General features: G+C 70.9%; 50 protein-coding genes (1 of these 50 running past the window's edge). 25 read left to right on the top strand and 25 right to left on the bottom strand.

Features of this window, described 5'->3' with window-relative positions; all coding sequences use genetic code 11:
• The 6 genes in view from CBF90_RS07060 to CBF90_RS07085 are tightly spaced (at most 48 nt apart) and all read left to right on the top strand, a layout consistent with a single transcriptional unit that may run on beyond the window.
• Positions 1–740, top strand: partial view of an ABC transporter permease gene (locus CBF90_RS07060; protein ID WP_088380229.1) — the 3' portion only. The gene continues 211 nt to the left of window position 1, outside the view; the window shows 740 of its 951 coding nt (coding positions 212–951); its start codon lies off the left edge, out of view; it ends in the stop codon at positions 738–740.
• An 8-nt stretch (positions 741–748) separates the two neighbouring features.
• Complete coding sequence (locus CBF90_RS07065) at positions 749–1618, top strand: ABC transporter permease (protein ID WP_088380270.1); 870 nt, start codon at positions 749–751, stop codon at positions 1616–1618.
• Positions 1615–2397, top strand: coding sequence for an ABC transporter ATP-binding protein (locus CBF90_RS07070; RefSeq protein ID WP_088380230.1), 783 nt, complete (start codon positions 1615–1617; stop codon positions 2395–2397). Before CBF90_RS07065 ends, CBF90_RS07070 begins: the two co-directional genes overlap by 4 nt.
• On the top strand, positions 2394–3203 hold the full coding sequence (locus CBF90_RS07075) for an ABC transporter ATP-binding protein (RefSeq protein WP_088380231.1): 810 nt from the start codon (positions 2394–2396) through the stop codon (positions 3201–3203). The genes CBF90_RS07070 and CBF90_RS07075 overlap by 4 nt, the downstream gene beginning before the upstream one ends.
• Positions 3204–3251: 48 nt before the next feature.
• Positions 3252–4304, top strand: a complete 1053-nt coding sequence (locus tag CBF90_RS07080; protein WP_088380232.1) for a M4 family metallopeptidase — start codon at positions 3252–3254, stop codon at positions 4302–4304.
• Positions 4297–4650, top strand: coding sequence for a protealysin inhibitor emfourin (locus tag CBF90_RS07085; protein ID WP_242435610.1), 354 nt, complete (start codon positions 4297–4299; stop codon positions 4648–4650). The genes CBF90_RS07080 and CBF90_RS07085 overlap by 8 nt, the downstream gene beginning before the upstream one ends.
• Before the next feature lie 4 nt (positions 4651–4654).
• Here the strand turns inward: CBF90_RS07085 and CBF90_RS07090 are convergent, their stop codons facing one another.
• On the bottom strand, positions 4655–5281 hold the full coding sequence (locus CBF90_RS07090) for a GNAT family N-acetyltransferase (RefSeq protein WP_088380233.1): 627 nt from the start codon (positions 5279–5281) through the stop codon (positions 4655–4657).
• 47 nt (positions 5282–5328) lie between these two features.
• Positions 5329–6027 carry a uracil-DNA glycosylase gene (locus tag CBF90_RS07095; RefSeq protein WP_088380234.1) on the bottom strand — a complete coding sequence of 233 codons (699 nt, stop codon included), beginning with the start codon at positions 6025–6027 and terminating at the stop codon, positions 5329–5331.
• Between the two features lie 39 nt (positions 6028–6066).
• On the opposite strand from CBF90_RS07095, the gene CBF90_RS07100 reads away from it, so the two are divergent.
• Positions 6067–7563, top strand: coding sequence for an MFS transporter (locus CBF90_RS07100; RefSeq protein WP_023955307.1), 1497 nt, complete (start codon positions 6067–6069; stop codon positions 7561–7563).
• Between the two features lie 14 nt (positions 7564–7577).
• On the opposite strand, the gene CBF90_RS07105 is transcribed toward CBF90_RS07100, so the two are convergent.
• Entirely contained in the window at positions 7578–8363 is a 786-nt protein-coding gene (locus CBF90_RS07105) for an SDR family oxidoreductase (protein ID WP_172407799.1), read from the bottom strand.
• A 120-nt stretch (positions 8364–8483) separates the two neighbouring features.
• Between CBF90_RS07105 and CBF90_RS07110 the strand changes: the two genes are divergently transcribed.
• Positions 8484–9806 carry a bifunctional o-acetylhomoserine/o-acetylserine sulfhydrylase gene (locus tag CBF90_RS07110; protein ID WP_023955310.1) on the top strand — a complete coding sequence of 441 codons (1323 nt, stop codon included), beginning with the start codon at positions 8484–8486 and terminating at the stop codon, positions 9804–9806.
• A gap of 78 nt (positions 9807–9884) precedes the next feature.
• Here CBF90_RS07110 and CBF90_RS07115 read toward each other — a convergent pair whose 3' ends face one another.
• On the bottom strand, positions 9885–10916 hold the full coding sequence (locus CBF90_RS07115) for a TerC family protein (protein WP_023955312.1): 1032 nt from the start codon (positions 10914–10916) through the stop codon (positions 9885–9887).
• A gap of 180 nt (positions 10917–11096) precedes the next feature.
• Here CBF90_RS07115 and CBF90_RS07120 point away from each other — a divergent pair, with 180 nt between their 5' ends.
• Both CBF90_RS07120 and CBF90_RS07125 read left to right on the top strand, forming a co-directional pair.
• Entirely contained in the window at positions 11097–12113 is a 1017-nt protein-coding gene (locus CBF90_RS07120; protein WP_088380236.1) for a DUF2332 domain-containing protein, read from the top strand.
• 46 nt (positions 12114–12159) lie between these two features.
• The gene (locus CBF90_RS07125; RefSeq protein WP_088380237.1) at positions 12160–13362 is read left to right on the top strand and encodes a homoserine O-acetyltransferase; all 1203 of its coding nucleotides are present in this window, start codon (positions 12160–12162) and stop codon (positions 13360–13362) included.
• 4 nt (positions 13363–13366) lie between these two features.
• Here the strand turns inward: CBF90_RS07125 and CBF90_RS07130 are convergent, their stop codons facing one another.
• Genes CBF90_RS07130 through CBF90_RS07145 form a run of 4 tightly spaced genes read right to left on the bottom strand, consistent with a single transcriptional unit; the run spans position 13367 to position 17078 of the window.
• Entirely contained in the window at positions 13367–14623 is a 1257-nt protein-coding gene (locus CBF90_RS07130) for an MFS transporter (protein WP_277921429.1), read from the bottom strand.
• Positions 14620–14964, bottom strand: coding sequence for a thiamine-binding protein (locus CBF90_RS07135; RefSeq protein WP_064955652.1), 345 nt, complete (start codon positions 14962–14964; stop codon positions 14620–14622). The genes CBF90_RS07130 and CBF90_RS07135 overlap by 4 nt, the downstream gene beginning before the upstream one ends.
• 14 nt (positions 14965–14978) lie before the next feature.
• A complete protein-coding gene (locus CBF90_RS07140) occupies positions 14979–16184 on the bottom strand; it encodes a glycosyltransferase family 87 protein (protein WP_242435611.1) in 1206 nt (401 codons plus the stop codon).
• Positions 16185–16226: 42 nt separating this feature from the next.
• Positions 16227–17078, bottom strand: a complete 852-nt coding sequence (locus tag CBF90_RS07145) for an ADP/ATP-dependent (S)-NAD(P)H-hydrate dehydratase (RefSeq protein ID WP_023955323.1) — start codon at positions 17076–17078, stop codon at positions 16227–16229.
• 35 nt (positions 17079–17113) lie between these two features.
• Here CBF90_RS07145 and CBF90_RS07150 point away from each other — a divergent pair, with 35 nt between their 5' ends.
• A complete protein-coding gene (locus CBF90_RS07150) occupies positions 17114–18181 on the top strand; it encodes an NADH:flavin oxidoreductase/NADH oxidase (protein ID WP_088380238.1) in 1068 nt (355 codons plus the stop codon).
• A gap of 24 nt (positions 18182–18205) precedes the next feature.
• On the opposite strand, the gene CBF90_RS07155 is transcribed toward CBF90_RS07150, so the two are convergent.
• Positions 18206–19264 carry a hemolysin family protein gene (locus CBF90_RS07155; RefSeq protein ID WP_023955328.1) on the bottom strand — a complete coding sequence of 353 codons (1059 nt, stop codon included), beginning with the start codon at positions 19262–19264 and terminating at the stop codon, positions 18206–18208.
• Positions 19261–20628: a hemolysin family protein gene (locus tag CBF90_RS07160; protein WP_088380239.1), complete on the bottom strand. Its 1368-nt coding sequence runs from the start codon at positions 20626–20628 to the stop codon at positions 19261–19263. The genes CBF90_RS07155 and CBF90_RS07160 overlap by 4 nt, the downstream gene beginning before the upstream one ends.
• Positions 20629–20750: 122 nt before the next feature.
• Between CBF90_RS07160 and CBF90_RS07165 the strand changes: the two genes are divergently transcribed.
• A complete protein-coding gene (locus CBF90_RS07165) occupies positions 20751–21401 on the top strand; it encodes a GNAT family N-acetyltransferase (RefSeq protein ID WP_083990522.1) in 651 nt (216 codons plus the stop codon).
• Here CBF90_RS07165 and CBF90_RS07170 read toward each other — a convergent pair.
• A complete protein-coding gene (locus CBF90_RS07170; protein WP_023955334.1) occupies positions 21391–22848 on the bottom strand; it encodes a GuaB1 family IMP dehydrogenase-related protein in 1458 nt (485 codons plus the stop codon). The two genes, CBF90_RS07165 and CBF90_RS07170, sit on opposite strands and share 11 nt — an antisense overlap.
• 210 nt (positions 22849–23058) lie before the next feature.
• Between CBF90_RS07170 and CBF90_RS07175 the strand changes: the two genes are divergently transcribed.
• A complete protein-coding gene (locus CBF90_RS07175; RefSeq protein WP_172407800.1) occupies positions 23059–26778 on the top strand; it encodes a multifunctional oxoglutarate decarboxylase/oxoglutarate dehydrogenase thiamine pyrophosphate-binding subunit/dihydrolipoyllysine-residue succinyltransferase subunit in 3720 nt (1239 codons plus the stop codon).
• A 99-nt stretch (positions 26779–26877) separates the two neighbouring features.
• Here the strand turns inward: CBF90_RS07175 and CBF90_RS07180 are convergent, their stop codons facing one another.
• On the bottom strand, positions 26878–27126 hold the full coding sequence (locus CBF90_RS07180; protein WP_088380240.1) for a zf-HC2 domain-containing protein: 249 nt from the start codon (positions 27124–27126) through the stop codon (positions 26878–26880).
• On the bottom strand, positions 27123–27716 hold the full coding sequence (locus CBF90_RS07185) for a sigma-70 family RNA polymerase sigma factor (protein ID WP_197690566.1): 594 nt from the start codon (positions 27714–27716) through the stop codon (positions 27123–27125). The genes CBF90_RS07180 and CBF90_RS07185 overlap by 4 nt, the downstream gene beginning before the upstream one ends.
• A 126-nt stretch (positions 27717–27842) precedes the next feature.
• Between CBF90_RS07185 and aroA the strand changes: the two genes are divergently transcribed.
• The 3 genes from aroA to bcp are packed head-to-tail and all read left to right on the top strand — an operon-like array spanning position 27843 to position 30726.
• On the top strand, positions 27843–29186 hold the full coding sequence (gene aroA, locus CBF90_RS07190; protein WP_088380241.1) for a 3-phosphoshikimate 1-carboxyvinyltransferase: 1344 nt from the start codon (positions 27843–27845) through the stop codon (positions 29184–29186).
• Complete coding sequence (gene rsgA / locus CBF90_RS07195) at positions 29183–30262, top strand: ribosome small subunit-dependent GTPase A (RefSeq protein WP_064955658.1); 1080 nt, start codon at positions 29183–29185, stop codon at positions 30260–30262. Before aroA ends, rsgA begins: the two co-directional genes overlap by 4 nt.
• A complete protein-coding gene (gene bcp / locus CBF90_RS07200) occupies positions 30259–30726 on the top strand; it encodes a thioredoxin-dependent thiol peroxidase (RefSeq protein ID WP_023955346.1) in 468 nt (155 codons plus the stop codon). Before rsgA ends, bcp begins: the two co-directional genes overlap by 4 nt.
• Before the next feature lie 16 nt (positions 30727–30742).
• On the opposite strand, the gene CBF90_RS07205 is transcribed toward bcp, so the two are convergent.
• Positions 30743–31129 carry a histidine kinase gene (locus CBF90_RS07205; protein ID WP_088380242.1) on the bottom strand — a complete coding sequence of 129 codons (387 nt, stop codon included), beginning with the start codon at positions 31127–31129 and terminating at the stop codon, positions 30743–30745.
• 221 nt (positions 31130–31350) lie between these two features.
• On the opposite strand from CBF90_RS07205, the gene CBF90_RS07210 reads away from it, so the two are divergent.
• Positions 31351–31599 (top strand): WhiB family transcriptional regulator, encoded by a 249-nt coding sequence (locus CBF90_RS07210; RefSeq protein WP_023955350.1) that lies wholly within the window; start codon positions 31351–31353, stop codon positions 31597–31599.
• 70 nt (positions 31600–31669) lie between these two features.
• On the opposite strand, the gene CBF90_RS07215 is transcribed toward CBF90_RS07210, so the two are convergent.
• The 3 genes from CBF90_RS07215 to CBF90_RS07225 are packed head-to-tail and all read right to left on the bottom strand — an operon-like array spanning position 31670 to position 35061.
• Complete coding sequence (locus tag CBF90_RS07215; protein WP_036305931.1) at positions 31670–33163, bottom strand: sensor histidine kinase; 1494 nt, start codon at positions 33161–33163, stop codon at positions 31670–31672.
• 9 nt (positions 33164–33172) lie between these two features.
• Positions 33173–34435, bottom strand: a complete 1263-nt coding sequence (locus CBF90_RS07220) for a tyrosine-protein kinase family protein (RefSeq protein WP_088380243.1) — start codon at positions 34433–34435, stop codon at positions 33173–33175.
• The gene (locus CBF90_RS07225) at positions 34435–35061 is read right to left on the bottom strand and encodes an SAF domain-containing protein (RefSeq protein ID WP_088380244.1); all 627 of its coding nucleotides are present in this window, start codon (positions 35059–35061) and stop codon (positions 34435–34437) included. The genes CBF90_RS07220 and CBF90_RS07225 overlap by 1 nt, the downstream gene beginning before the upstream one ends.
• A 98-nt stretch (positions 35062–35159) precedes the next feature.
• On the opposite strand from CBF90_RS07225, the gene CBF90_RS07230 reads away from it, so the two are divergent.
• Positions 35160–35432 (top strand): helix-turn-helix domain-containing protein, encoded by a 273-nt coding sequence (locus tag CBF90_RS07230; protein WP_023955358.1) that lies wholly within the window; start codon positions 35160–35162, stop codon positions 35430–35432.
• 4 nt (positions 35433–35436) lie between these two features.
• On the opposite strand, the gene CBF90_RS07235 is transcribed toward CBF90_RS07230, so the two are convergent.
• Positions 35437–36018: a hypothetical protein gene (locus tag CBF90_RS07235; protein ID WP_088380245.1), complete on the bottom strand. Its 582-nt coding sequence runs from the start codon at positions 36016–36018 to the stop codon at positions 35437–35439.
• 131 nt (positions 36019–36149) lie between these two features.
• On the opposite strand from CBF90_RS07235, the gene CBF90_RS07240 reads away from it, so the two are divergent.
• A complete protein-coding gene (locus tag CBF90_RS07240) occupies positions 36150–36590 on the top strand; it encodes an Rv3235 family protein (protein WP_023955362.1) in 441 nt (146 codons plus the stop codon).
• Between the two features lie 7 nt (positions 36591–36597).
• Here the strand turns inward: CBF90_RS07240 and CBF90_RS07245 are convergent, their stop codons facing one another.
• Together CBF90_RS07245 and secA are read right to left on the bottom strand one after the other, a co-directional pair.
• Positions 36598–37821, bottom strand: coding sequence for a pyridoxal phosphate-dependent aminotransferase (locus CBF90_RS07245; protein WP_023955364.1), 1224 nt, complete (start codon positions 37819–37821; stop codon positions 36598–36600).
• A 60-nt stretch (positions 37822–37881) separates the two neighbouring features.
• Positions 37882–40671 carry a preprotein translocase subunit SecA gene (secA, locus tag CBF90_RS07250; protein WP_088380246.1) on the bottom strand — a complete coding sequence of 930 codons (2790 nt, stop codon included), beginning with the start codon at positions 40669–40671 and terminating at the stop codon, positions 37882–37884.
• Between the two features lie 160 nt (positions 40672–40831).
• Between secA and CBF90_RS07255 the strand changes: the two genes are divergently transcribed.
• Positions 40832–42157, top strand: coding sequence for a hypothetical protein (locus CBF90_RS07255; RefSeq protein WP_023955368.1), 1326 nt, complete (start codon positions 40832–40834; stop codon positions 42155–42157).
• 76 nt (positions 42158–42233) lie between these two features.
• On the opposite strand, the gene raiA is transcribed toward CBF90_RS07255, so the two are convergent.
• The 5 genes from raiA to mtrA form a co-directional block, all read right to left on the bottom strand.
• Positions 42234–42896 (bottom strand): ribosome-associated translation inhibitor RaiA, encoded by a 663-nt coding sequence (gene raiA / locus CBF90_RS07260; RefSeq protein ID WP_023955370.1) that lies wholly within the window; start codon positions 42894–42896, stop codon positions 42234–42236.
• Positions 42897–42989: 93 nt separating this feature from the next.
• Entirely contained in the window at positions 42990–43655 is a 666-nt protein-coding gene (locus CBF90_RS07265; protein WP_242435612.1) for a ComF family protein, read from the bottom strand.
• Between the two features lie 87 nt (positions 43656–43742).
• The gene (locus CBF90_RS07270) at positions 43743–45419 is read right to left on the bottom strand and encodes an LpqB family beta-propeller domain-containing protein (protein WP_088380248.1); all 1677 of its coding nucleotides are present in this window, start codon (positions 45417–45419) and stop codon (positions 43743–43745) included.
• Positions 45416–47086: an MtrAB system histidine kinase MtrB gene (mtrB, locus tag CBF90_RS07275; RefSeq protein WP_023955376.1), complete on the bottom strand. Its 1671-nt coding sequence runs from the start codon at positions 47084–47086 to the stop codon at positions 45416–45418. The genes CBF90_RS07270 and mtrB overlap by 4 nt, the downstream gene beginning before the upstream one ends.
• Before the next feature lie 7 nt (positions 47087–47093).
• A complete protein-coding gene (gene mtrA, locus CBF90_RS07280) occupies positions 47094–47774 on the bottom strand; it encodes an MtrAB system response regulator MtrA (protein WP_023955378.1) in 681 nt (226 codons plus the stop codon).
• A 142-nt stretch (positions 47775–47916) separates the two neighbouring features.
• On the opposite strand from mtrA, the gene CBF90_RS18885 reads away from it, so the two are divergent.
• From CBF90_RS18885 to CBF90_RS07305, 5 genes are read left to right on the top strand one after another with little or no spacing between them, the layout of a single operon-like run.
• The gene (locus CBF90_RS18885) at positions 47917–49275 is read left to right on the top strand and encodes a glycerophosphoryl diester phosphodiesterase membrane domain-containing protein (protein ID WP_088380249.1); all 1359 of its coding nucleotides are present in this window, start codon (positions 47917–47919) and stop codon (positions 49273–49275) included.
• A complete protein-coding gene (locus tag CBF90_RS07290) occupies positions 49272–49904 on the top strand; it encodes a DUF4129 domain-containing protein (protein ID WP_036305934.1) in 633 nt (210 codons plus the stop codon). Before CBF90_RS18885 ends, CBF90_RS07290 begins: the two co-directional genes overlap by 4 nt.
• Positions 49901–51070: a DUF4350 domain-containing protein gene (locus CBF90_RS07295; protein WP_141097140.1), complete on the top strand. Its 1170-nt coding sequence runs from the start codon at positions 49901–49903 to the stop codon at positions 51068–51070. Before CBF90_RS07290 ends, CBF90_RS07295 begins: the two co-directional genes overlap by 4 nt.
• Positions 51067–52032 carry a MoxR family ATPase gene (locus tag CBF90_RS07300; RefSeq protein ID WP_064955664.1) on the top strand — a complete coding sequence of 322 codons (966 nt, stop codon included), beginning with the start codon at positions 51067–51069 and terminating at the stop codon, positions 52030–52032. Before CBF90_RS07295 ends, CBF90_RS07300 begins: the two co-directional genes overlap by 4 nt.
• 6 nt (positions 52033–52038) lie before the next feature.
• Entirely contained in the window at positions 52039–53340 is a 1302-nt protein-coding gene (locus tag CBF90_RS07305) for a DUF58 domain-containing protein (RefSeq protein WP_023955388.1), read from the top strand.
• The last annotated feature ends 530 nt before the right edge of the window (positions 53341–53870 follow it).

Here is a 53870-nt window from a genome sequence, read left to right on the forward strand (position 1 = left end):
GGCTGGTCCGCGGCGATCTCGGCACCTCGCTGGTGACCGGCTCACCCGTCGCGGCGGAGCTCGCCGCCAAGGCCCAGGTCACCGTTCCCCTCGGACTGATGTCGATGCTCGTGGCGCTGATCATCGCGCTCCCGTTCGGCGTCGTCGCGGCGATACGTCGCGGTCGCGTCGACGGCACGGCGCTCTCGTTCGGCGCTCAGGCGCTCGCGGCGGTGCCGGTGGTCTGGGCGGGCATGATGCTCGTCGTGGTCTTCGCGGTCTGGCTCGGCTGGCTTCCCGCGCAGGGCTTCCCGCGCGACGGCTGGCGCGACCCGGGGCGCGCCTTCGCGGCACTCGTTCTGCCCGCCGTGACGATCGGCGTCGTCGAGGGCGCGATGCTGATGCGGTTCGTCCGCAGCGCGACGCTGTCGGCGATGGGCCAGGACTTCGTCCGCACCGCGGCTGCCAAGGGACTTACGCGCCGTGCCGCGCTGCTTCGCCACGGCCTGCCGACGGTCGGCCTGTCGATCATCAGCGTCCTCGGCCTGCAGGTTGCAGGCATCGTGGTGGGGGCGGTCGTGATCGAGCAGCTGTTCACGCTCCCGGGCATCGGACGCATGCTCGTCGCCGATGTCGGCCTGCGCGATCTGCCCAAGGTCCAGGGCGAGCTCCTGGCGCTCACGGCCGTCGTGCTCGTCGTGGGGTTCATCGTCGACCTCGTGCATCGCGGTCTGGATCCGAGACAGCGGGAGGCCTCGTGAACGAACGCATGCCGTGGCTGCGGCGGCTGTGGTCGCTTCCGGCCGGCCGTTTCGGGCTCCTCGTGGTCGTCGCCATCGGGGTCGTGGCTGCCGTCTCGCTCGTCTGGACGCCGTTCGACCCCCAGCGGGTGGACATCCCGGCGCGGTGGAGCCCGCCGAGCTGGCCTCATCTGCTGGGTACGGACGCCTCGGGTCGCGACATCCTCTCGCTGCTGATCGCGGGAGCGCGCACGACGGTTCTCGTCGCCGCGGGCGCGGGCATCGTCGCCACCCTCATCGGTATCGCGCTCGCCTGCCTGGGGGCGCTCACGGGGCGCTGGACGCGCGAGGTGGTCGCGGTGCTCGTCGACATCCTGATCGCCTTCCCGGTGCTGCTGATCGCGATGATGATCTCGGCGGTGTGGGGCGGCTCGTTGTGGGTCGTCGTGATCTCCGTCGGCATCGGCTTCGGCGTCAACATCGCGCGGGTCACGCGGCCGGAGCTCCGCCGCACGCTGCACAGCGACTTCGTGCTCGCGGCACGCGCGAACGGGCTGACGCCGTCGCAGATCGCGGTGCGCCATCTGCTCCCCAACGTCGCACCGGTCTTCATCGTGCAGCTGTCGTGGGGCATGGCCGTCGCTGTGCTGGCCGAGGCGGGCCTGAGCTATCTCGGGTTCGGCGCGCCGCCGACGCAGCCCTCGTGGGGCCTGCTGCTGAGCGAGCTGCAGACCTATCTCACGGCGCATCCGCTCAGCGTCGTGTGGCCGGGGCTGGCCATCACGATCACCGTGCTCGGGCTCAACCTGCTCGGCGACGGTCTGCGCGAGGCAACCGACCCGACGCTCGCCCGACGGCGCTCCCCCGCCGCATCGCACACGCCGGCGGTGGTCGCATGAGTCTCGAGGTCGAGGGCCTGTCGATCGTGCTCGACGGGCGCCGCGTGGTCGACGACGTGTCGTTCGGCGTCGCCGACGGCGCCCGGGTCGGCCTCATCGGAGAGTCGGGGTCGGGCAAGTCGCTGACCGCTCTGGCTGTGCTCGGGCTGCTTCCCGACGGCGCCGAGGTCGACGGCAGCATCCGATGGAACGGTCGGGAGCTGCTCGGACTTCGCGATCGCGAGCTGGCGGCCCTGCGCGGCGAGCAGATCGGCATCGTCTTCCAGGAGCCCCAGACCGCCCTCAACCCTCTGCGGACGGTGGGGCGGCAGATCGCGGAGCCGCTGCGCATCCACGGCCGGGTCGGTCGCCGCGACGCCCTCGCCCGCGCCCAGGCCGACGCCGATCGGGTTCGGCTGCCCGAGGGCGCTCTGCGCCGCTACCCCCATCAGTTCTCGGGCGGTCAACGTCAGCGGGTCGCGATCGCCATGGCGCTGGCCGCCCGGCCGCGCCTGCTCATCGCGGACGAGCCGACGACGGCCCTCGACGTGACGATCCAGGCCGAGATCCTGGCGCTCCTGGGCGAACTGGTCGACGACGACGGGATGTCGCTGCTTTTCATCACCCACGACCTGGCCGTGCTGTCGCAGGTCGCGACGGAGGCCGTCGTGCTCGAACGCGGTCGCGTCGTCGAGACGGGCGCGGTCGCCGACCTGCTCACCGCTCCGCGGTCGGAGGTCACCCGCGGCCTGCTGCGCGATGCCACCGCCACGGTGTGGCGGCCGGAGGGAGAGGCATGACCGGTGATGCCCTCATCTCGGCCCGCGGCCTGAGCAAGCGCTATCGGGTGCGCACCGCCGGACCGGGTGCCCCACGGCGCGAGACCGTCGCGCTCGACGATGTCGACGTCGACGTGCGGTCGGGCTCGGCGTTCGGCATCATCGGCGAGTCCGGCTCGGGCAAGTCGACGCTCGTGCGGCTCCTCCTGGGCCTCGACACGCCTTCGTCGGGAACGATCACGATCGACGGGCGTCCCGTCGACGCCCGCGCGTCGGCTCGCAGCCTGCACTGGCTCCGCCGCCGCACCGGCATCGTCTTCCAGGACCCGTACGCCTCGCTCGATCCCCGGATGAGCGTGGGCCGTATCGTCGGCGAGCCGCTCTGGGCGCTCGACATCCCGGGTGACCGTCGCGCGCGCGTTCGCGAGGTGCTGTCGGATGTCGGACTGGATGCCGACGCGGCCGAGCGCTACCCGCACGAGTTCTCGGGCGGCCAGCGCCAGCGCATCGCCCTCGCGCGCGCGATCGCGCACCGCCCGGCGATCCTCGTCGGCGACGAGCCGCTGTCCGCGCTCGACGTGACGGTGCGGGCGCAGATCCTCGAGGTCTTGCGCCGTCTGCGTGCGGAACAGGGGATGACGCTGCTGCTGGTCTCGCACGACATCGGCGTGGTCCAGAACCTGTGCGACGACGTCGTCGTGATGACCGAGGGGCGCATCGTCGAGGAGGGGCCGACCGAGAAGGTGCTGCTCCAGCCCCAGGCCGCCTACACGCGGCGCCTGCTCGCCTCGGTGCCCGTGATCGACCCGCATCGCGCGCAGGACTAGACGTCACCTTCCGCACCCGATGTCGGTGACCGCCGCTACCGTAAGGCCATGCGCGCGATCATCCCCCCGTATCTCCTCGCCCGCGTCGCCTCCGCTCGCGAGCCCCACCTCGCGCGGGCCGCGGTCGCCGCGCGGACCACCCTCGCCGCGCGTCCGTCCGATCTCGCCGGACGTTCGCAGCTGCGACTCTCCGTCGAGCCGGGCGGCACTCTCGTCGCCGAGCGCATCGCCGCAGCCGACCGGGCCGTATCCGACGCGCAGGGCCGCGAAGAGCTTCCGGGCGTCCTCGTCCGTCGCGAGGACGACCCGCCCACCGGTGATCGCGTGGTCGACGAGGCCTTCGACGGGCTCGGCGCGACGTTCTCGTTCTTCCTCGACGCCTTCGGCCGCGATTCGATCGACGGTCGGGGTGGTGTGCTCGCCGCCACCGTCCACTACGGCGAGGCCTACGACAACGCGTTCTGGAACGGCGAGCGCATGGTGTTCGGCGACGGCGACGGCGAGGTGTTTACCGGATTCACCGGGTCGCTGACCGTCATCGCGCACGAGCTCGCTCACGGCGTCACCGAGTTCTCGGGAGGCCTGACCTACGCGGGCCAGTCCGGTGCTCTCAACGAGTCGCTCTCCGACGTCTTCGGCGCACTCACCGAGCAGCACCGACTCGGACAGAGCGCCGAGCAGGCATCGTGGCTCATCGGTGCGGGCATCTTCACGGATGCCGTCCAGGGGCGCGCCCTCCGATCGCTGGCCGAGCCCGGGTCGGCGTACGACGACGACGTGCTCGGACGCGACCCGCAGCCGGGACACATGCGCGACTACGTCGTGACGACCAGTGACAACGGCGGGGTCCACATCAACTCGGGCATCCCGAATCGGGCGTTCCACCTCGTCGCGACGCGGCTGGGCGGCTACGCCTGGGAACGCGCGGGACTCATCTGGTACCGCACGCTCACCTCGGGGGCGCTCTCCCCCGACGCCGACTTCGCTGCGTTCGCCGCCGCCACGATCGACCAGGCCGCCGACGAGTACGGTGAGGAGACGGAGGAGGTCGCCGCCGTGCGTGCCGGATGGCAGGGCGTCGGCGTGCTGGAGGATGCCTGACACCCGTGACGATGGTTCCACGGCCAAGCTGCGGATCGTCGTGGAGCGCACCGGCGGTTTCGCCGGCCTGACGCGGACGTGGCGAGTCGAGCCGGCGCCGGCCGAAAGCGCCGGCTGGCGCGAGCTGGTGGGGCGGTGCCCCTGGCAGGAGATCGACGCGTCGGCACCGGCAGGCAAGACCGGATCGAGCGGGGCCGACCGCTTCCATTGGCGGATCGCGGTCACCGACAGCGAGACGACGCGTCAGGCCGAGTTGAACGACGACCTCGACGAACCGTGGCGTTCGCTCGTCGACGCCGTCCGGACGGGACGCTCGGCGACGCCGGGGGGCGTGGCCGAGGAGTGACGCCTCAGCCGGACTTCTGCGCGAAGAGTCCGCGCAGTCCCTTCTTCGGCTGCTCGAGCGACTTCTGCAGGTAGATCGTGCCCAGCCAGCGGCCGAACTTGTGACCCACGCGCCCCATCCGGCCGACCTCGACGAAACCGAAACGCTCGTGCAGGGCGATCGACGCCTCCGCGCCCTTGTCGCTCACGACAGCGACGATCTCGCGCAGTCCGAGCTGCTGGCAGGCCTCGATGAGGGCTTCGAGCAGCGCTCGTCCGAGCCCCTTCCCCGTCGCCGCCTGGCCGAGATAGATGGACGTCTCGGCGGTGTAGCGGAATCCGGTCTTGCCGTTCCACGGCGACGCGAGGGCGTATCCCAGGATCTGCCCCGTCGGCGAGACCGCGACGAGGAACGGAAGCTTGAGCTTGGTGAGATAGTCGTACTTCTCCCGCCACTGCGCCAGCGACCACTTCTTCTCGTCGAAGGTCACGACCGAGTTGGTGACGTAGTAGTTGTAGATCTCGCGGATGTCGGGAAGGTCGCCGGGCTGCGCCGGCCGGATCTCGTACGAGAAGGGCCGCTCGGGTTCGGCCGGGCGACGCAGGTGCCGCGGAAGGCGTCGACGGTCGCGGTTGGAGTCCTCCTCGAGCATGCAGCAACTCTACGGGGCGCACGTTTCACGCCGATGACGACTGCCGGTCAGAGCGCCGGAATGCGCCAGTCAATCGGCTCGCCGCCACGCTCGGCGAGCAGCTCGTTCGCGCGCGAGAACGGCCGCGACCCGAAGAAGCCGCGGCTCGCGGACAGCGGCGACGGATGCGGCGACGCGACGATCGCAGCATCGCCGAGGAGCGGCCGCAGGGTCGCGGCATCCTTGCCCCAGAGGATCGCGACGAGCGGACGCCGGCGAGCCACGAGCGCCCGGATCGCGTGCTCGGTGACGCGCTCCCAGCCCCACCCTCGGTGCGAGGCGGGAGCACCGGGGGCGACGGTCAGCACGCGGTTCAGCAGCAGAACGCCCTGATCGCTCCACGCGGAGAGGTCGCCGTGCGGCGCGGGGGCGATGCCGAGGTCCGATTCGAGCTCTCGGTAGATGTTTCCGAGGCTTCGGGGCAATGGCCGCACGTGGGCGTCGACCGCGAAGGAGAGTCCGATCGGATGCCCCGGGGTCGGGTAGGGATCCTGACCGACGATCAGGACGCGGACGTCGGCCATCGGCCGCTGGAACGCTCGCAGCACGCGGTCACCCGCGGGCAGGTAACCCCGGCCCGCAGCGGTCTCTGCGCGCAGCCGGTCGCCGAGCGCGGCGATGTCGGCCGCAACGGGCTGCAGCGCCTCGGCCCAGTCGGGTGCCACCAGTCCGTCGGCGGCAAGGTCGGTGAGGGAGCGCGGCGTCACACTCCCAGGGTAGGCCGGTCGCGGCGGTATGCTCACCCCGTGTCGACGACGCTGCGCACCTCCGCCCTGGGCGTCACCGCGGGTCTGATCGGCTGGTTCATCCTGGTAGAGATCGTCAGCGGCATCCTGCAGGGCTACTACGTCCCGCTCTTCAGCGACATCGTCGCCGAGCTCGGGATCCACGACTCGGACGTGAACTGGTTCGAGGCCGCGCAGCTTCTGCTCTCAGCGCTCGTCGTGCCGGTGCTGGCGAAGCTCGGCGACATGTATGGGCACAAGCGGATCCTGCTCGTCGCGGCCGTCCTCACCGCCGCAGCGACCTGGTGGCTCGCGTTCGCGGCATCCTTCTGGACCTTCCTGATCGCCTGGGCGCTGCAGGGCTTCTACGTCGTCTGGCTCCCCCTCGAGATCGCGCTCATCTTCGAGCGGGGCAGGCGGCAGAGCCGCGGGGTCTCGCTCACCCGCCGTGCGGCGGGGCTCCTGGTCGTCGGGCTCCAGGCGGGCGCCATCATGGGCGCCTTGGCCGCGGGCCGGATCTACGCCGCCACAGCCGGCGACATGACGTTGACGCTGATCGTGCCGGCCGTGGCGGTGACTCTCGTCGCCGTCGTCATCTGGCTCTGGGTGCCCGAGTCTCAGCCCGAGCCGGGCCGGCGGCAGCTGGACTCGCGCGGCTTCGCGCTCCTCGCGGTCTCGTTGCTGTTCGTCACCAGCGCCCTGACGTTCCTCCGTTTGAACGGCCCCGCGGCCTTCTGGGTGTGGGCGCTGCTCCTCGCGGGAATCGTGGGTTTCGTCGTCTTCGGACGGTTCGAACTGCGCCAGGCCGACCCCGCGGTCGATGTGCGGATGCTCGCCCGACCGGAGATGTGGCCGGTGCAGGCCACCGCGTTCCTGGTCGGTATCAGCCTCCTCGGCGCACAGGGCCCGCTGTCGACCTACGCGGGCACGGACCCCGCCCTCGGATACGGGCTGGGGCTCGACGCCACCGACAGGTCGAACATCATCGGGGTCTACCTCGTGTCTCTCATCGTCGGTGCCGTGCTGTTCGCGGTCACCTCGCGCCGCGCGAGTCCCCGCATCGTGCTCATCGTCGCGGCGCTGCTCGTCGGCGTCGGCTATGCGCTCTTCCTGCCGTTCCACCGGGAGCTGTGGCAGGTGCTGCTCAACCTCTGCATCGCGGGCCTGGGCTGCGGCGCCCTGGTCGGGGCCATGCCGGCGGCCGCCGCCGCCGCAGCACCGCGCGGACAGACGGGCGTGGCGTCGGCGATGACCAACACGACGAAGACCATCGGCGGAACGTTCTCGTCGGCGGTCTTCGGCGTCGTCCTCGCCGCCGGTGCGGGTGTCGTCGCGAGCGAGACCGCCGCCTCCCTCGGCGGTTATCTCACCGTCTGGGCGATCTGCGCCGCCGGCGGCTTCGTCGCGGCGGCTCTGCTGTTCGTCGTGCCGCGCGTGGCGTTCGCCGATGCCGACGAGCCGCCGGTGGCGCGAGCCGCGGACGGGACGGGCGACGCGGTCGCTCAGCCCCGCGGCTGAGCGGGGACGCCCCCTCAGACCTCGGTGGATCGAGGACGCAGAGCTCCCCGCGCCAGCAGGTGCTGCGCGGACTGGGCGACGGGACGCATCGTCACCAGATCGAGGTTGACGTGGCCTGGTGCGTTCAGCGCGTAGGCTGCGACATCCGCCACGTCTTCGGCGACGAGCGGCTGCTCGACGCCCTCGTACAGGCGATCGGTCGCTTCCCGGTCGCCGCCGAGACGATTGAGGGTGAACTCCTCCGTGCGCACCATGCCGGGGGCGATCTCGACCACGCGGATGGGCTCACCGTTCAGCTCGAGTCGGAGCGCGTGGACGAGCATCGATTCCCCCGCCTTCGCCGCGTTGTAGCCGGCTCCGCCGGGGTAGGCCGTCTGAGCTGCGGTCGAGGTGACGTAGACGGTGTCGGCATGGCCGGCGCCTGCTGCGACAGCGCGTCGGAGCAGTGGGAGGAGAGCCGCGGTCAACCGCTGCGCCGACAGGACGTTCGCCTCGAACATCCACTGCCAGTCTTCGGCCGCACCGTCTTCGACGCGGTCGGTGCCGCGAGCCCCGCCCGCGACGTGCACGAGGGCGTGGACGTCACCGGAGGCGGCGAGGTGCTCGGTGAGTGCGGCGACGTCCGCCTCGCGGGTCAGATCCGCGGCGAATGACGCGGAGCCGACCTCGGCATCGAGCGCCTCGAGCCGTTCGGCTCGGCGGGCGACGCCGACCACCTCCCATCCCGATGCCCTCAGCGCGCGGACGACCGCCTCGCCGATTCCCGAACTCGCACCGGTGACCACTGCACGTCGCGTCATCCCTCCACCGTAGCCGTCAGGTTACGCAGCGTGTCCCGCGCATTGTCGGGCACATCCGGTTTCCGTACGCTCGACCCAGGCCGGCGACCGTCGCCGCTTCCCGACCCGATGGAGCCACGCATGTCCGCATCCGAGAACTGGCGCTTCGAGACGAAGCAGATCCACACCGGAGCCGCACCGGACCCGGTGACCAAGGCACGGGCGACGCCGATCTACCAGACAACCTCGTACGTGTTCGACAACTCCGACCACGCCGCGAACCTGTTCTCGCTGGCGGAGTTCGGCAACATCTACACGCGCATCCAGAACCCCACCCAGGATGTCGTCGAGCAGCGGCTCGCCGCACTCGAGGGCGGCACCGGCGCTCTCCTCGTCGCGTCGGGTCAGGCCGCCGAGACCTTCGCGATCCTCAACATCGCCGAAGCCGGAGACCACTTCGTCGCCTCGAGCTCGATCTACGGCGGCACGTACAACCTGTTCAAGTACACGCTCGCCAAGCTCGGCATCGAGGTCACGTTCGTCGAGAACCAGGACGACCTCGAGGAGTGGCGCCGCGCGGTGCGCCCCAACACGAAGCTCTTCTTCGCCGAGACGATCGGCAACCCGCAGATCAACGTCCTCGACATCCGCGGCGTCTCCGACGTCGCCCACGAGGCCGGTGTGCCGCTCATCGTCGACAACACGATCGCCACGCCCTACCTCATCCGCCCCTTCGAGCACGGCGCCGACATCGTCGTGCACTCCGCCACGAAGTTCCTCGGCGGGCACGGCACGGTCATCGGCGGCGTCATCGTCGACGGCGGCAGCTTCCCGTGGTCCGAGCACTCGGAGCGCTTCCCGGGCCTCACGACGCCCGACCCCTCGTACCACGGCGCCGTATACACGCAGGCGGTCGGCGACGGCCTCGCCTACGTCATCAAGGCCCGCGTGCAGCTGCTGCGCGACCTCGGCGCCGCGATCTCGCCGCAGAGCGCCTGGCTGCTCATCCAGGGCATCGAGACGCTGTCGCTGCGCATCGAGCGCCACGTGCAGAACGCGCAGGAGATCGCGGAGTGGCTCGAGAACCACGACGACATCGCGTCGGTGAACTACTCGGGCCTGCCGACCTCGCCCTGGTACGCCGCTGCCAACCGCTACGCCCCGAAGGGCGTCGGCGCGGTGCTGTCATTCGAGCTGAAGGGCGGCGTCGCCGCCGGACGCGCGTTCGTCGACTCGCTCCAGCTCTTCAGCCACCTGGCGAACATCGGCGACGTGCGCTCGCTCGTCATCCACCCCGCATCCACGACCCACTCGCAGCTGACCCCGGAGCAGCAGCTCACGACCGGTGTCACCCCGGGCCTCGTCCGCCTGTCGGTCGGTCTCGAGAACATCGACGACCTCAAGGCCGACCTCGAGCAGGCCCTCGCGGCCGCGCGCAACGTCGTCGAGGCGGCGCGCGCCTGATCGTTCCTCCTCAGAACGACCGGATGCCCCGGCCCACCGTGAGCGGTGGTGCCGGGGCATCCGTCGTTCGCGGGGCCGTCAGTCGGCGTCGGTGGCCGTGGTGATCTCCTCGCCCTGAACCTGCTCGCGGTCGTTCTTCGCCTTGTCGCCACGGGTCTTGGCGAGGCTCGCTACGGTGGCGACCGCGACGGTGGCGGCGATGAACAGCAGCGAGAACCAGATCGGGATCTCAGGAACCCACAGCAGCGGCTCGCCGCCGTTGATGAACGGCAGCTCGTTGACGTGGAGCGCGTGGAAGACGAGCTTCACACCGATGAAGGCGAGGATGACGGCCAGTCCCTGCGCGAGGTAGACCAGACGCTCCAGCAGACCGCCGATGAGGAAGAACAGCTGGCGCAGGCCCATCAGGGCGAAGGCGTTCGCCGTGAAGACGATGTACGCCTCGTTGGTCAGACCGTAGATCGCGGGGATCGAGTCGACCGCGAAGACGAGGTCGATGAAGCCGATCGCGATGATCACCAGCAGCATCGGGGTGACGAACCGCTTGCCGTCCTTCTTCACCGTCAGCTTGTCGCCGTTGTACTCGTCGGTCACGGGGAGGTGGCGGCGGACGAAGCGCATGAACTTGCCGTTGGCCGGGTCGGAGTCACCGTGCGAGAAAGCCTGACGGTAGGCGAGGAACAGCAGCAGCGCGCCGAAGATGTAGAAGATCCACGAGAAGTTGTCGATGAGGGCCGCGCCGATGGCGATGAACGCGCCGCGCATGATGAGCGCGATCACGATGCCGATCATTAGCACCTTCTGCTGGTACTTCTTCGGCACCGCGAAGCCGGTCATGATGATGAGGAAGACGAAGAGATTGTCGATCGACAGCGCCTTCTCGGTCAGGTAGCCGGCGAAGTACTCGCCCGCGAACACCCAGCCCCAGCCCGGCACGAAGCCGATGACCACGCCGAAGATGAGCGCGAGGCCGATGTAGAACGCCGACCAGCGCGCGGATTCGGCGATCGTCGGCTCGTGCGGCGTGCGCACGTGCGCGAAGAACTCGTACACGAAGAAGGCGATGGTCACCGCGATGGTGATGATCCACACGAGCGGAGTGATGTCCACGAAGGCTCCAAGGGGTCGACAGTAGCGAACGGCCAGGTCTCCTTCATCCCCGGAGGGACCGGCGTCCCGGAATCCGACGTCGGATCCGTAATGACGAGAGCGCCGCAGGCGGAAGTACTCCCCTTGCTTCGCGGTATCTTACGCGACGATCGTGACGCCCAGCGCATCTACTCTGAAGCGATGGACGCCGCTACCTCCCGCCGCTACCATTCGTTCGCCGACTGGGCCCGGGACAGCTCGCCGATCTACGCCGAATGGGCCACCGAGATCGCGGGCGACGACGAGCTCACCGAGCGGATCGCGCTGCTCGGCGAGCGCCGCGGTCAGCCGAACCTCGTCTTCGCCGCCGCACGCTGGGCCGGCTGCGGACTCGAGCCGTTCGCCGCGTGGCGCGAACGCCTGGTCTCGGAGTGGGAACGGGTCGCCGCCATCACGGCGGAGCGCCGCACGCAGACCAACGAGGTCGGACGCTGCACCACCCTCCTGCCTCCCCTTTCGCGCATCGACGGCCCGATCGCCCTGCTCGAGACCGGCACCGCCGCCGGCCTCTGCCTCTATCCCGATCGGTACGCGTACGAGTACTCGTCTCCCGGCTGCGAGCACCCCCGGACCATCGTGCCCGCGGGACCCGATGCCGCTCCGCGCCCGCTGCTGCGCTGCCGCATCGACGATCCCGACGCCGTGCCCGACTCCCTCCCCGACGTCGTCTGGCGCGCCGGCATCGACCTCGCCCCGATCGACGTGCGCGATACGGACGCGGTCTCCTGGCTCGAGACGCTCGTCTGGCCGGGCTCCGTTCACGACGAGCGCGTCGGTCGGCTGCGGGCAGCGGTCGAGGTGGCCCGGGCCGACCCGCCGCGCATCGTCGCCGGCGACATCCTCGACCGCCTCCCCGAGGTCGCGGCCGAAAGCCCTCCCGACGTGACGCTCGTCGTGTTCCACAGCGCGGTGCTCCTGTACCTCGATGCCGACGAACGGCGCCGCTTCGCCGACCTCGTGAGCACCCTCGGGAAACGGGTGAACCGCCGCGTCGTCTGGATCTCGAACGAGACGGCGGGCACCCTGCCGGAGATCGACGGACGGATGCCGCGGCGCGTCGACACAACCGGCAGCTTCGTGCAGACGGTCGACGGGGTGCCGGTCGCACTCGCGGGCCAGCACGGCGCGACCTACGAGGTGTCTCCGTTCCGGTCGTGACGTAACACGCGAGCAGCGTGCGCCCGCACCCGGGAGAATGGCTCGCATGGACTGGCAGACCTCCGAGGACACGGTGCCGAGCGCGCCGATCACGGAGGCCGATGCGCGCCTGCTGCGCGGACGGCCACCTGCCACGGGCGCCTGGCGCGACGGCGACCCCGTCGGGCACCGGAGCTTCGGGGTCTTCGGTCCGCTCTCCACCGAGAGCGGTGAGCAGCTGCCGAGCTTCCGCCTCGCCTACGAGACGTGGGGCGAGCTCTCACCCCAACGCGACAACGCCGTGCTGGTGCTCCACGCGCTCACCGGCGACAGTCACCTGCGCGGCGAGGCGGGCCCGGGTCATCCGACGGCCGGCTGGTGGGAGGACATCGTCGGTCCGGGTCTGGCCATCGACACCGACCGCTGGTTCGTCGTCGCGCCCAACATGCTGGGCGGTTGCCAGGGGTCGACGGGCCCCTCGTCGATCTCGTCCGACGGCTACGAATGGGCGGCACGCTTCCCGTACCTCACGATCCGCGACCAGGTCGCCGCGCAGGTCCGGCTGGCCGACGCCCTCGGGGTCGAGGTCTGGGCCGCGGTCGTGGGCGGATCGATGGGCGGCATGCACGCGCTCGAGTGGGGCGTCGGGCACCCCGAGCGCCTGGAGCGACTCGCCATCCTCGCCGCCCCGCCCGTCAACACCGCCGACCAGATCGCGTTGAACTCCGTGCAGCTCGAGGCCATCCGCATCGACCCGCGGTTCCAGGACGGCGAGTACTACGACGCGGCCGACGGCGACGGCCCCCACCGCGGCCTCGCACTCGCGCGCCGCATGGCTCTGCTGAACTACCGCAGCCCGACCGAGCTGAACCTGCGCTTCCAGCGCACGTGGCAGTCGGGCAAGAGCCCCCTCGGTCTCGGTGGACGCTTCGCGGTGGAGAGCTACCTCGACTTCCACGGCAACAAGTTCACGCGACGATTCGACGCGAACAGCTACATCACTCTCGTCGAGGCGATGAACTCGCACGACGTCGGTCGCGACCGCGGCGGGATCGAAGACGCCCTGGCGCGCGTCACCGCCCGCACCCTCGTGCTGGGCATCGACTCAGACCGGCTGTTCCCCGTCGAGGGGCAGCACCGCATCGCTCGCGGCATCCGATCGACCATCGACGACGCTGCGGTGGTGATCTCGAGCGACTTCGGTCACGACGCGTTCCTCATCGAGACACCGGTCGTCGGCGCCCATCTGCGACGGCTGCTCGAAGGCTGACGCCTCAGCGCGTCGGTGCGGGCGCGTCGGGCCGCGGTGTGCGGGACGACGTCCGCCGTCGCGCACGAGCCTCGACGGCGAAGCTCGTGCAGGCGACCCCGAATCCGGCGAGGGCGAGGACGACCCCCACCCATACCGGCGCGACGTATCCGAGTCCGGCGGCGATCGCGGCCCCTCCGAGCGCCGCGCCCAGCGCGTTGCCCATGTTGAGGGCCGAGTGGTTCAGCGCCGCAGCGATGGACTGATTGTCGCCCGCGACATCCATCAGGCGCGTCTGGATCGTCGGACTCAGCGCCGCGGAGAAGAACCCCACGAGAAAGACGAACAGGCCCACGGTCACGATCCAGCCGGCAGTCAGTGCGAGGAGCGCCTGGATCAGGGCGAGGGCGACGAGACCGCCGAGGAGGCTTCCGCGCAGGTCGCGGTCGGCGAGCCTGCCGCCGACGAGGTTTCCGATCGTCATGCCGACTCCGGCCACGACGAGCACGATGGGCACGGCCCACTGCGGTGAACCGGCTGCCTCGGTGACGAGGGTCGCGACGTAGCTGTACACCGCGAAGAAGCCGCCGAAGCCGATCGCGCCGATGCCGAGGGCGAACCACACCTGACCGATACCGAAGACCCGCAGTTCGGCGCGCAGGGTGCGCGACGGCTCCCCCGCGTGCTGCGGGACCGTCAGGGCGATCGCCACCGTGGCCAGCGCGAAGATCGCCGCGACGACGAGGAACGCGGCCCGCCATCCGAACTGCTGACCGAGGAACGTGCCGAGCGGAACACCCACGACGTTGGCGATGGTGAGGCCCGTCAGCACGAACGCCACGCCCTGCGCGCGCTTGCCCGGCCCCAGGACGTCGGCGGCGACGAGCGCGCCGATGCCGAAGTAGGCGCCGTGCGGGAGCGCCGCGAGGAACCGGGATGCCGCGACGAGCTCGAACGTCGGCAGCACGAGCGTCAGCGCGTTGCCGACGGTGAGGGCGAGCGCGAGGAAGACCATGACCCGGTGGCGCGGGTACTTCGCCACGACACCCGCGATGGTCGGAGCGCCGACCACGACGCCGGCGGCGTAGAGCGTGATGAGCCACCCCGCCTGGGCGATCGCCGCTTCCGGATCGCCCGCGTAGACGGAGGGCAGCAGCTCGCCGGCGATCTCGGGCAGCAGGCCCATGACGACGAACTCGGTCATCCCGATGCCGAAGCTGCCGATCGCGAGCGAGAGCAGGGCCCGGCGGGCGGTCGGGCGAGAAATGGCGGGCGTCGTCACTCCGGGAGCGTAGCGCCGCCCTCGCCCTCGTGTCGAATCGATTCGAGTGCGCCCTCGAGGCGCTCGATCTTGCCGTCGAGCTCGCCGCTGTATCCCGGCCGGATGTCGGCCTTCAGCACGAGCGAGACACGCGACCCGAACGGGAGCACCGCCTCGGTGGCCCGCTTGACGACATCCATCACCTCGTCCCACTCCCCCTCGACCTCGGTGAACATCGAGGTGGTGCGGTGCGGCAGGCCGGATGCCCGCACGACGGCCACGGCCGCGGCGACGGCATCGTGCACCGAGCCGTCGGGATTGCTGCCGGTGCCACTGGGAGCGACGGAGAAGGCGATGAGCATGATGGACCTCCGGATCAGGCGGGAACGGACGAGGGCGTTCGGACGGGAACGCGGACGAGCCGCACCACCATCCAGACGCCGAGGACGACGAGCAGGACGTTGCGCACGGTGAGGATGCCCACACCCAGGGGATGCGCCGACAGCACCTCCCCGTAGAACACCGGGTAGACGAGCTGCGTGAGCGCACTGAGGACGAGCACCAGGATCGCCGGGCGCGCCCAATCGCGGCGCGCGACGACGAGCCCGAGCACGACGGGCGGGACGAGCCAGCACAGGTACTGCGGCGACCCGACCTTGTTCAGCACGATGAACACGGTGACGATCGCGAGCGCCGCGACGGGCAGAAGATCCTTCACCGCGGCGCCGCGGCGCACCTTGACGGCGGCGACGACCGCCACGGCTCCCACGCCGATCATGAGGATCGGAGTCATCGCCGCGATGACCGGATCGATCTCGGTGCCGGTCACCTGGAACGTCAGGATCTCCGTCGAGTAGTAGACGAAGAAGCCCGGGATGCCGAGCATCTGCCCCCACAGGTAGAACATGCTCACGGGCGCCTCGACCTGCAGCCCGCGCCCGGTCTGATCGCCGATGAACCCGAGCGCATGGTCGAGCCCACCGGCGACGACGACGGCCGCGAGCGTCGCGACCGAGACGACGAGCCCGGCACCGACGAGCGCCCACCGCTGCCGGAGCGCCACGACGGCGGCCGCGATGATCGCCGCCGGCCAGACCTTGATCCACGTCGCGACCGCCAGCAGGATGCCGGCCAGCCACGGCCGGCCGCGTAGCCACAGGCAGCCCATGACGGCGAGCGCGACGGTGACGGCATCGAGCCGGTAGAGGCCGACCGGGCCGAGGAGCAGGATGGCGGCGAGCCAGAACCACGCCGCCGTCACGCGTCCGCGCGACCGCGCGCGCCCCACGAGAACCGCGAAGGCGAGGGCGTCCAGCGCCGTGACGAAGATCGCCCAGCCGACCGTGTAACCGGCGATCCAGGCGAACCCGTGGGCCAGGACGAGCGGGATGAGCGCGAGCTGGGGATAGACCCAGTCATCGTCGATCCCGACGATGCCCTCACCGGAGAGCGCCCGCTGGGACCAGGGTTCGTAGACGAGGTAGACATCCCCCATCGGCTGGTTCGGCAGCACGAACCCGAGCACCGAGACCACGACGTGGACGAGCGCGAACGCGACCCACAGCGTTCCCCGTCTCGACACCGTCACATCCTACGGTGAGCGCCTCGCAGCCCGCCGGTGGCGTCAGCGCGCGGCCGGGTCTCCTCCGGAGAGCAGCTCGTCGATCACGGCGGGTACGGCCTCAGCGACGTCCAGCGCTGTGATGGGGCCGGGACCGGCACCGCGACCGGCATGCCCGTGGATGTACGCTGCCGCGGCGGCGAGCGGACCCAGGGCGGCGGCATCCAGATCGTGCTGAGCACCCCGGGCCGCCACGACCGCTCCCAGGATGCCGCCGAGCACGTCACCGGTGCCCGCGGTGGCGAGCCACCCCGTGCCGGCCCGGACGACGGCGGTCCATCCGTCGGGAGCCGCGACGACGGTCTCGGCCCCCTTGAGCAGCACGGCGATGCCCGCCGCGGCCGCAGTCTCGCGGGCGGCAGCGATGCGGTCGGCGAGTGACGTCGGTGTCACCTCGTCGAGGCCGAGCAGCGCACGCAGGCGCGCGTGCTCGCTCTGGTGCGGCGTGACGACGAGCGGGGCGGTCGCGCCCGGGACCAGGTCGAGGGCCCCGGCGTCGACGACGACGGGGAGGTCGCCCTGCAGCAGCTCCCCCAGCCGTGCGGTCTCGGCGGCGGGCCGGGTCGCGGCATCCGTCCCCGAACCGATCAGCCACGCCTGCACGCGTCCGGGCGCGGTCACGGTCTCGGGTCGGCGCTGCAGCACGAGGTCGGCGGGACGCTCGGGGCCCAGGTAGCGGACCATCCCGATGCCGGTCCGCCACGCGGCCTCGACGCCGAGCACGGCGGCTCCCGGATACTCCTGCGATCCGGTTCGCACACCGAGCACCCCGCGGGAATACTTGTGGTCGTCGGCAGTTGGCTTGCGCAGGAGCGCGACCGTGTCGCGCGCATCCCATTCGTGGATCTCGACCATGGCGCCACCCTATCGGCGCCCCGAAGGAGCCCGGCGTGAGCCAGTTGTTCAGCCCCCTGACCATCCGAACCGTCGAGGTGCGCAACCGCCTCTGGGTCGCCCCCATGTGCCAGTACTCGGCGCAGGACGGCATCCCGAACGACTGGCATCACGTCCACCTCGCGCAGTTCGCGTCGGGCGGTGCCGGACTCGTCATGGCCGAGGCCACCGCGGTTGTGCCCGAGGGGCGCATCACCCCGGAGGACACCGGCATCTGGAACGACGAGCAGCGCGACGCCTGGCGCCCGATCGTGACGGCGATCCACGACCGCGGGGCGGTGGCCGCGATCCAGCTCGCGCACGCGGGCCGCAAGGCGTCGACCTATTCGCCGTTCGCCGCCGAGCGCGGGACCGTGCCGGAGGCGGAGGGCGGCTGGCAGGCGCTCGCCCCCTCGGCCGTCGCCTTCGACGGCTACGCCCGGCCCGACGAGCTCGAGCGCGCCGAGATCGACACCCTCGTCACCGCGTTCGCCGACGGAGCACGCCGTTCGATCGAGGCCGGCTTCGACGTGCTCGAGATCCACGCCGCGCACGGCTACCTGCTGCACGAGTTCCTGTCGCCGTTGTCGAACCGGCGCACCGACGAGTACGGCGGCTCGCTCGAGAACCGCGCACGGCTCCTGCTGCGCATCGTCGAGGCGGTCCGCGCCGCGGCACCTGACGCTCCGCTGTTCGTGCGCTTCTCGGCGACCGACTGGGCCGAGGGCGGCTGGGATGTCTCCGGCACGGCGACGGTCGCGGCCTGGGCGCACGTGCGCGGCGCCGACTTCGTCGACGTCTCGAGCGGAGGGCTCGTCGCGCACCAGCGCATCACGACGGGGCCCGGCTACCAGGTGCCCTTCGCCCGAGAGATCCGCGAGACCACCGGCCTCCCCGTCAGCGCGGTCGGCGAGATCACGACCGGGACCCAGGCCGAGGAGATCCTCGCCGCCGGAGCGGCCGATGCGATCATGGCCGGCCGCGAGTGGCTGCGCGATCCGCATTTCGGGCTCCGCGCAGCCGACGAGCTGGGCGAGGACGCCGCGATCTGGCCGCCGCAGTACGTCCGCGCACGGCGCCGCTGAGCTCGCGTCGACGCCCCTCCCGGCTCAGGCCCAGCGAGGTGCGCGGCGCGTGGCGTCGTGCACCTCGCCGATGAGCTCCTCGATGATGTCCTCGAGGAACAGCACCGCGGTCGTCCGCCCCTCGGCATCCCGAACCTGCGCGAGGTGGCGGCTCGACCGACGCATGAGGGCAAGTGCGTCCTCGAGGTCGGTCGTCTCGGCGACCGGCACCATGAGGTGGATGCGCTTGGACTTGATCGGCCGCGACGCCGCGCCGTCGGCATCCTCCGCCTCTCGCAGCACGTCCTTGAGGTGCACGTACCCGACCGGCTGGTCGGTGTCATCGACGATGACGTAGCGCGAGAAGCCGTGCCGCGCGACGGCACGCTCGACGTCCTCGGGGGTCGCCGTCTCGGGCAGCGTGACCAGCTCACCGAACGGCACGGCGACATCCGCCGCCTTCTTATCGGTGAACTCCACGACGGCTGCGACCGTTCCCGACGCATCGTCGAGCACGCCTTCGATCCGGGATGTCGCCACGATGGTGGCGACCTCGTCGAGCGTGTACGTCGAGGTCGCCTCGTCCTTCGGCTCGACCCGGAACAGCCGCACGGCGTGATTGGCGATCCAGTTCAAGGCGACGATGATCGGGTAGAAGACCCGCGAGACCCAACGCAGCGGCGTCGCCAGCAGCAGCACGGCACGGTCGGGCAGCGAGAAGGCCAGGTTCTTCGGAACCATCTCGCCGAACACGACGTGCAGGTACGACACGACGATGAGGGCCACGGCGAAGGCGACGACGTCGACGACGGCCTCGCCCCACCCGGTGAGCCCGAGCGGCACCGCCAGCAGGTGGTGGATCGCCGGCTCCGAGACGTTGAGGATCACCAGCGAGCAGATCGTGATGCCCAGCTGGCACGTCGCGAGCATGAGGGTCGCGTGCTCCATCGCCCACAGCGCGGTCTTCGCCGAGCGCGACCCCTTGTCGGCGAGGGGCTCGATCTGCGAGCGGCGCGCGGAGATGACCGCGAACTCGCTCGCGACGAAGAACGCGTTGAAGGCCAGCAGCACGACGAGCCAGGCCAGTCCCGCCCAATCGTTCATCGACGATCACCGTCCTCGCGTCGCGGGGCCGGTCGCATCGGCTCGACCGCGGACCCGGCGGGTGCTTCCTCGGACACGGGGGTGGGCTCGAAACGCACGCGGTCCACCCGTCTGCCGTCCATCCGCTGCACGGTGAGCGTGCCGTCGTCGATCTCGACGGTGTCGCCGACGACCGGGATCCGCTCGAGCACGCTCATGACGAAGCCGCCGACGGTGTCGTAGACGTCGCCCTCGGGAACCCGGATGCCGGTGCGGTCGAGCACCTCATCGGGACGCAGCTCCGCGGGGAAGACGATGCCTCCGGCGACCCGCAGGACGCCGGCGCGGTTGCGGTCGTGCTCGTCGAGCACCTCGCCGACGATCTCCTCCACGAGATCCTCGAGGGTCACGACACCGGCTGTGCCGCCGTACTCGTCCACGACGATCGCCATCTGGTAGCCCCGGGCGCGCAGTTCGCCGAGGACGGCGTCGAGGTGCACGGCCTCGGGCACCCGCAGCGGCTCCTCCGCGATGGCGGCGGCAGGGACGTCGGCGCGGCGCTCGCGCGGGACGCTGACCGCCTGCTTGACGTGGACGATGCCGGTGATGTCGTCCATCGAGTCGCCGAACACCGGGAATCGGCTGTGGCCCGTGCGCCGCGCGAGCTGGATGACGTCCTCGACGCTGTCTCCCGCGGCGACCGCATGCAGGCTCGGGCGCGGCGTCATGACGTCGGCCGTCGTCAGCCGGGCGAAGGTGAGCGAGCGATCGAGCAACGAGGCGGTGTCCTTCTCGAGGACGCCCGCACTCGCCGACCGGCGCACGAGGCTCGACAGCTCCTCCGCCGAACGGGCACCCGACAGCTCCTCCTTGGGCTCGACGCCCATCGAGCGGAGCACCCCGTTCGCGCTTCCGTTGAGCACCGTGACGGCCGGACGGAACACGGTCGTGAAAAGCGTCTGGAACGGGATGACGAGCTTCGCCGTCTGTCGCGGGATCGCCAGGGCGAAGTTCTTCGGGACGAGCTCGCCGAGGATCATCGAGAAGATCGTCGCGATCGAGACGCCGACGACGGCGGCGACGGGGCGCGACACGGTCTCGGGCCAGCCCCACGCCTCGAACACCGGTGACAGCAGGTTCGAGATCGCCGGTTCCATCGTGTAACCGGTGAGCAGCGTCGTCAGGGTGATGCCGAGCTGCGCGCTCGACAGGTGCGTCGAGGTGATCCGCAGCGCCGCGATCGTCATCGACAGGCGCGATTCACCCGCCGCCTGGCGCGCCTCGAGATCAGCTCGATCGAGGTTGACGAGCGCGAACTCGCTCGCGACGAACAGACCGGTGCCGACGGTCAGCAGGAGCCCCACGCCCAGCATGACGAAATCCATCAGGCGTCACCCCCGATCGGTCGGGGTCGGCGGGGCGAGGGTCGGCAACTGGGAGGGTCGTCCATCGTGCGCCCGATCTTACGCCTGTCGGGCCTGCCGGGCGCAGCCGCGAGAATCGACCCATGACGGATTCGACGAGCGCGCCGGGGAACGTGGAAGACCGAACGACGGGTATCGGCGAGAGCCGCGGCATCCGTGTGCGTCCGTTCGTGCCGGCCGATGTCGAGTCGTACCGGAGATGGCTCCAGCCCGATCAGGACTGGCATCGCTGGGACGGCCCCTACTTCCCCAAGCTCGACGGCGCGGGGGTGGATGCCGCGTGCGCGCGGCTCGCATCCAGCATCGCCGACGGATCGTACGCCGCGCACGCCCCGTTGACGCGGGCGGTCATCGTCACGACGGACGATCCGGCGACGATGCTCGGCACCGTCTCGTGGCACTGGGAGTCGGAAGCCTCGGATTGGCGTCGGATGGGCCTGACGGTCTACGACCCGGGGCAGCGCGGCCGCGGGGTGGGTACCGCGGCCCTGCGCATCTGGACCGACTACCTCTTCCGCACCACCTCCGTGGTCCGGCTCGACTACGCGACCTGGTCGGGGAACGAGCGGATGCTCGCTGTCGGCCGTCGTCTCGGTTTCGCCGAGGAGGCGCGCTTCCGCGACGCGCGCGAGGTGCGCGGCCGACGTTACGACTCGGTGGTCATGGGTGTGCTGCGCGACGAATGGGAGTCGTCCGGCCGCGGGCCGTCGCGGGCGGCGAGCCCTACCAGCTGACGGGGAGCGCCTTGCCCTCTTCGTAGCCGGCGGCCGACTGGAGGCCGACCGTCGCGCGCTCGTGGAACTCTGCGACCGTCGCGGCTCCCGCGTAGGTGAACGACGAGCGCACGCCCGAGGTGATCATGTCGAGCAGATCCTCGACGCCCGGGCGCAGCGGGTCGAGGTAGATCCGCGACGACGAGATGCCCTCGGCGAACAGCTCCTTGCGGGCTCGCTCGTAGGCGTCGAGGCGTCCGAACCGGCCGACGACGGCCTTCGTCGAAGCCATGCCCCACGATTCCTTGAACGCGCGCCCCTCCTCGTCGAGCTGCACCTCGCCGGGCGACTCGATCGTGCCGGCGAACCACGAGCCGATCATGACGGATGCCGCACCCGCGGCGAGCGCCAGCGCCACGTCTCGGGGATAGCGGACTCCCCCGTCGGCCCAGACGTGGGCCCCGCGCTCCGCGGCCGCCTGGGCGGTCTCGAGCACGGCGGAGAACTGCGGCCGCCCGACAGCCGTCATCATGCGCGTCGTGCACATCGCCCCGGGCCCGACGCCGACCTTGAGGATCGTCGCTCCCGCCTCGACGAGGTCGGCGACGCCGTCGGCCGTGACGATGTTCCCCGCGACGATCGGCAGACCGAGGTCGAGCGCTGCGACCTCGCGCAGCGCGCGCAGCATCCCCTCTTGATGCCCGTGGGCGGTGTCGACCACGAGCACGTCCACGCCCGCGGCGGCGAGCGCCTGCGCCTTGGCCGCCGCGTCGCCGTTGATGCCGATCGCCGCCGCGACGATGAGACGCCCGTCGCCGTCGACGGCGGGGCGGTAGATCGCGGTGCGCAGTGCGCTGCGGCGCGACAGCGTGCCCACGAGCGCTCCCTGGTGGAGCATCGCGACGACGGGGACGTCGGCCGCGTCGATGAGGTCGAAGGCGGCGCGAGGATCGGAGACGTCGTCGGCATCGATCGCGGTGGCGCGCCCGCGAACGAGGTCGCCCAGGCGGGCGTCCGGCAGCGCGGTGGCGAGGCGGGCGGCCGGAACGATCCCGGTGATGTCGTCGATGCGCAGCGTCGCCGCCGACGGGTCCGCGACGACGATCCCGTGCCCGTCCAGCGCGGGAAGGATGCGGGATGCCTCGGCGACCGTGGCATCCGGTGAGAGCACGATCGGGGTGTCCCAGGCGACCGGCTGGTCCTTGACCCAGCGGATGGCGGCATCGAGGTCCTGCAGCGGCATGTCCTGCGGCAGGACGCCGAGCCCGCCCCGGCGCGCGAGCGTGGCGGCCAGGCGGGGACCGGTGACGGAGTTCATGTTCGCCGACACGATCGGCAGTGTGGCGGCGGTGCCGTCGCCGGGAGCGAGGTCGACGTCGAGCCGACTCGTGATCGCCGACCGGCGGGGCACGAGGAAGACGTCGGAGTACGTCAGGTCGACCGTGGGCTCAGCACCGGAGAAACGCATGCTCCCTACGCTACGCCGCTGACCCGGCAGACAGCCGGGCATGCGCCGGGGCGGCCGCGGCCGGTCGTCGGCGGGCTCGATCACGATGCGATACCACGGGCGCCGTCGCGGCATCCGGCCCGTTGATCTGGGCTACCCTAGGAGACTGTGCGCGGCGGCGGACCACCGCCGTGAGAACTGATCTTCACCGATGAAAGCAGGCGATCTGCCGTGTCCAGCCAGGCGACCGGAATCGGAACCTCGAACGACGGAGAGTTCGGGGCGAACGAATGGCTCGTCGCGGAACTGTATGAACAGTTCCGCGAAGACAAGAACTCGGTGGACAAGGAGTGGTGGCCGACGCTCGAGGCCTACGCGGCTCACATGAACGGCGGCGCCTCCCAGCCCGCCGCATCCGCACCGGCGAAGCCCGCCGAGGCCGCTCCCGCGCAATCGGCCCCCGCGCAGCCCGCCGCGGCCTCCCACCCCGTGACGGCGCCCGTGCCGACGGTCGGCTCGCAGCCGGTCGCGCGCACGACGGCCCGTCCCGCCGCCGCCCAGCCGGTGCCCGCCCAGGCTCCCACGACGCCCGCCGCCGAGGTGGAGCAGCGCGAGGATGTCGTCACCCCGCTGCGCGGTATGCCGAAGACTCTCGCCGCCAACATGGACGACTCGCTCACGGTCCCCACCGCGACGAGTGTGCGCACGATCCCCGCGAAGCTGATGATCGACAACCGCATCGTCATCAACAACCACATGGCGCGCACGCGCGGCGGCAAGATCAGCTTCACCCACCTCATCGGCTGGGCGCTGATCCAAGCGCTCAAGGCCTTCCCGAGCCAGAACGTCTCCTACGCCGAGGTCGACGGCAAGCCGTCGGTCATCGCGCACGCGCACGTCGGCCTCGGCATCGCGATCGACCTCCCCAAGCCCGACGGCACCCGCGCGCTCATGGTGCCGAGCATCAAGCGCGCCGAATCGCTCAGCTTCGGCGAGTACCTGGCCGCCTACGAGGACCTCGTCAGCCGGGCCCGCAAGAACAAGCTGACCGCGGCCGACTTCCAGGGCACCACGATCTCGCTGACCAACCCTGGCGGCATCGGCACGGTGCACTCGGTTCCGCGGCTCATGCGCGGTCAGGGCAGCATCATCGGCGCCGGCGCGCTCGACTACCCTGCCGAGTTCCAGGGCTCGAGCGAGAAGACGCTCGTCAACCTCGGCATCGGCAAGACGATCACGCTGACGAGCACCTACGACCACCGCGTCATCCAGGGCGCGGGCTCGGGTGAGTTCCTCAAGACCGTCCACGAGCTGCTCATCGGCAAGAACGGCTTCTACGACGAGATCTTCGCCGCGCTGCGCATCCCCTACGCGCCCATCCAGTGGTCGACCGACATCAACGTCGACCTCGCCGAGCGCGTCGACAAGACCGCGCGTGTGCAGGAGCTCATCAACTCCTACCGCGTGCGGGGCCACCTCATGGCCGACATCGACCCGCTCGAGTACCGCCAGCGCACGCACCCCGACCTCGAGATCGAGCAGCACGGGCTGACCTTCTGGGACCTCGACCGCGAGTTCGTCACCGGCGGGTTCGGCAGCAAGCGCGTCATGAAGCTCCGCGAGATCCTGGGCGTCCTGCGCGACTCGTACTGCCGCACGATCGGCATCGAGTACATGCACATCCAGGACCCCGAGCAGCGCAAGTGGTTCCAGGACAACGTCGAGGTCAAGTACCAGAAGCCCGGTCACGACGAGCAGCTGCGCATCCTCGGCAAGCTCAACCAGGCCGAAGCGTTCGAGACGTTCCTGCAGACCAAGTACGTCGGTCAGAAGCGCTTCAGCCTCGAAGGCGGCGAGTCGCTCATCCCGCTGCTCGACGAGGTCCTCCAGGGCGCGGCGCGCACCGGACTCGAAGGGGCCGCGATCGGCATGGCCCACCGCGGCCGCCTCAACGTCCTGACGAACATCGCCGGCAAGACGTACGGACAGGTCTTCCGCGAGTTCGAGGGCTCCGTCGCGATCGGCTCGAAGAGCGGCTCCGGCGACGTCAAGTACCACCTCGGCACCGAGGGCACCTTCGTGGGCGACGAGGGCGACGAACTGCCGGTGTACCTCGCCGCGAACCCGTCACACCTCGAGACCGTCGACGGCGTCCTCGAGGGCATCGTCCGTGCCAAGCAGGACCGCGGTCCGATCGGGTCGTTCTCGTGGCTCCCGATCCTCGTGCACGGCGACGCGGCGTTCGCCGGCCAGGGGGTCGTCGTCGAGACCCTGCAGATGTCGCAGCTGCGGGGCTACCGCACCGGCGGCACCGTCCACGTCGTGGTCAACAACCAGGTCGGCTTCACGACGCTCCCCCTCGACGCCCGCACCTCGGTGTACGCGACCGACGTGGCCAAGACCATCCAGGCGCCGATCTTCCACGTCAACGGCGACGACCCCGAGGCCGTCGTCCACGTCGCCCAGCTGGCGTTCCGCTACCGCCAGGAGTTCAAGCGCGACGTCGTGATCGACCTCGTCTGCTACCGCCGCCGCGGCCACAACGAGGGCGACGACCCCTCGATGACGCAGCCCCTCATGACGAACCTCATCGAGGCGAAGCGGTCGGTCCGCCGGCTCTACACCGAGTCGCTCGTCGGACGCGGCGACATCACCGAGGAGGAGTACGAGCAGGCCAAGCGCGACTTCCAGGATCGCCTCGAGGTCGCCTTCGCCGAGACGCACGCCGCCGAGACCGGCGCGTCCGGCCCGGTGGGTCTGTCGGGCCCGATCGACCAGGCCGTCGGCGCCCCCGAGACGACGGGTGTCGGCGAAGACGTCATCCGGCAGATCGGCGACGCGTTCGTCAACGCCCCCGAGAACTTCACCGTGCACGGCAAGCTCAAGCAGCTGCTCGACAAGCGCCACGACATGAGCCGCAACGGCAACATCGACTGGGCGATGGGCGAGCTCTTCGCGTTCGGATCGCTGCTGATGGAGGGCACCAACGTCCGCCTCGCCGGGCAGGATGCGCGTCGCGGCACGTTCGTGCAGCGCCACGCCGTCCTGCACGACCGTGCGAACGGCCAGGAGTGGCTCCCGCTCGCGAACCTGTCCGAGAACCAGGGCCGCTTCTACGTCTACGACTCCCTGCTGAGCGAGTACGCGGCCATGGCGTTCGAATACGGTTACTCGGTGGAGCGGGCGGATTCGCTGGTGCTGTGGGAAGCGCAGTTCGGCGACTTCGCCAACGGCGCCCAGTCGGTCATCGACGAGTTCATCTCCTCGGCCGAGCAGAAGTGGGCGCAGCAGTCGGGCGTCGTCCTGCTGCTCCCCCACGGCTACGAGGGCCAGGGACCGGACCACTCGTCCGCTCGCATCGAGCGCTACCTGCAGATGTGCGCGCAGGACAACATGACCGTCGCTCGCCCCTCGACGCCGGCGTCGTACTTCCACCTCTTGCGCCGCCAGGCGTACGCGCGTCCGCGTCGCCCGCTCGTGGTGTTCACCCCGAAGGCGATGCTGCGCCTGCGCGGCGCCACGAGCCCCGTCGAGGACTTCCAGAAGGGCAAGTTCGAGCCCGTGATCGACGACACCGCGATCTCCGACAAGAGCGCGGTGAAGCGGGTGCTGCTGCACTCGGGCAAGATCCACTGGGATCTGAAGTCCGAGCTCGACAAGAAGCCGAACCCCGCCATCGCCCTGGTGCGTCTCGAGCAGTTCTACCCGGCGCCGATCGACGAGCTGAAGGCGGTCCTCGCGGGCTACCCGAACGCCGAGGTCGTGTGGGTTCAGGACGAGCCCGAGAACCAGGGAGCGTGGCCCTTCATCGCGCTCGAGGCCGCCGCGAAGCTCGACGGCCGCGCGGTGCGCGGCATCACCCGGCCCGCAGCGGCATCGACGGCGACCGGTTCGCCCAAGGTGCACGCGGTCGAGCAGGCCAAGCTCATCGAGCAGGCGCTCACCCTCTGACTCAGGGGTTGACGAAAGGGGCGGACGTGCGAAGAACGTCCGCCCCTTTCACGTTGCCCGTGGCGGCGTGATCGGCCGATCGGGCGGGATCAGCGCCGCTCAGGCGTGCGCGGCCTCCTGGGCCTGCCGGAGGCGTGCCAGCACCTGGTCGCGGAGCTCTTCGGGGGCCGATTCCCGGCAGGCGCGGGCGACGACCTCGGTGAGCGTACGCGAGACCAGAGCCTCGTCACGACATGCCGGGCACGACTCGAGGTGCTCACGGATGTCGGCGTGCTCGGTCTTGCAGACCTCGTTGCGCAGGTACTCTTCCAGGTCGCGTCGCGCCTTGTCGCAGCCGCAGTCACTCATTTCTTGCTCCTCGTGGGGGGCGTCGCGATGCCCCGCTCCTTCGCGTAGTCGGCCAGCAGGTCACGTAGGAGGCGTCTGCCACGGTGCAGACGGCTCATGACCGTGCCGATCGGGGTTTTCATGATGTCGGCGATCTCCTGGTAGGCGAAGCCCTCGACGTCGGCGAGGTACACCGCCAGCCGGAAATCCTCGGGGATCGACTGCAGAGCATCCTTCACCGCGGATGCCGGCATGTGGTCGATCGCTTCGGCCTCGGCGGAGCGACTGCTGGATGCGGTGGTCGATTCCGCACCGCCCAGCTGCCAGTCCTCGAGGTCGTCGATGGTGCCCTGATAGGGCTCCCGCTGCTTCTTGCGGTAGGTGTTGATGTAGGTGTTCGTCAGGATCCGGTACAGCCACGCCTTGAGGTTCGTCCCTTGCGTGAAGGAGGACCACGAAGCGAAGGCCTTCACGAACGTCTCTTGGACCAGGTCTGCCGCGTCGGCCGGGTTGCGGGTCATCCGCATGGCCGCCGCGTACAGCTGGTCCATGAACGGGAGCGCCTGCTCCTCGAATTGGGCGCTCGGATCCGTGACCGCTTGCTCTTCCATCAGCGGCCAGTCTACGTGGGCGTCCCACGGCACGACTGTGGGATCGGCGAGTGCGATCATGGACTCCCTTCCTCCGTGTTTCGAACATCCTCGACAGGACGAACGGGTTCGATACTGTGGAAACCCATGACCCCCGCCGCGTATTCCCCCCGTCCCGCCGACATCGGCGCGCCGTGGCGCGCTCCCGTCGCCGATGCCCCCGTCCGAGCCGAGGTCGCCGTCCCCGGGTCCAAGTCGATCACCAACCGCGAGCTGGTGCTCTCCGCCCTGGCCGAGACGCCCTCCCGCCTGATCGCGCCGCTGCACTCCGACGACTCCGCACGCATGATCGACGCCCTGCGGGCTCTGGGAGCCCACATCGAGGCCGTGCCCGGCGATGGCCGATTCGGCCCCGACCTCGTCGTGACGCCGTTCGGCGAGGAAGTCGGCGACGCCGTCGTCGACTGCGGTCAGGCCGGCACCGTCATGCGCTTCGTTACTCCCCTGGCGGGCCTCGCCCGCGGTGAGGTCACCGTCACCGCTCACGAGAGCGCGCTGCACCGCCCGATGGCCGAGATGATCCGCAGCCTTCGCGAGCTCGGCGTCGACATCGACGACGGCGGCCGGTGGACACTGCCCTTCCTTGTCCACGGCCACGGCCACGTCCGCGGCGGCGAGGTCACGATCGACGCGAGCGGGTCGAGCCAGTTCGTCTCGGGCCTCCTGCTGGCCGCGCCTCGCTTCGACGTCGGCCTGCGGCTCGTGCACGACGGCCACCGCCTGCCGAGTCTTCCCCACATCGACATGACGGTCGAGGCCCTCGGCCACCGCGGGGTCGTCGTCGAGCGACCGAGCGAGCGGGAGTGGCTCGTGCCGGCCGGTCCGCTGCGCGGCAAGGAGCTCACGATCGAGCCCGACCTTTCCAATGCGGCTCCGTTCCTGGCCGCCGCCGTCCTCACCGGCGGCCGTGTCACCGTGCCGCACTGGCCCGTGCACTCGACCCAGCCGGGTGCCCTGCTGGCCGACATCCTCACCGAGATGGGGGCGCGCGTCACGCGACGCAGCGGCGTGCTCGCCGTCACCGGAACCGGCGAGATCCGAGGAGTCGATCTCGACCTGTCCGCCGCGAGCGAGCTGACCCCGTCGCTGTTCGCCCTGGCAGCGTTCGCGGATTCGCCGAGCACGCTTCACGGCATCGGGCACATCCGCGGCCACGAGACCGACCGCATCGCCGCCCTCGTCGGCAATCTGCGTGCGCTCGGCGGTTCGGCTGAAGAGCTCGAAGACGGCATCCGGATCACGCCGGCGCCCCTGCGCGGCGGACTCTGGCGGGCTCACCACGACCACCGGATGGCGACCGCCGGTGCCATCATCGGACTGCGCGTGCCGGGGGTCGAGGTCGACGACATCGGCACGACCGCCAAGACGATGCCCGAGTTCCCCGAGCTGTGGGCCGAGATGCTCGCGGACGACGTGCGGGTCGACGGGTGAGCTGGCTCGGCGGCGACGACGACCTCGACGAGGAGTACGACGAGTCCGATATCCGGATGCGTCCGAATCCGAAAGCGAACCGACCCCGCACGAAGCGGCGCCCTGCCCACAGCGACGCGCAGGTGGCTCGCGTCGTGGGCGTCGACCGCGGCCGCTACACCGTGCTCATCGACGAAGACGGCGACGACGAGCACACCGCTCTCGCGGTGCGCGCGCGTGAGCTGCGCAAGCAGCCGATCGTCAGCGGCGACCGGGCACGAGTCGTCGGCGACGTCTCGGGAGACGAAGGCACCCTCGGCCGCATCGTCGGCATCGAACCACGCACGACGCTGCTGCGGCGCAGCGCAGACGACACCGACCAGGTCGAGCGGATCGTCGTGGCCAACGCCGACCAGATGGTCATCGTCGTGGCCGCAGCCGACCCCGAGCCGCGCCCGCGACTGGTCGACCGATACCTCATCGCTGCGCTCGATGCCGGCATCCACCCCCTGCTCGTGGTGACGAAGACCGACCTCGCCGACCCCTCGGCGTTCCTCGCGCACTTCGAGGGCGTCGACGACCTCGAGGTCCTCACGAGCGGACGGGGCCGGATGCCGGTGGCCGAGCTCGGGGCGAGGCTCGTGGGCCATGCGACGGTGTTCGTCGGCCACTCCGGCGTCGGCAAGTCCACGCTCGTCAATGCCCTGGTGCCGACCGCGGCTCGGGCGACCGGGCACGTCAACGAGGTCACCGGGCGCGGCCGGCACACGTCGAGCTCGACGGTGTCGCTGCGGTACCGCGGGCCGGAGGGACGCGGGTGGGTCATCGACACGCCGGGCGTGCGCTCGTTCGGCCTCGGACACGTCGATCCGGCCAACATCCTCGCCGCCTTCACCGACCTCGCCGCCGTCGCCGAGGAGTGTCCGCGCGGATGCACCCACCTGCCCGACGCACCCGACTGCGCCATCATCGAGGCGGTCGCAGCGGGGCGGCTCGGAGAACGCGGACCGGCCCGCCTCGATTCGCTGCAGCGTCTGCTCGGCACGTTCTCGGCCGGTGTCGACCCAGCCGTACGTCGTTCTAGGCTGGATTCATGACGCGTCTGGAACCGGGCGACCTCGCCCCCGCATTCACCCTCGACGACCAGGACGGATCGGCGCTGTCGCTGGCGGACCTGCGCGGACGGCGCACGGTCGTCTTCTTCTACCCCGCGGCGATGACCCCGGGCTGCACGCGCGAGGCGTGCGACTTCCGCGACAGCGTCGAGTCGCTGCGAGCCGCGGGCATCGAGGTCATCGGGATCTCGCGCGATGACGAGGCGAAGCTGCGGCGCTTCCGCGAGCAGGAGCAGCTGACCTACCCGCTGCTGAGCGACCCCGACCACGCGGTCCACGAGGCGTACGGCGCGTGGGGCGAGAAGATGAACTACGGCAAGACCGTCGAAGGGGTGATCCGCTCGACCTTCGTCATCGACGCCGACGGCCGGATCGAGCACGCGCTCTACAACGTCAAGGCCACGGGCCACGTCGCCCGCGTCCGGACGCTGCTCGGCCTGGCCTGACGGAGGCGGGCCGGCCTCAGGCTTCGCCGCGATCGCGCGCCGCGCGCCGCGTGGCGGCCACGAGGAGCACGAAGCCGACGATGCCCGGTACCGCGATGAGCACAGCGGTACCGGCGTCGGCGTACTGTCCCGTGGCAGCTCCGAGAGCGACAGCCAGGATGAGCAGCTGCGCCACGATGCCTCCGGATCGGCCCCACGAGACCCGGCGCCAGACGGAGACGGCGAAGGCAACGAGGGCGGCCGCACCGATCGCCGTCAGGACGATGAGCGCCACCGAGCTCGGCACGTCGATCGTGTCGCCGCCGACGAGAGCGACGATCTCCCATCCGACGACCGCCAGCAGCGCGGCGGCCTCGGCGGCGAGCACAGCTCCCGCGATGCGTTCGACAGCAGAAGGGGCCATGGCATCCGACCTTCGGTCCGGGCCGCACGAAACCGATATTCACGGCCCGGCGGCGAGCAAATACGCAGTTCACCCTTGATTCATCTGTCCGGGCTATGGGACGATAGACCAAGCCGTGTGCTCCCACAGCGAAGTGGGGCGAGCATCCGCTCGCACACTTAACCAGGGTACCGGACTACCCGAGTCCGGCCTGACAGAATCACCACCCCAAGGAGCACCACATGGATTGGCGCGATAAGTCTGCCTGCCTGACCGTCGACCCCGAACTCTTCTTCCCCGTGGGCAACACCGGCCCCGCCGTCGACCAGATCGAGAAGGCGAAGGCCGTCTGCGCCCGTTGCACGGTCACCGAGATCTGCCTGCAGTACGCCCTCGAGACCGGCCAGGACTCGGGCGTCTGGGGAGGCCTCTCCGAAGACGAGCGCCGCGCACTGAAGCGCCGCGCCGCACGCGCACGCCGCGCCTCCTGAGGCGCTCTCCGCTCTCGGCGTCGCCGACGCGGCGCCGAGGCACCGCGGTCGGCGAGACCGACCGCCCCGCTCAGCTCGCGTCTCGCTCGATGTAACGCAGCGGGATGTCGATAGTCACCTCGGTGCCGCTCCCGACGAGCGTGTGCCAGTCGATCGTCCCGCTGAGCTCGCCCTGGATCAGCGTGCGAACGATCTGCGTGCCGAGGCCGCGCCCGACCTGACCCTCCGGCAGTCCGCTTCCCGAGTCGCGTACCTTGACCTCGAGGCGCTCCGCCGAACGTTCCGCGACGATCTCGACGTCGCCCTCGGTGCCGGCGAGCCCGTGCTCGACGGCGTTCGTCACGAGCTCGGTGAGCGCGAGAGCGAGAGGTGTGGCGTACTCGCTGGGCAGGGTCCCGAAGCGGCCGGTCGACCGGGTCCGGGCGCGGGTGTTGGGGGCTGCGGCCACCTCGGCGACGAGCTTGAGCACCCGTGCGAAGACCTCGTCGAAATCGACGTTCTGCGCGAGTCCCTCTGAGAGGGTGTCGTGCACGACGGCGATGGCCGAGACGCGACGCATGGCCTGTGTCAGCGCGTCGCGCGCCTCCTCCGAATGCGTCCGGCGGGCCTGGATGCGCAGGAGCGACGCGACGGTCTGCAGGTTGTTCTTCACCCGGTGGTGGATCTCGCGGATCGTCGCGTCCTTGGTGATGAGCTCCTGCTCCTGATGACGGATCTCGCTGACGTCACGGCACAGCACGATCGCACCGATGCGGGTCCCGTGGTCGCGCAGCGGGATCGTCCGCAGCGAGACGGTCACTCCGCGCGCCTCGATGTCCGCGCGCCATGGTGCACGGCCGGCCATCACGATCGGCAGCGACTCGTCGAACTCGCGTTTGCTGGGGAGGATGGCCGTCGCGACCTCGATGAGGGGCTCCCCCTCGAGCTCGTCCTCGAAGCCCAGCCGGTTGAAGGCCGACAGCGCGTTCGGGCTGGCGAAGGTCGTCATGCCGTCGACGTCGAGCCGGATGAGTCCGTCGGATGCGCGCGGCGCACCGCGACGCGGCGCGGTCGGGGCATTGAGGTCGGGGAAATCGGACGAGGCGACCATTCCGAACAGGTCGTCGGCGCAATCGTTGAACGTGATCTGCTGACGCGACGGCGTCCGCGCCTCACCGAGGTTCGTGTGCCGCGTGAGCACACCGACGACGTGCGCGGGGCGCCCCTCGGCGGCCCGTTCCCGCACGATGGGCACCGCTCGCACGCGCGTCGGAGTCTCTTCGAACCAGTCGGGTGAGGCGGAGTCGACGATGCGCGCCTGGGTGAAGGCGTCCTTCACCTGCGTACGCCACTGCGGCCGCACCCGATCGCCGACGATGTCGCGGTAGAACAGCGTCGCCGCTCCCCCGGGCCGGGTGTGCGCGACCGCGATGAACGAGTCGTCCGCCGTGGGCACCCAGATGACGATGTCCGCGAACGCGAGATCGGCCAGCAGCTGGCCGTCACCGGCGAGGCGGTGCAGCCACTCGACATCGGCGTCGGTGGACAGTCCTTGAGCATGGACGAGATCGCTGAGGGTCGACACCATCCCAGACTAGGGGGCCGGCCCCGCCGCCGCGGCGCCCGCCGTCACACGCTGCCGCCGGCGGGCCTCCTCGGCCGGGCGGGCGGGTGGCGAGATCACCTCGCCGACGAAGCGACGGACGGCAGCCGGGATCGATCCCCGTCCGTTGCCTTCCCCGACGGGCCGGGCTGCGAGAAGCGCGGCGTCGGTGGCGCGGGGGTCCCAGGGGACGAACCAGCATCGCTCGATGCCCGCGTAGCGCTCGAAGCTGCGACGGATCTGACCTCGCGGGTCGATCCCGAGCGGGCCGCCGCGGAGCTTGTTGACCACCACGTGCACGGGCACCGCCCCCACGATCGACCGCAGGTCCGGATACACCCGCAGGAAGCGCGAGAGTCCCACCGGGTCGGCGGCCGCGACGGCAACGACCGCGTCGGCCGCCTCGAGCGCGGCGAGCGTGGCCCCGTTGCGGCGGGGCCCGTCGAGATCGCTCACGATCTCTTCGTCGCGCTCGAGAGAGGCGGAGACATCGACGAAGACGTCATCTACCCAGTCACGGCACGTCTCGAGCACGCGGGCGACCCGGTCGAACCCGAGTTCCGGCCAGCGTGACGGGCGGTTGATCCCGGCGAGCACCTCGACGGCGCCGGCAGGCTCGGCGATGCGCGCCAACTCGCCGGGCGTCAGCTCGCCCCGCGATGCCCGGCGGCACGCGGCCGCGAGGCCTGGTCCCTCGTCGGGGACGCCGAGCGCGATGGCGATCGCGGGTGCGTGCGTGTCGGCATCGGCGAGCGCGACACGGCGGCCGTCGCGTGCGGTCTCGCGAGCGAGCTCGATCGCCAGCGTCGTCCGCCCCGGCGCGCCGGACGCGCCCCACACCACGATCACCCGTCCGCGCGACGAGCGGGCCTGCCCCGCGGCAGGCACTGCTGTGACGGCATCCAGGGCATCCGTCCCCGCATCGACGACCGCGATCCCGAGGATCTCCGCGGCGCGGCGCTCGGCGGGACCTCGCGCCCAGGCGACGATCCGGGTCGCCGTCCGGTCGCACAGTTCCACGACCTCGCGCGTGAGCCACGATCGGGATGCGGCCAGGATCAGCACGTCGGCACTCGCCACGGTGTCCGCCGCGCCCGGCCGTTGGACCGTCCCCTTCACCGCTCCGGCACCCGAGAGGCCGCGTGCTGCGACGGCCACGTCGTCGGCGGCCAGCACTGCCACGTCCGCGAGGCCGCCCGCGCGCAGTCGCTCGACGAACGGCGCGTGCTCCGGGATCGCCACCACGACGCGCATCAGCGTCCGCCGCCCGTGGCGGGGATCACGGAGATGGCATCCCCCGAGCCGATCGCGGCGAGCACGGCGGCGACGTCATCACGCGGAACCACCAGCTCGACCGCGGCGGAGCGCTGCTGCCCGACGAGCCCTTCGCTGCTCTGCAGAGCTCGCACCGTCGCGTCGGGGACGAGGATGCGGGGGTCGGCGAACACGTCGCGTTCACGCCGGGGTGCGCTCCACACCTCGACGCGGGTACCCGCCGTCACCGAACCGGGTACGGCATTCGTCGTCTGCACGACGACCGTCGTGGCGTCCGCCTCCGCGGGAGAGGCCACCGCGGCGCGCGGCACCAGTTCGCCGGCCGGAATCGTCCGCGACGCGACCCCGCCCGGCTCGAGGGTCCCCGGCGCGGCGTAGAGATCGCCTGCCGGCCCCAGCACCACCTCGACGACCCGCAGATCCGCGGCGTCGACCGGTTCGCCGACGACGATCGTCCGGGCCGCGCTGAGAACGGTCGAGGTCTGCCGTGCCGCAGACACGACGGACCAGACTCCGGCGATGGAGACCAGCACGAGAACGACGCCGATGATGACGCGTGCGTCGGCCCGTCGGATGCGGCTGCGGAGGGAGGTGCGTACGGCCATACCCCCATCGTGCGCGAGCGGAGGAGACGACGCCCGCCGTTGTCCACAGGGGTGTCAAGGGCCGGGCAGAGGAACGAGCGCGCGCGGATAATGGAGGCATGCCCGCCATCCCCGACAGCGCGCGCTTCCTGACCCCGTCCCAGGTCGCCGAGACGCTGCAGATCGAGGTCGACGAGGTGATCGCGCTCGTCCACGAGGGCCGGCTCGTCGGGGCCAAGGTGGGAACGCCCGCCCGCTGGCGCATCGAATCGGCGAGCGTCGAGGATTACCTCGATGCCCAGGTCGAGGATGCTCGTCGCGCCGCGCTGTGGCAGCAATCGCAAGTCGCCAGCTTCCCCGAGCTCTGGGCGCGGCAGCGACGGCCGGAGTGACCCCTCACCCGGCGGATCCGTCGAGGTGCACGGTTCGCAGCGCCCGATAGCCGATGATCCGGTGCCCGGTCACGGCGCTCGCGCGGCGGGGCTCCCCCGCGTCGTGGAGGGCGAAATCGACGTGGTCCGCGCCCGCACGGTCGATGGTTCCCGTCCAGCTCGTCCCCCCGGCCACCACGACGCGGACGCCGACGCGACGACGCGCGAGATCGCGCAGCATGAAACCGAGGGTCATGCGTTCGGCGAGCGCGGAGTGGCTCCGGGTGGGGCGAGCGCTGCGGAGCAGATCGGGTTCTGCCGCGGCGATCGAGGCCACGGCGTCGAGGGGGACCACCGCGGCTCGGGACCCGGCGGTGTTCTCGACGGCGATCCAGTCAGATCCGACGCCGGTCAGGCGACCGCGAACGGCATCCGCGGCGATGACATCGACCGCGATCTCGAGGCCGACCAGCTCCACGAGGCGCTCGCGGAGTGTGAGCCGCGAGAGGCGCAATCGTTCGGCCTCGGTGTCGAGCGCGGCACGCTCGGCCTCCCACTCGGAGTCGAGCTGGTGTTCGAGGTCTTCGAAGAGGCGCTGCCATCGCACCCCGCGAGGTTATCGGCAGTGCACCTGCCCGGAGCAGCCTGTCCACAGGTTGGAGAATTCTCATCCGGCCGGATTCGGCAGTGTGCTGTACTCATCGGCGTTGACAGAGCCGATGGAAGGAGGTTCGCGCGATGACGTCGATGAGCGCCGGTGAACCCCGCCGGTACCCCCGCATCGGGTCCTCGCTCGACATCGCGGAGTACTTCGCCGCGCAGCCGACCTCGACGGCCGATCTCCCGGATCCCGAGCCGTTGGTGCGCAACCTGACCCGCGGTGTCCTCGAGGTTCTCGCCGGAGTCCGTGAAGTCGAGCAGCTCGCCCGGTGGCTGAGCGAGGATGCCTTCCGGGTGCTGGTGACACGCGCGAACCTCGCGGCGCGCGCACGCAGCGCCCGGCAGGTCACCCCGGCGCGACCTGTCTACTCGATCGTCAGGGTCCGGATGTGCGAACCGGCCGACGGCGTCGTCGAGGGAACGGTGATCGTCACCACCCCGCACCGCACGCGCGCGGTGGCGCTCCGGCTCGAGGGCCTCGACGGCCGATGGCGGGCGACCTCGCTCGCCCTGCTGTGACCGGCTCCTACTGCTTGTACGACGACAGGAAGTTGCCCAGGCGCTCGATCGCCTCGGTCAGCACGCGCGCCTCGGGCAGCGTGACGATCCGCAGGTGGTCGGGGTCGGGCCAGTTGAACCCGGTCCCCTGCACCAGCAGCACGTGCTCGGCCACGAGGAAGTCGTAGACGAGCTTGCCGTCGTCGTGGATGTCGTAGACCTCGGGATCGAGGCGTGGAAACGCGTACAGCGCCCCCTCGGGCTTGTGACACGTCACGCCCGGGATGCTCTCGAGCCCCTCCCATGCGGCATCCCGCTGCTCGTGCAGCCGCCCCGTCGGCGCGATCAGCGCTTCGATCGACTGCACGCCCGACAGCGCGGCCTGCACCGCGAACTGCGCGGGCACGTTCGGGCACAGGCGGGTCGAGGCCAGCAGCTGGATGCCCTCGAGGAAGCCCTTCGCATGCGCCTTGGGCCCCGTGATGACGAGCCAGCCCGAGCGGTACCCCGCGACGCGGTACGTCTTGGAGAGGCCGTTGAACGTCAGACAGAGGAGGTCGGGCGCGAGGGTCGCCAACGGGATATGGGTCGCCTCGTCGTAGAGGATCCGGTCGTAGATCTCGTCCGAGAGCAGGAGGAGCGAGTTCTCGCGGGCGATCTGCACGATGCCCTCGAGAACCTCGCGGCTGTACACCGCGCCCGTGGGATTGTTCGGGTTGATGACGACGATGGCCTTCGTCTGCGGAGTCACCTTCGAGCGGATGTCCTCGAGGTCGGGCTCCCAGCCCTGCGTCGCATCGCACAGGTAGTGCACGGGCTTGCCGCCGCCGAGGCTCGTCATCGCCGTCCACAGCGGATAGTCGGGCGCGGGGATCAGCACCTCGTCGCCCTCGTCGAGGAGAGCCTGCATCGTCATCGTGATCAGCTCGGATACACCGTTGCCGAGGTAGACGTCGTCGGGGTCGACGTGAGGGAACCCCGGAACCTCCTCGTAGCGCGACACGACGGCGCGCCGTGCGGAGAGGATGCCGCGACTGTCGCTGTAGCCGTGCGCGTTCGGCACCGACTCGATCATGTCGCGGACGATCTGGAAGGGCGCCTCGAACCCGAAGATGGCGGGGTTGCCGGTGTTGAGCTTCAGCACGCGATGCCCGTCGGCCTCGAGTCGGTCGGCCTCGGCCAGGGCGCTGCCACGAATTTCGTAGAGGACGTCCTTGAGCTTCGATGACTGATCGAGGATTCGGCGGTTCATCCGATCAGGATATCCGGCGGTCGAGCGGGCCGATCGACGATGCGTGGCCCGCTCGCCGGATCACTTCTTCTTGCCCGCGGCCCGCCGCACCGCACGGTTGCCCGCGTCGCCGGCATCCTCGTTCGCGCCCATCTTCTGCCCGAACGCACCGCGCGGTGCGTCGGCGGGGGCCTCCTGCTCGGCCGCCTGCTGACGCGCCTTCGCGGTCGCGGTCTTCTGGACCTGACCGCGATCGTTGCGCACCTCGACCTCGCCCGACCCGGTGTCGCTCGGGGCGGAGTACTCGAGCTTCTGCGTCTCGACGGGCGTCGGGGTGAGCCCCTTGGCGTCGACGTCGCCGCTTTCGGCGGAGCGGACCTCGACCTCGAGGTTGTAGAGGAAACCGACCGACTCCTCCTTGATCTGGCTCATCATCGACTGGAACATCTCGTACCCCTCGCGCTGGTACTCGATGAGCGGATCGCGCTGTGCCATCGCACGCAGGCCGATGCCGTCCTTGAGGTAGTCCATCTCGTAGAGGTGGTCGCGCCAGCGGCGGTCGAGCACCTGGAGCACGACGCGGCGCTCGAGTTCGCGCATGGCCGGCTCACCGAGCGTCTCCTCGCGCTTCTGGTAGGCGATCTTCGCGTCGGAGAGCAGCTCGCGCTTGAGCACGTCGGCGGTGATGCGTCCCTTGTTCCCGGCCTCGGCCACGACCTCGTCGATCGTGACGCCCACGGGGTAGAGCGTCTTCAGCTCGGTCCAGAGGGCGTCGAAGTCCCAGCTCTCGGTGTGACCCGACGACGTGTGGTCGTCGATGACGGCGCTGATGGCATCCTCGATGAAGTGCTGCACGCGCTCCGACAGGTCGTCGCCGTGGAGCACCTGGCGGCGGTCGGCGTAGATCGCCTCGCGCTGGCGGTTGAGCACGTCGTCGTACTTGAGGACGTTCTTGCGGATCTCGGCGTTGCGCGCCTCGACCTGCGCCTGCGCGCTCTTGATCGCCCGCGAGACCATCGACGACTCGATCGCGACGTCCTCGGGGAAGTTCGTCCGCGCGAGGATCGCCTCGGCCGCGCCCGACTGGAACAGGCGCATGAGGTCGTCGGTCAGCGACAGGTAGAACCGGCTCTCACCGGGGTCGCCCTGACGACCCGAACGTCCGCGCAGCTGGTTGTCGATGCGGCGCGACTCGTGACGCTCGGTGCCGAGCACGTAGAGTCCGCCGGCTGCGACGACCTTCTCGGCCTCTTCGGCCACGGTCTCGCGGACCGATGCGAAGACCTCGTCCCACGCGGCCTCGTACTCGTCCGGCGTCTCGACGGGGTCGAGCCCGCGCGACTTCATCTCCTGGACGGCGAGGAACTCGGCATTGCCGCCGAGCATGACGTCGGTACCGCGACCGGCCATGTTGGTCGCGACCGTCACGGCGCCCAGGCGACCGGCACGCGCGACGACCTCGGCCTCCCGGGCGTGGTTCTTGGCGTTGAGGACCTCGTGCTTGACGCCCTTCTTCGCGAGCAGACGCGAGAGGTACTCGCTCTTCTCGACGCTCGTCGTGCCCACGAGCACCGGCTGGCCCGTCGCGTGGCGCTCGACGATGTCTTCGACGACCTGCGCGAACTTCGCGGTCTCGTTCTTGTAGACGAGATCGGGCTGGTCCTTGCGGATCATCGGCTTGTTCGTCGGAATCGGGACGACGCCGAGCTTGTAGGTCGACATGAACTCGGCCGCCTCGGTCTCGGCGGTACCGGTCATACCCGAGAGCTTGTCGTAGAGGCGGAAGTAGTTCTGCAGCGTGACGGTGGCGAGGGTCTGGTTCTCGGCCTTGACCGGAACGCCTTCCTTCGCCTCGATGGCCTGGTGGATGCCTTCGTTGTAGCGACGGCCGACGAGGATACGACCCGTGTGCTCGTCGACGATCATGACCTCGTCGTTCATGACGACGTAGTCGGTGTCGCGCTTGAACAGGGCACGCGCCTTGATCGAGTTGTTCAGGAAGGAGATGAGCGGGGTGTTCGCCGACTCGTAGAGGTTGTCGATGCCGAGGTAGTCCTCAACCTTCTCGATGCCGGGCTCGAGCACACCGACAGTGCGCTTCTTCTCGTCGACCTCGTAGTCGACACCCGGTTCGAGGGTGAGGGCGACGCGCGCGAACTCGACGAACCAGCGGTTCGCCTCGCCCGACGACGGCCCCGAGATGATGAGGGGGGTGCGGGCCTCGTCGATGAGGATCGAGTCGACCTCGTCGACGACGGCGAAGAAGTGGCCGCGCTGCACGAGGTCCTCGCGCCGCCAGGCCATGTTGTCGCGCAGGTAGTCGAAGCCGAACTCGTTGTTCGTGCCGTACGTGATGTCGGCGGCGTACTGCTCACGGCGGACCTCGGGGGTCTGACCCGAGACGATCGTTCCGGTGGTCATGCCGAGCGCGCGATAGACGCGGCCCATGAGCTCGGACTGGTACGAGGCGAGGAAGTCGTTGACGGTGATGACGTGGACGCCCTTGCCCGCGATGGCGTTGAGGTAGGCCGCGAAAGTCGCCGTCAGCGTCTTTCCTTCACCGGTCTTCATCTCGGCGATGTTCCCGAGGTGAAGGGCCGCGCCGCCCATGACCTGCACGTCGTAGGGACGCTGACCGAGCGTGCGCTTCGCAGCTTCGCGAACGGCGGCGAACGCCTCCGGCATCAGGCGGTCCAGCGTCTCGCCGGCCTCGTAGCGCGTGCGCAGCTCGGCGGTCTCGTTCCGCAGCTCGTCGTCGGTGAGCCGGGCGTAGTCCTCTTCGAGCGCGCCCACGGCCTTGACGATCTGCTGCAGACGGCGCAGCACGCGGCCCTCACCGGCGCGGAGCAGTTTCTCGAGAGGGTTGGCCACAGCGGATCTCCATCTGTCGGGTGCGCCGACGCCACGTCGGCCGCGCCCGCGCGTGCGCACGGGCATATGGAGCCCATGTTATCGGCCCGTGACCTTGGCGTCGCCTGCGAGAGACGATGACCTCCCGTCCGGCGACGACCGCGAGACCTAGGATCGGAGCATGGCTGGATTCTGGGGCAGACGCAAGCGGGAACAGCAGGATGTCGCGGACGCGGACGCGAACCTCGCACGCGAGGCGGACATCGCCCTCGTCGGAGCGGACGAGCGCCTGCGTGTCACGAGCGACGAGATGGTGTTCGCCGAGGCCGAGCTCGGCGACGAGGCCACTGCTCCGCTGCGCGAGGCGATCGCCGCAGTGCGCCACCACCTCGGCGAGGCGTTCCACCTCAAGCAGCTCAACCACGACGAGATCCCCGACACACCCGAAGAGGTGCGCACGCGGAACGCGCGCATCGTTCAGCTGTGCGAATGGGCCCAGGACCTGCTCGACGACCGCGTCTCGGCCCTGTCCGAGGCGATCGAGCGCGCCCGGCGGGCACCCGAGATCCTCGCCGGCATCCGGGCCGACGTCGCGGCCCTGCGCGAGCGCATCGCCCCCGCCCGCGCCGTCATCGACCGGGTCTCGAGCCGCTACCACCCCGACGCGCTCAACCGGGTCAGCGGGAACGCGGATGAGGCCGCGGGACTGCTCGAGTTCGCTGAGCACGGGGCGGATGTCGCCGAGCGCCGGCGCGCTGCCGGCGAGCGCGGTCCCGCGAACATCGCGCTCGAGACCGCCACCGAAGCCGTGCGCCGCGCGCGCACCCTGCTCGACGCGGTCGACGACTTCGAGGTCGAGGCTCTACGGGCGCAGTCCACGCTCGCCGACGTCGTCGCCGACTCGCGCGACGACCTCGTCGCGGCGCGCACGGCTCCGCAGACCCCGGCGGTCACCACGGCCATGGCGGAACTCCAGCAGGCGCTGACGCGCGTCAGCCCCGCCGGCACTCCGGGCGACCCGTTCGCGGAGCTGTCGATGCTCCGCGAGAAGAACGCGGCACTCGACGTCGCCGTCGACACCGCCCGCGAGCGCGCTGCCCGCCCGATCCCGCCCGAGAGCCACGTCCGGCACGCGATCGACGACGCCGATCGCCAGCTGTCCGTCGCGCGGAGCGTTATCGCCGGTCACCGCGGGTGGATCGGCGCCGACGCGCGCACGCGGCTCGCCGAGGCCGAGAGTCTGCGCCTCGGGCTCGCTCCCGTCGGCCCGATCCCCGAAGACGACCGAGAGAAGGCACTCGCCGATGCGCGGCGGTGCGCCGCCCTCGCGGGCGAGGCCTTGCAGCTCGCCCAGCGCGACATCGACGGCTCGCGTCCGAACGACGGCTGGGGCGGCCCCGGCGGGTACGGCGGCGGCTGGGGCGGCCGCGGCAACGGCGGCAACATGGTGGGCGGCATCCTGGGTGGTCTCGTGATCGGCAGCATGCTCGACGGCATGTTCGACTGACAGCCCCGGCTTCGGCCGGCACACACGACGGGGGGCGGATGCCGTGATGGCACCCGCCCCCGTCGTCGTCATCAGATCAGGACGCGAGCTCGGCCTCCGGCGGAGCGGCCGCGGTCAGCGAGATGACACCGTAGTCCCACCCCTTGCGGCGGTACACGACACTCGGGTGGTCGGTGCGGGCGTTGATGAACAGGAAGAAGTCGTGTCCGACGAGCTCCATCCGGTCGACGGCTTCCTCGACGGTCATCCACTCTGCGCCGAACTCCTTGGTTCGGATGACGACGGGCGTGTAGTCGTCCTCGTCGGCGGAGTCGCCGACAACGGGCACTTCGCCCGTCGCGACGGCACGCAGGACCTCGACCGATGCGGGTTCGACGTCGATGCCCTCGAGAGCGCCGGTTCCCTTGTCGAGCTTGGCTCCTCGAGGGTGGTTCCGCGCATCGACGCGCTTGTCCTTGGCGCGGCGAACCTGCTCGACGAGCTTGTCGACCGCGAGATCGAGGGCGACGAACTTGTCGCCGTCCGTGGCCTCGGCCCGGACGATCGGTCCCTTTCCGGTGAGGGTCAGTTCGACGGTCTCGTCATCCATGCGCCCGTTGCGGTAGGCATGATGCGTGACCTTGATGTCGAGGCGCTGCGCACGAGGTGCGAGCGTCTCGATGCGACTGGACTTCTCTTCAGCCACCGTGCGGAAGCGATCCGTGATCCCGACTCCCACGCCGACGATGCTGGTTTCCATCCTGACCTCCTTGCTCCGGTCCGCCCGGTTCAAGGGCGGACCTTCGTTCGCCTTGGTCTCCCCCACGCTAGTGGGGCGAGCGAGCATTGTCACTCATGAACCGCCGGGAATACCTTCAGCGCTCACCCGGAGCGGGGTGTCGGCCAGCACGACGGCGCCCACGACCCGCCGGCCGGCGGCGCTGAGCGCGTTTCGCGCCGCACGCAGCGTCGCTCCCGTGGTCATCACGTCGTCGACGATGACGACGGCGCCCGCTCCCGGACGCGCGAGGAACGCGCCCGCGACGTTGCGCTCTCGCTCCGCGCGGCCGAGCAGACGCTGGTCGAGAGCACGGCCACGCCAGCGGAGCCACCGCCCGACACGGGCCTCGCAGCGCCGCGCGAGCAGCTCGGGCACGGCGTACCCCCGACGGCGCAGCGCCGCCCGTGACGGCGGAACCGGGACCAGCACGGCATCCGCCCACCCCGCTTGGCGGACCAGGTCCGCCATCAGGGCGCCGAGCGGGCGGGCCAGGCCGGTGCGGCCGTCTTCTTTGAGAGCACGGACGACACGGGCGGCCGTGCCCTCGTAGCGCGCGACGCTGCGGACCTCGAGCCCGTCGGCATCGTGCCGAAGCGGTCGAGCGATCTCCGCGGCGCAGATCTCGCAGAGCGGTCGGCCCGGCGCGTCGCATCCCGCGCACCAGACGGGCATGAGCAGATCGAGCGCGTCGGCGAAGTGCTCACGCCACGGCCCGCGACGAAGGGGATCCGGCTGCACTCCCCCATGCTGTCGACACGTCGCCGTCAGCGGCAGCGTCATCCCGCCACGGTGGACGACGGCGTCGGGCCCATCGCCGGGGAGAGATCAGCGCGGCGCGCCCTGCTGGGTGGCGAGCACGCGGATGCCGCCCGCGACCGTCGGCCAGGCCTGCCCCTTCTGCGCGTAGAGGACGCCCTCGCCGTCGAGGAGACGGACGGCACGCAGCTGGTTCGTGGCGGCGATCGCGACGGGACCGGCCGGCGCGACGATCTCTTCGCCGAAGCCGCCGACCGACTGCGAGATGACGACATCGGCATCGCCGTCCTCCGCGAGGACCGCGATGGTCGATCCGTCGACCCAGCTCGCGTCGATTCCCGTGCCGGGAAGCAGCGCCACGGTCTCGCGATCCCCCAGTCCCGCGGGAGCACCGTCGTCGTCGCGGAGGATGCCCGCGATCCACAGCGCCGGACGCGAGCCGTCGCGCACCAGGGCGGCGATGCGCGTGCCGTCGCGCGACACCTCGATGCTCGAGATCTGCGATGCCCCGGGCCACGCATTGGCGATCGAGACGACCGTGCCGTCGGGGCCCGTCGCCGTCAGGCCCGACGGCTCACCGGACGGCACACTCCAGATGAATCCCTGCGGATCTATGGTCGGGTCGATCAGGCCCGTCCGCTCGTCGACGATCTCGGAAGTCGCGTCGTCGCGCACGCGCACGACAGCGCCGGCTGACGTCCGAATAGCGGCCGTGCTGCGATCCGCCCCCAGCTGGATCGACTCCGGCCAGAGACCGGGGAGGACGGCGGACAGTCCCGGCAGCGGCTCGATCTCGGAGCCGGAGAGGAATCCGAAGGCGTCCTCGGTCAAGACCGCCGGCCGGACATCGACGCGGATCGGTCGGACGTCGACCGCCTGGGCGGCGACCGGCTCGCCGTCGACCGACATCTGGGCGCCGCGGATACCGGCTGACTGCAGGCTCGCGTCCAGCTGCGCCTGCATCCGGTTGCGGGTCTCGGGCACGATCGCCAGCGCCGACTGCGACAGCGGCACCTGAGCCACTCCCCCCTCGAGCGGAACCGCGCGCGTCGCGAGCTCGAGACTCTCGGGAAACGCCGAGTAGACCGCGCCCGACAGCCAGGGGCTGGGGTCGCCGTCGATGAGGGCCTCGGTGATGTGGGTGGCGGCGTTGGTCGCGGGGAACCAGCGACGGTCGGGAACGAGGTAGGTCCAGGACCGGTCGAAGTACATGACCGAGTACTCGCGGAAGACCGCCTGGAACCGGGCGCGGTCGAGCACGACGCCGTCGGGCGCGTTCGAGATCCGCCACTCGCCCTCGACCTCGACGAGGGAGAAGTCGAGCGGCATCGAGCCGCCGTCGGTCACCGACATCGCCCCTGTGGCGTCGACGGCTGCTTCGGGGGTGATGGCGACGGTGACGGTCCCGTCGCCCGCGACGGTGTACACGCGTTCGCCCGGGAGGTCGATGGTGGCCCGGGCCGTCGGCTGCCACGACGAGCGGAAGTCCGGCGCGAGGAACTGCCGAGCCGTCCCCCAGTCGTCACGGGGTCCCGACCCCGCCGCGAGGAATCCTGCCACGATCTGCTGCGGTGTCGCCCCCGGCGGCGGATCGTCGGGGAGGAAGGAGAAGTCGACCGCGCCGGCCTCCTGGTCGATCGGCGCCCCCGCGACGATGGGGCCCGAGGTCGGCAGCCCCGTGCAGCCGGCCAGCAGCAGGGCGAACAGCATCCCGAGGACGGCGGCGACCGAGCGCAGACGCTTCACGACGAGCCTTTCGCGGGACGGGGAAGGGAGATCGGCTGGGTCAGCCCCAGATCGTCGAAGGGTACGCCATCCTCCCCCGGGTCCACCGGAAGGGGCGAGTGACCGTCGAGCGGCTCGCTGCGCCGGGGAATCGTGAGCACGAAGTTGGTTCCCCGCCCGAGCTCGGACCACACCGCGAGGGTGCCGCCGTGCAACCGCGCGTCGCCGAGGGCGATCGAGAGTCCGAGCCCCGTGCCACCGATGGTGCGCTTGCGCGAGGGGTCGGCGCGCCAGAAGCGATCGAAGACGCGCTCGGCGTCGGCCGGCCGCATCCCCAGACCGTAGTCGCGCACGCCGATCGCGACCGCCCGCGCGTCGCTGTCGACGCTGACCACGATGGGCCGTCCCTCGCCGTGCTCGATCGCGTTGCCCAGCAGGTTGCGGACGATCCGGCGCACGCGCCGCGGGTCCATCTCCACGGGCGAATAGCCACCCGGAGCGACGAGTCGCACATCGCTGCCGTGCTGCTCGGCGAGCTGAGCCATCGAGGCGATGACGTCCTCGGCGAGCTGGGTCATACTCGTCGGCTCGCTCTCGAGCTGCACCGAGCCGGCATCGTAGCGGCTGATCTCGAGCAGGTCGGTGAGGAGCACCTCGAACCGGTGCACCTGGTCGTGCAGCAGCTCCGCCGCGCGTGCCGCCACGGGATCGAAGTCCTCACGCCGGTCGTTGAGCATGTCGGAGGCGAGCCGGATCGTCGTCAGCGGCGTCCGCAGCTCGTGCGAGACGTCGGAGACGAATCGCTGCTGGACCTGCGACAGCTCGGCGAGCTCCTTGATCTGCGCCTCGATGCTGTCGGCCATCGCGTTGAACGACCGTCCGAGGGTGGCGAACTCGTCCTCGCCGCGCACCTGCAGCCGCACCGCGAGGTCGCCCGCCGCCAGCCGCGAGCTGCTTTCGGCCGCCTGCGCGATCGGCTCGGTCACCGAGCGCAGCACGATCCACGAGATCGCGCCGATGAGGACGACCAGCCCGACGCCGACGATCCACAACGTGATCTGGACGAAGGCGAGGGTCTGCGCCTCACTGGCCAGGTCGTAGCCGAGGTAGAGCTCGTAGGCCCCCACCTCGGGGAGGACGATCTGCTGCCCGACGACGATGCCGGGCACCTGACCTCCTGCTGACGCGGCGAAGCCGACGGGCTGCCACCACTGCAGCTCGTCATCGCTCTGCACCTGCGCGCGCAGCTCGTCGCTGATCCGGTCTGCGGGGAGACCCGCCGAGTCGAAGTCCTGCGGCGCGATGGCCGACGGTTCCGACGAAATCCGGAACGCGGCGATGCGGTCGGTCGAGGACTGGCGCTGAATAGAAGTGCGCACGCTCTCCATGAGGTTGTCGACGGCGACCACGTCGCCCCCGACCTCGGCGGCATCCAGCGTCGCCTGCGCCGACTGCGTCGCCCGCTGCGCCTCGGCGAGCAGCTGGGAGGTGCGCGACTCGAAGAGGTCGTTCTGAATCGCCAGCGACATCCACACCAGTGCCACGGTGATCGTCAGCGCGGTCGCGCCGAGCGTGATCGCGACGGTGCGGAACCGCAGCGATCGCCGCCAGGTGCGGGCGAGCCGACGCCCCCACGATCGCCACCCGCGCGTCGCGACCGTCGCCGTCGTGACGGTGCGGATGGGCATCGGAGCGTCAGATGACGGCGCCGGCGCGATAGCCGACGCCGCGGACGGTCGTCACGATGCGCGGGTTGTCGGGGTCGATCTCGACCTTCGCCCGCAGCCGCTGCACGTGCACGTTCACCAGACGCGTGTCGGCCTTGTAGTGGTAGCCCCAGACCTGCTCGAGGAGCATCTCGCGCGAGAAGACCTGCTGCGGCTTCGATGCGAGCGCGACGAGCAGCTCGAACTCCAGCGGCGTCAGCGCGATCACGTCGGCTCCGCGACGCACCTCGTGGCCCTCGACGTCGACGACGAGATCGCCGATGCGCAGCGACTCCGATGCCGACGCGACCGCGGGACGCAGGCGGGTGCGGATCCGAGCGACGAGCTCCTTGGGGTTGAACGGCTTGACGATGTAGTCGTCGGCTCCCGACTCCAGCCCGCGCACGACATCCGCGGTGTCGGTACGCGCGGTCAGCATGATGATCGGCACGCCGGACTCGGCGCGCACCTGCGTGCAGATCTCGATGCCGTCCACGCCGGGCAGCATCAGGTCGAGGAGGATCAGGTCGGGCTTCTCGCTGCGCCAGGTCTCGACGGCCGCCGCGCCATCGGCGCAGAACACGGTGTCGAACCCCTCGGTGCGCAGCACGATGCCGATCATCTCCGCCAGGGCGGTGTCGTCATCGACCACCAGGATGCGAGAAGTCATGGGCGGCGTTCGTCTTTCGGCTCGGGCTCGCGCGCGACGTGCGCGTACTCACCGTACCCGACCCACGCACCGTCGACTCCGGACGCCGCGCGCTCGTGTGACACGATGGGTTCGACCGAGCCGACTGTTCCAGGAGTGCATCGTGACGTCATACCCCGCGTGGACGCCGGCGCCGCGTCCCGGCATCATCCCGCTTCACCCGCTCTCGTTCGGAGTGATCCTGGGGCGTTCGTTCTCGGCCCTGCGCCAGAATCCGAAGGTGCTGCTGGGCTTCGCCCTCGTCGTGCAGACCGTCGCCATCCTCGTCGCGACCGCGGGCATCGTGGCCGTCGGCTTCGCCACATTCGGCCGGCTCGCGTCGCTCCGGCCCGGCACCGACGAGTTCGAGACCGTCCTGGCCGGCTCGATCGCGATCAGCGGGGCGACGGCGCTTGTGCTGTCCCTGGCCGCGGGGGCGCTGGGCGTCATCGTTCAAGGGGTCGTGGTCAGTGAGGTCGCGCACGCCGTCGTCGCCGAGAAGCACACCCTCGGCGGTCTGTGGCATCGCGTGAAGCCGGTGGCCTGGCGCCTCATCGGGTATTCCGCCCTGGTGTTCCTCATCGTCGTGGCCGTCATCGGCATCCTCACCGCGGGTGTCGTCGGGCTTGCGATGAGCGTCGGTCCCGCGGCCATCGTGCTCGCCATCATCCTGGGACTGTCGGCGATTCCGTTGAGCCTGTGGCTGAGCACGAAGCTCCTGCTGGTGCCGTCCGTCATCGTGCTCGAGCAGGCGACGGTCTTCGGGGCCGTCGCGCGATCGTGGCGACTCACGCGCGGCCGGTTCTGGCCGACGCTCGGGATCATCGTCATCATCTCGATGAGCTTCGGCATCCTGGCCCAGGTGATCAGCGTTCCCTTCTCGTTCGTCACGATGGGCCTGACATCCGTCATCACGCCGACCGGCGACCCCGAACCCGGCCAGATCATCGCGCTGCTCGTCGGCACTCTTCTGGCGCAGGCGTTCGTCACCCTCATCCAGACCATCGCCGTCATCGTGCAGTCGACCGCGGGAGCGCTGGTCTACATCGACTGCCGCATGCGGCGCGAAGGGCTCGACCTCGACCTGTCGTCGTACATCGACCAGCGGGACGCCGGAATCGCAGCCCCCGACCCCTATCGACGCAATGTGGGGCGCGTGCTGGACGGCCGCTGGCAGCAGCCCCCGGCGTACGCCGGCGCACAGTCCGGTGCCGCCTACCCCGGGCAGCCGGGTTACGCCGGACCGGCGGGCTACGCAGCACCGGCGGGGTATGCGGCGCCGTCGGGGTATGCGGCGCCGTCGGGGTACGCGACCCAGCCCGGGTACGCCGCGCCGGCCGGGTATCAGCCGCCGTCGCCCGGCGAACCTCCGGCTCCGGCTCCGGCTCCGGCTCCGGCTGAAACCTCCGGGGAGACCCCCGCAGCCCCGGCGGATGGCCCGTCATCGACCGACTGGACCGCTCCGGGCGCTGACCGCGCATGAGGTTGCTCGCCACTCCGGTCGCCCCCGACCCCGACGAAGCCCGTCGCTGGGCTGAGGAAGAGCTCTCGAAGGCCGCCTACCGAGAGGCCGAGCCGACGCCCATCGACCGCTTCGCGCGTGGCGTGGTCGACTTCCTGGCGGCTCTGTTCAACGGGCAGGTTCCGGCGACGCTCGGCCCCTGGCTCGCGGTCGGAGCGATCGTGGTGCTGCTGGTGCTGGTCGCCGTGGCGATCCTCATCTGGGGGCGTCCGCGCACCGTCGTGCGCTCGCGGGCGAGCGTGCCGCTCTTCGGTGAGGACGAGACACGCAGCGCCGACCAGATGCGCGCGGAAGCGGCGGATGCCGCGGGCCGGGGCGCCTGGGACGAGGCGATCGTCCTGCGTGTGCGGGCGCTCGCCCGCGGCCTCGCGGAGCGCACGATCGTCGACCCCGCCCCGGGCACGACGGTGCATCGGTTCGCCGCCGACGCCGGACGCATCTTTCCCGCGGAGAGCGAGGAACTCGACCGCGTGGCCCGCGTGTTCGACGACGTGCGCTACCTGCGGCGACCGGGCACGGCTGAGGCATACGCCACCGTGCGGGCTCTCGACGAGCGGCTTGCGGCAGCGCGAGCGGAGGTGCCGGCATGAGCACGGCCCCCGCACCATCGGCTGCCCGTCGACGATCGCGCTCGGTACTCGGCTGGGCGGGAGTGGGCGCCGGCCTCCTCGTCGCGGGCATCGCGGTCGCAGCGATCGCCGGCATCAACACGATGCCGGCACAGGGGCTCCTTGACCCGGAGGCCGCCGGCCCCGAGGGATCGCGGGCGCTGGCCGAGCTGCTGCGCGACCGAGGCGTCGAGGTCGAGATCGCCCGTGACCGCTCGGCGGCACTGCGTGCCCTCGACGGCAGCGACGCGACGCTCGCGATCGCCGACACCGCACCGCTCGACGACGACGACCTCGTGGGCCTGCGGGATGCCGCCTCCGGCGTCGTCCTGCTCGAGCCGCGCACGCGCGATCTGCGGCTGCTGCTCGGCGCCCCGCGCAGCGCGGGCTTCGCCGACGGCGCCACGGTGGAGCCCGACTGCGACCTGCCCGCCGCCGCCGTCAGCGGGCCCGTCGGCCCCGGCGAGGTGTTCACCGACGACGGCGCCGACCACGCGTGCTATCCGGCCGCAGCGGGGTACGGGCTCGTCGCCTCCGGCGAGGGAGCCGACCGGGTCGTCGCCCTGGACGCGACCGCACTGCTGGTCAATCAGCGGCTCGCCGACGACGGGAACGCCGCGCTCGGGCTCAACCTGCTGGGCTCTCGCGGCACCGTCGTCTGGTACCTGCCGTCGATCGGCGACGGCTCGCTCACCGGCACACCCTCGCTGGGCGAGCTCACTCCCCCGTGGGTGACCCCCGCGATCCTGCTCCTGCTCGGCTCGGCCGTGGCCGCCGGGATCTGGCGCGGCCGCCGCTTCGGTCCGCTCGTGGCGGAGAACCTGCCGGTGACCGTCCGCGCTTCGGAGACCACCGAGGGCCGGGCGCGCCTGTACGCGGCGTCGGCCGACCCCGTGCACGCGCTCGACCAGCTCCGGCGCGAGACTCTGCGCCGCATCTCGCGGGCGCTCGGGCTCGGCTCCGCCGATGCCGCGGCCATCGCCGATGCCGCGGCGAGCCGCATCGGCGACGATCGCACACGCGTTCGCGGCATCCTGATCGACGACCTCCCCCGAAACGACCGCGACCTCGTCGACGCCGCCGACCGGCTGCGCGATGTGGAAGCCGCCGTCCTCCGATCCGTCCGTCCCGAAAGGAACACCCCATGAGCGAGACCGCACCCGGCGACCTGCGCGAGGCGATGAACCGTGTCCGGCTCGAGGTCGGCAAGGCCGTCGTCGGCCAGGACGGCGCTGTGACCGGCCTTCTGATCGCGCTCCTCGGCCGCGGGCACGTGCTGCTGGAGGGCGTGCCCGGCGTCGCGAAGACCCTGCTCGTGCGCACCTTCAGCCGGGCGGTGGGACTCGACACCGCCCGCATCCAGTTCACTCCCGACCTCATGCCGGGCGACGTCACCGGATCGCTGGTCTACGACGCTCGCACCGGAGAGTTCGAGTTCCGTTCCGGGCCGGTCTTCACCAACGTGCTGCTCGCCGACGAGATCAATCGGACGCCGCCGAAGACCCAGGCCGCTCTCCTGGAGGCCATGGAGGAGCGCCAGGTCTCGGCGGACGGCGTCTCCCGACCGCTGCCCGACCCGTTCCTCGTGGCGGCGACGCAGAACCCGGTCGAGCACGAGGGCACCTATACCCTCCCCGAGGCGCAGCTCGACCGCTTCCTGCTGAAGCTCGTCATCGACCTCCCCGCCCGGGACGACGAGATCTCCGTGCTGCGTCGCCACGCAGACGGCTTCCGGCCCGGCGCGCTCGAGACCGCGGGCGTATCGGCGGTGGTGACGGCGGCCGAGATCCGCGCCGCCCAGCAGGCCGCCGCCGCCGTGGAGGTCTCGGACGACGTCCTCGGCTACGTCGTGGATCTGGCCCGGGCGACCCGCCAGTCCCCGTCCGTCCAGCTCGGCGCGAGCCCGCGCGCCGCCACCGCCCTGCTCGCGGCCGCCAAGGCGTGGGCGTGGCTCGGCGGCTACCCGGCGATCACACCGGACCACGTCCAGACGATGCTCGTGCCCGCGTGGCGCCATCGGCTGCAGCTGCGCCCGGATGCCGAGATCGAGGGTGTCTCCGCCGACACGATCCTGACCTCGGTACTGCAGCAGACGCGCGTCCCGATCTGAGCCGCCGTGTACCTCTCCGGCCTGTTCGTGCTGCTCGTCGCCGTCGGCGTCGTGCCCGTCGTGCTCGCTCCCGCCGCGGGACTGAACGCGGCGTGGACGGCGCTCGCGTGGCTCGGGCTGTGCCTCATCCTCGCCGCCGTCGACCTCGTGTTCGCGGGGCCGCTGCGCGCCGCCGAGATCGAGCGGCGCATACCCTCCCGCGCACGGGCCGGCGAATCGGTCGAGACGACGCTCCTGCTGCGCAATCGCGGCGGCCGCCGCATCCGCGGGAGCCTCCGCGACGGGTGGCAGCCGACCGCGGGGGCCGGCGAAGCGCGTGCCGCCGTCGACATCCCGGCCGGCGAGCGCCGAGCCGTACCGATGCCGCTCCTCCCGCGGCGCCGGGGCGAGCTGCGCTCGGCGTTCGTCGCGCTGCGCAGCCGCGGACCCCTGGGGCTGGCCGGGAGACAGCGCGTCATCCCCGCCCCGGGCGCCCTGCGCGTCCTACCCCCGTTCGCCTCGCGTCGGCATCTTCCCTCGCGGCTCGCGCGCCTGCGCGAGCTCGACGGCAACACGAGCGTTCAGGTGCGCGGGCGTGGGACCGAGTTCGACAGCCTCCGCGAGTACGTGCGGGGCGACGACGTCCGCTCCATCGACTGGCGCGCGACCGCCCGCGCGGGAACGACGATGCTGCGCACCTGGCGCCCGGAGCGCGACCGCCACGTCGTGATCGTCATCGACACGGGCCGCACGAGCGCGTCGCGCGTGGGGGATGGTGTGCGCCTGGATGCCGCGATGGAGTCGGCGCTGCTGCTCAGTGCTCTCGCCGCGCGCGCCGGCGACCACGTGCATCTGCTCATGTTCGACCGTGCGCGTCGCGCGCGGGTCACGGGCATCGACGGGCCGCGGCTGCTGCCCGCCCTTGTCGACGCGATGGCGCCGGTCGAGCCGACACTCATCGACACCGATTGGAACGCCGTCCTCACGGAGGTCCGTGCCCTGACCTCGCGGCCCTCGCTGGTGGTGCTGCTGACGGCGCAGGACGCCCCCGACGCGGCCCGCGGCTTCCTCGGAGCCCTTCCCTCGCTCACCGAACGCGCCACCGTGCTCGTCGGCTCGGCGCAGGACGCACCCGAGCCGGCGCCCGTGCAGCGCACCGCGGAGGACGTCTACCGCGAGGCCGCCATCGCGCACGCCACCCGCGACGCCGAACTGGTCGCCGGGGCGATCCGCCGGGCCGGGGGCGAAGCTCTCAGCGCGACCCCCGATGCTCTGCCGCCCGCCGTCGCCGACCACTACCTCGCGCTGAAGGCCGCCGGCCGCCTCTGACTCCGCCGTGAGCGCCGGCGGCTGCCGACCCGACTTCGCAGCCCGGCACCGCAGCACCCCAGCACCCCACGCTCACCTGGCAGCTCACGCCCCCACCCCAGCGTGCAAGGGGCCACAACTGCCCATCCAAACCCGCGCCCCACGCTCACCTGGCAGCTCACGCCCCCACCCCGGCCCGCAAGGGGCCATAAGTGCCCATCCAAACCCGCGCCCCACGCTCACCTGGCAGCTCACGTCCCCACCCCGGCCTGCAAGGGGCCACAACTGCCCACCCAAACCCGCGCCTCACACTCACCCGGCAGCTCGCGCCCCCACCCAGCACCAAAAGGGGCCAGAACAACCAACCCAAAGGCCCGCAGCCCTCGCCCAGCCCGGGCCGCAGCATCCCCCTCACCTGGCAGCTCACGCCCCCACCCCGGCCTGCAAGGTGCCCACAACTGCCCACCCAAACCCGCGCCTCACACTCACCTGGCAGCTCGCGCCCCCACCCAGCACCAAAAGGGGCCACAACAAGCAACCCAAAGGCCCGC

It is taken from the genome of Microbacterium sp. AISO3 (genome assembly GCF_002204305.1).
In the GTDB taxonomy this organism is placed as follows: Bacteria; Actinomycetota; Actinomycetes; order Actinomycetales; family Microbacteriaceae; genus Microbacterium; species Microbacterium arborescens.

Coding starts and splice junctions, on each gene's coding strand:
- CBF90_RS07135 (WP_064955652.1), bottom strand. CDS start 14,964: ATGCTCATCGCCTTCTCCGTCGCTCCCAGTGGCACCGGCAGCAATCCC.
- CBF90_RS07245 (WP_023955364.1), bottom strand. CDS start 37,821: ATGAACCGCCGAATCCTCGATCAGTCATCGAAGCTCAAGGACGTCCTC.
- CBF90_RS07145 (WP_023955323.1), bottom strand. CDS start 17,078: ATGGTCGAGATCCACGAATGGGATGCGCGCGACACGGTCGCGCTCCTG.
- CBF90_RS07225 (WP_088380244.1), bottom strand. CDS start 35,061: ATGGCCGTACGCACCTCCCTCCGCAGCCGCATCCGACGGGCCGACGCA.
- CBF90_RS07230 (WP_023955358.1), top strand. CDS start 35,160: ATGCCCGCCATCCCCGACAGCGCGCGCTTCCTGACCCCGTCCCAGGTC.
- CBF90_RS07185 (WP_197690566.1), bottom strand. CDS start 27,716: ATGGAAGAGCAAGCGGTCACGGATCCGAGCGCCCAATTCGAGGAGCAG.
- CBF90_RS07105 (WP_172407799.1), bottom strand. CDS start 8,363: ATGACGCGACGTGCAGTGGTCACCGGTGCGAGTTCGGGAATCGGCGAG.
- CBF90_RS07170 (WP_023955334.1), bottom strand. CDS start 22,848: ATGCGTTTCTCCGGTGCTGAGCCCACGGTCGACCTGACGTACTCCGAC.
- CBF90_RS07120 (WP_088380236.1), top strand. CDS start 11,097: ATGGACGCCGCTACCTCCCGCCGCTACCATTCGTTCGCCGACTGGGCC.
- CBF90_RS07255 (WP_023955368.1), top strand. CDS start 40,832: ATGGCTGGATTCTGGGGCAGACGCAAGCGGGAACAGCAGGATGTCGCG.
- CBF90_RS07290 (WP_036305934.1), top strand. CDS start 49,272: ATGAGGTTGCTCGCCACTCCGGTCGCCCCCGACCCCGACGAAGCCCGT.
- CBF90_RS07160 (WP_088380239.1), bottom strand. CDS start 20,628: ATGGATTTCGTCATGCTGGGCGTGGGGCTCCTGCTGACCGTCGGCACC.
- aroA (WP_088380241.1), top strand. CDS start 27,843: ATGACCCCCGCCGCGTATTCCCCCCGTCCCGCCGACATCGGCGCGCCG.
- CBF90_RS07180 (WP_088380240.1), bottom strand. CDS start 27,126: ATGAGTGACTGCGGCTGCGACAAGGCGCGACGCGACCTGGAAGAGTAC.
- CBF90_RS07110 (WP_023955310.1), top strand. CDS start 8,484: ATGTCCGCATCCGAGAACTGGCGCTTCGAGACGAAGCAGATCCACACC.
- CBF90_RS07085 (WP_242435610.1), top strand. CDS start 4,297: ATGCCTGACACCCGTGACGATGGTTCCACGGCCAAGCTGCGGATCGTC.
- CBF90_RS07075 (WP_088380231.1), top strand. CDS start 2,394: ATGACCGGTGATGCCCTCATCTCGGCCCGCGGCCTGAGCAAGCGCTAT.
- CBF90_RS07210 (WP_023955350.1), top strand. CDS start 31,351: ATGGATTGGCGCGATAAGTCTGCCTGCCTGACCGTCGACCCCGAACTC.
- CBF90_RS07300 (WP_064955664.1), top strand. CDS start 51,067: ATGAGCGAGACCGCACCCGGCGACCTGCGCGAGGCGATGAACCGTGTC.
- CBF90_RS07080 (WP_088380232.1), top strand. CDS start 3,252: ATGCGCGCGATCATCCCCCCGTATCTCCTCGCCCGCGTCGCCTCCGCT.
- CBF90_RS07165 (WP_083990522.1), top strand. CDS start 20,751: ATGACGGATTCGACGAGCGCGCCGGGGAACGTGGAAGACCGAACGACG.
- mtrA (WP_023955378.1), bottom strand. CDS start 47,774: ATGACTTCTCGCATCCTGGTGGTCGATGACGACACCGCCCTGGCGGAG.
- CBF90_RS07205 (WP_088380242.1), bottom strand. CDS start 31,129: ATGGCCCCTTCTGCTGTCGAACGCATCGCGGGAGCTGTGCTCGCCGCC.
- CBF90_RS07155 (WP_023955328.1), bottom strand. CDS start 19,264: ATGAACGATTGGGCGGGACTGGCCTGGCTCGTCGTGCTGCTGGCCTTC.
- raiA (WP_023955370.1), bottom strand. CDS start 42,896: ATGGAAACCAGCATCGTCGGCGTGGGAGTCGGGATCACGGATCGCTTC.
- CBF90_RS07070 (WP_088380230.1), top strand. CDS start 1,615: ATGAGTCTCGAGGTCGAGGGCCTGTCGATCGTGCTCGACGGGCGCCGC.
- bcp (WP_023955346.1), top strand. CDS start 30,259: ATGACGCGTCTGGAACCGGGCGACCTCGCCCCCGCATTCACCCTCGAC.
- CBF90_RS07125 (WP_088380237.1), top strand. CDS start 12,160: ATGGACTGGCAGACCTCCGAGGACACGGTGCCGAGCGCGCCGATCACG.
- CBF90_RS07240 (WP_023955362.1), top strand. CDS start 36,150: ATGACGTCGATGAGCGCCGGTGAACCCCGCCGGTACCCCCGCATCGGG.
- CBF90_RS07090 (WP_088380233.1), bottom strand. CDS start 5,281: ATGCTCGAGGAGGACTCCAACCGCGACCGTCGACGCCTTCCGCGGCAC.
- CBF90_RS07065 (WP_088380270.1), top strand. CDS start 749: ATGCCGTGGCTGCGGCGGCTGTGGTCGCTTCCGGCCGGCCGTTTCGGG.
- CBF90_RS07295 (WP_141097140.1), top strand. CDS start 49,901: ATGAGCACGGCCCCCGCACCATCGGCTGCCCGTCGACGATCGCGCTCG.
- mtrB (WP_023955376.1), bottom strand. CDS start 47,086: ATGCCCATCCGCACCGTCACGACGGCGACGGTCGCGACGCGCGGGTGG.
- CBF90_RS07220 (WP_088380243.1), bottom strand. CDS start 34,435: ATGCGCGTCGTGGTGGCGATCCCGGAGCACGCGCCGTTCGTCGAGCGA.